Consider the following 57,671-nt stretch of genomic DNA (forward strand, 5'->3'; position numbering starts at 1 on the left):
CGAGGACGCTACAAGGTCGTCGTGGAGTACTCGACCGTCGAGGCAGGCCGGAAAGAATCCATCTATATCGTCGACGTCGAATAGTCTACGAAGGGAGCACCGCCGCGCCGGCAGCGCACGCCTCATTCGCATGGCTGGCCGGGACGCCATCGATGCATCGACGACCGACTTCAGCCATCGCGCGCCGGGTCGGAAAGAACGCGTCGCTCGAAATAGGTCGACGGGGTGACCCCGAAGTTGCGCTTGAACAGGGCGATGAACGCGCTGACGCTGCGGTAGCCAGCATCGATGGCGACGGTGGTCACGGCCGCTCCGCCGGCCAGCATCTCGAGCGCACGCATCAATCGGGCACGTTGTACCCACTCCGTGAAGGTGAGGCTCGTCTCGAGCACGAAGCGCCGCGTGAGCGTGCGGGTCGAAAGGCCTGCCCACGCGGCCCACTCTTCGACGTTGCGGCGATCCGCCGGGTCTCGGAGCAATGCACGTGCGATCCGCTGCAGCCTCGCATCCTGCGGCAGGGGCAGACCCAGAGGCTGCACCTCCAGCCGGCGAATCTCGTCGACGATGACCAGCGCCAGCCGGGCCTGAAACTCGTCCAGCGGCTCGACCCCCCACTCTGCGGACCGGATCGCTGCTTCCCAGAGCAGCGGTGTGATCGCCAAGGTGCAGGGTTGCGCCCGAAGGCCGGCACATGCCGGTTTCGCCACGTAAAGGCTCCAGCCGGTGACCGGGCCATGCGTCCGGCCCGAGTGAACGTGGTGGGGTGGTAGCCAGACCGCATGCCGCGCGGGCACCACCCAAGCTCCGGCCTCGGTCTCGACCGCGAGCACGCCCCGGGCGACCGCGATCAATTGTCCTCGCGCATGGCGGTGCCGCGTGTGACCGTGAAAAACGCCGGTTCCCGCGCGCGTGAGCACGAGCGGGCCGGAGCTGTCCTCCCGGGCGGCCATCGAGAGCTTGCGAGGATCATCGTCCATGGCGTGAATGCGATATGGAATGGCTTCCATTGCTTAGCAAGGGCGTGACGTGAGCGCTATCTTCGTTCGACCACTCGACGAAACGGACGCTCACCATGCCCATCGTTGGCCCTTCCGATCTCGATAGCCTCTACGTTCCGCCGGCCGAAGCCATTCAGAAGGCGGTGCTTCCTCATCTGGTCTCGTTCCACGTGGCATATCTGAAGATGGCTACGTTCTTCTGCCTCGCGACCGGACGCGACCACGGCCTCGACGCCTCGCCGCGCGGAGGCCCGCCTGGATTCGTTCACGTCCTCGATCCGCACACGGTCGCGTTCGCGGATTGGCCAGGCAACAATCGCATCGAGTCCTTGCGCAATCTCATGGAGGATTCGAGGGTCGCGATGCTCTTCCTCTTTCCTGGGCTGGAAATCTTCATGCGAATCAATGGCCACGCCCACGTTTCGACCGATGCCGAGCTGGTCGCGCGAATGCACGAAGCGGGCAAGAAGCCCAAAGCCGTTACCGTCGTTCGCATCGACGAGGTCCTCTTTCACTGCGGTAAGGCCATCAACCGCGCGCGCCTTTGGGAATCCCAATCGCACCTGGACAGGCGGTCCTTGCCGACGGTGGGACAGATGAAGGCCGCGATGACCGGAGGAGGCGAAGACGAGGCCCGACTCATGGACGCACATTACGACCGGGGCGTGCGATCCGATCTCTATTGATGGGAGACGCCCTCCCGCCCATTCGATCGGGAGCGGGTGGGGATAAGGTCGTGTGGGCAAGGTGGCATTGTTGCGCGTGCGCGCGGAAATCGCCCTACTATCTTCGGCCATGAAGGTATTGCGAAACGGCGCGCCGGCCGCTTTTTCGGCGATCTCGATTTCTCTCGGCACCGTTTTCTTCGCCTGTTCGGGTTCGTCCGATTCGCCGCCTGGCAACACCCCGGACGGAAGTGCGTACGACGCGGTACCAGACGTCTCCGCTCCGGCCGTGGACGGCGGCGACGCCGGGTCGCTCGAGCACTACGAGCGACTCGTCAACACGTTCATTGGCACCAAGGACGATGGCAATACCTTCCCTGGAGCGTCGGCGCCCTTTGGCATGACGCAGGTGAGTCCCATCGGGGCGCACTATGCTGGATACCTCTACAACAACCCACTCATCAAAGGGTTTGGGCACTTCTTCCTATCCGGCGCAGGGTGCTGGGAGCAGGGTGGCCAAATATCCGTGCTCCCCACGTTGGGGACCATCGGGCCCAAGGGAAGTGACTTCGACGTCTCCTCGCCGACCACGTTCGATCACTCCAAGTATGGCGCCGACTACACCCACGATGGAGAGGTGGGGCAGGCTGGATACTTCAAGATTCGTTTGACCAAATACGGCGGTATCGATGCGGAGAATACTGCTCTCACGCACGCCACGGCCGAGCGTTATACGTTTGGTCAGGGTGCCCGAGGCAACCTGTTCGTCAACGTGGGGCAGGCCACCGACAAGCACAACGTGATGGCGAGCTCCATCACCGTGGTCGACGACCGGACGCTCGAGGGCTACGTCGACACCCAGAGCTTCTGCGGCGGTAAGCGCTACAAGACGTATTTTCAAATCAAGGCGGATCGGCCGTTCCAGGCCCAGGGCACGTGGAGCCCCGCCGGAGGGGACGCCAATTCGAAGCACAGCGAAGGCGACCAAGGGCTTCGTGGGGCGTGGATCACCTTCGATACCGCCACCGAGAAGACCGTAACGTTGACCACGGCCATTTCCCACGTCGATCTCGATGGCGCGCGCAAGAACCTGAACGCCGAGGGCATGAGCGGCGGTAAGCTCAAGACCTTCGATGCCGTGCGGCAAGAGAGCCAAGCGAGGTGGCAAACGGAGCTCGCCCGCGTGAAGGTCGATGGCGGCAGCGCCGATCAACGAACGGTGTTTTACACGGCCCTCTACCATGCCTTTCTCCAGCCCCTCACGGGCAACGACGTAGACGGGCGGTACTTGGGGTGGGACGACGCGATCCACACCGCGAGCGGCTTTACGTATTACGAGTTCTTCTCGCTGTGGGACACCTACCGCGCACAAAACCAGCTCCTCGCGCTCGTCTTGCCCTCCCGGGCGCGCGACATCGGCAAGTCCATCCTCGCCATCCACGATCAGGGCGGATGGCTCCCGCGTTGGGCCTATGCCAACTTCGAGACCAATTGCATGACCGGTGATCCCGTCACCTCGTTCATGGCCGATCTCTGGAGCTATGGGCTCTTGCAAGGCGAGGAGGAGCGCGCCTACCAAGCCATGCTCCAAAATGCGGAGCACATTCCACCGGCCGATTCGCGCTCTCAAGGTCGGGCGGGCAATACGACGTACATTCCCAAGGGATTCGCGTTTTACGACAAGAACTTCGTCAAGAAGGGGCAGGACGCCGATCCCCAGCACGGTGGTTCGGCAACGCTGGAGTATGCCGTCTCGGACTGTGCACTCTCGGCCATGGCCAAGGCGTTGAACCACACCGACGATGCGACCAGGCTCCAAAAACGCGGACAAAATTGGACAGCGGTGTGGGACGACACCGTGGAGGACAACGATCACGGGGGTTCGTTCAAAGGTTTCCCGCGCCCGCGCACGGAGGATGGCAAATTTTACACGCCGGCCGACAAGCCGTACACCCCCACGTCCGAGGATGGCTTCCACGAAGGAACGGCGTGGCAGTACCAATGGCTCGTCCCCCAGGACGCCAGTGGCCTCGCCGAAAAAATGGGCGGGCGAGAGAAGGCGACGAAACGGCTCGATACGTTCTTCGCCTATGACGATCTGCTGGTCGATCCGCGTAAAACGGCGCGCGAGAAATGGGTCGTGGGGCCTTACGCGTATTACAACCAGTTCCGATACAATCCGAACAACGAGCCCGATCTGCACAGCGCGTTCATGTACGCGGTGCTCGGACAACCCTACAAGACGGCCGTGGTGCTCGACGCCGCACAAACGCTGTTCACCAACGCGCCGAACGGCGTGACCGGCAACGACGATCTCGGCACCATGTCCGCGTGGTACCTGTTCGACGTGATGGGGCTTTATCCCTTCATGCCGGGCTCGGGGAACTTCCTTTTGCACCCGCCCCGCTTCCCGCGGGTGGACGTCCAGCTGGAGAATGGCGGACACCTCGTGCTGAATGCACCTGGCGCGGGCTTCGACAAGGTGCGCTTCGTCGACGAGGTTCGCGTGGGCGCAGGGGTGCACGACAAGGTCTACTTGTCCGTCTCGAAGCTCCAATCTGGCCAAGTCGTCGACTACACGCTGACCGATCGAATCCGCACGGATGGCTGGGGGACCGCGCCGGAGGCGGCGCCGCCGTCCTTGTGCCCGGTCGCGAAATAACGACGGGTGGCCGCTCGGCGACCGCTCCGGGTTCGCGAAGAGGATCCGGGGAGGTCGCCCTCCAATGGCGCGCGTCTTCACGGCGCTCGCTGCCTAACGGCACGGCGGCTGCTCGTGACGGGTGCGGCTCGATAGGGAAGTGCCATGACGTTCGATGGGACCATGGCGCGCGTCTTCACGGCGCTCGCTGCCTACGGCACGGCGGCTGCTCGTGGCGGGGGACCAGCCATGCCTCCATCGTCGTCTGCCTACGGATGCCGCGGACGCCGAATCGCCGGGACGATAGGAGCGTGGAAGAAAGGCGGTCGTCGGGAGGGGCGAATGCCCTGGTGGTTGCGCGATGGCACCGCTGGTGCCTTCGAACGGCGGTAATGCCAGCACGGCTCAGACGGTGTCGTACATCACCTTGAACGCGGCGGCTTCGCCAGCAAGAAGCGCATCGATGCTGCTCGGTGATGAGCCACTCGCGTGGAGTCTTCCCTTTCGAGCGTCCAATACGGCGAACGTGCACCCAGGGCTGGTTGCCGAAAGGGCCGTTTCGAGGATGCGCAGTATGAGTTGTGTGCGGTTTTTTACCAGCGGTGGGTCATCTTTCAAGTAGAGCTTTATGATGTGCGGCACGCCTTCTATCATCAGGCCCAGCTCGGGGTTGACGTTGAGGGGGATCCCGCCGAGCGTGAAGTTCTCCCGGGGCGGCTCGAACCACTCATGGGCCCTCCGGCCAACGAACCGCTTCAACCCCGTGATGACAGCAAGATATGCGGCCCGTTTCTTTTCGTGGACGCTGGATGCCCAGCTCTCGAGCGAGCCAATAGGCTGGCCCGAGCGGAATGTCTCGATGACTCTCTCTCGTAGCATCTTGTAGAAGTCCGTCTGGGGGTCATAAACGTCCCGTCCCTTGAACTCCTTGACAACCGTAATCCGCGGCGTCCCCGCCTTCAGTACGAAGTTCACGAAATACGTGAGCGATACATTGTTCATTCGATAATAGATTCCCTTCCGTCGATTCGCTCCCGCGGCTCCGACAAGTCGTTCCTGCTCACGCGGGAGGAGGTCTCCCGACGGAGAGAATTCGGTGGAGTGACTCGAGGCCGCGGAGCCCAGTAGATTACGTCTGAATCGTCACCGACTCCGATTCAGAAACGGACGTAGCCCTTGGGTGGGAAGATGGTCGACTTCGTCGCTGCGCCGGTCGAATATTCGGACAGCTCGCAGCTCATTTTGGCGTCGTCGAACACGTCAACGATCGAGATCGACGCGTTTGGAAATAGACGTCTCTATTTCGTACGCATTTGTGGTTCCACCCTTCATGCGTGCATATTAAATACTACATCGAAAACCTTATAAAGTCACGTCCCAACTCGCCCATTCTCGATGCGCGCACACGTATTTTTCGCTTTGGTTTGCGACAAAGTGACATCATTGGCGTCTGCGCCCGGCGGCTCGACACACCGTGCCCCGCGCCCATGTCCCGCCGGTGCGGGCTGCAGGTATCGCGCTCACGCTCACGCCCCGCCGCCCGCACCCGGCGGCACGCATTCCAGTACGGCACGGGAACAGGGAAGGTCGGGTTTGGCCCTTCCTCGTGGGGCCCGAGGACTTGGAACCGGCGCGCGGGGCCGCAATCACGGTGCGTTGGTCGGGCGGCCTACCGATGCTCAAGGCGTCGCGACCGTGCCGAACGCTGAGGCGGGGTTGCGTTGACGGTGGGTGGCGTCGTGCCTTGTGAAACGTTGACCACTGGGGCGCTGGCGTGACCTGCCCGGTCCCACGTCGGCTGCGGAGCCGACGGGTTAGGCCCGTCGCATCGAGCGCGGGTCACGTGCGAATTGCGCCGACTTCTCCTCATTGAATCCCATCGTGATGCCGGGACATTGATGCGCGATTGCGCTCAGCAAAGGCCCGACTTCGTCGGGACTGCGGACCCAAAGGCTCGACGTCGCGCCGTCGACGCAGCCGATCACGATCTCTCGCCGGTTCGCCGCCACCTTGGAGCCCTCGAGGAATGTCTCTCGCTCATACGCCCACACGATCGTGGTCGGAGCGTTGTCGAGGAGCGAAAGAACCTTCGGCAACCGCCGCGCGGCGCGGAGGCCGAAGAAGCCAAGGATGGCCCACGCGACGAAGAAGGCGACGGCAATGCCGATAAACATCATCGCGTTGTGCTCGAAGTTGTCGCGCGCGTAGCTTTGGCAGTCTTCGAGGGTCGCGTAGTACGTGTCTGGATACGTCTTTCCGAGGCACCAGTCGAATTTCGACCAATCCTTCATGCCCTCTTTCGCCGCCAGGAGCGCGGAACCTACGACGAAGATGGTGAGAATCGCCCACGGCATCACGAGGATGCCAAACGCGCCGTACTGGCGGTTGAGAGAAACCAGCTCTTTGCGCCGCGCCATATCGATAGGGAGCATGCGTTACCTGCGTACACGGGGGCGAACGAAATCAATGGAGAGAAGCTGTTGTAGGTACGCCATTGGGAAGCCATACCTTCCCGCGGCCGACCGCCGAGGGCCGCCGTTGCTCGTCGGCCGAATCCGTGCTCGCCCGCAATCGACCGCGTTTCCGTTGGAAAATGGTACTCGCCTTGTATCCGCACGCGCTCAAACATCCAGGACACCCCCCACCTACGTCCGCGAGCGGTACATTCGGGGCAACGCGCTGTGCCCGCCCCTCGAAAAGCCGCGCGGCAGCCTGGAGAGGCCGCGAAGGACCTTGCTAGCGTTCAAGATCCGAGCCCCTCGCATCGGCATGCTACCGCGCATGAACACGTTCCTTCCTATGCAGCACGTTGGTGCACGGATCCTCGTTGGACTCGCTTTGGTGATGACGCCGGCCGCTTGTTCGGGCACGGATTCACAGTCGGAGACCGCGGACGGCCAAGCGGCCGACATCGTCCCGCGAAAGGTCGCTTCGACGCTCGCGAAGACGATGGCCGCATATTACACAGACGCCCGTTTGGGCGAGGCGATCGGCAACCATGTGCGCGGCCGTTCGGAGGGCGGCGCCTACGATGCGCTCGAAGGCCAAGCCCTCGCGGATGCACTGCAGGCTGACGCGCGCAGCATCGTCGATGATCGGCATATGCGAGTACGCTTCGATGCAGCCCACACGAACGAGCCGGAGGGGCCTGCGCCGGGTGTCGTGCCAGGTGGCGCCATGCCCTTGGAGGAGTTGCGCGCTCAAGCGGCGAAGGTGGTCACGTCGAAGGTGCTCGACAGTGGTCTGGGATACCTCAAGGTGGACGAGTTCATCGTGCCCGAAGCCTCCGGGGAGGTGTTTGCGGCCGCGCTGACGGTCGTGCGCGAGGCGCGCGCCTTGGCGATCGATCTTCGGAGCTGCAGAGGGGGCAGCGATGACGCCGTCGCGTATCTACTCAGCTTCCTGCTCGACAATCCGCCCCAATTGGTCAGCACGGTGGTGTGGCGCAGTGGGGACGTGAAAAAGACAATGACCCGTGACGTGGGGACGGCAGCCTATGGCGGGACGCGTCCCGTCTTCGTGCTCACCTCTTCGCGCACGTTCTCCGGAGGAGAAGAGTTCGCCTACGACGTTCAGGCGTTCAAGCGAGGGATGATCGTTGGGGAGGTCACGGGTGGGGGCGCTCATCCAACGGGAGCGAAATTCCTTGGGCTTGGCTTCATAGCGACCGTTCCCATGGGGCGCACGGTAAACCCGATCACGGGCTCCAACTGGGAGACGGTCGGGGTGCAACCCGACAAAGTCGTCGCGGCGGACGATGCGCTCGCGACGGTCGAGACCTTGGTCGCGAAGCAGGTCGGTGGGTCAAACCCATAGACCGATGTGGTATCGATGGCCGCGCTTCCACCTTTTTCGATATTCGCCCGGCGTGTTTCCGGTGAATTGCTTGAATGTGCGGGTCATATGGCTTTGGTCGGAGAAACCTGCTTGTTGCGCGATCTCGGCCAGCGATGGTTTCGCGGAGGCGAGCTGTCGGCACACGAACGCGAGGCGCAGTCGCCGCCGGTACTCACCGACGGAGCAGCCATAGCTCCGTCGAAACACCGCCGCAAAATGAACCGGATGCACGCCGGCGCTCCGCGCGAGCTCGGGGAGGCCAACAGGATTGCGGAACGAGGCCTCGAGGATCTCCCGTGCGTCGCGGACCCATCGAGGAGCCTGGTCGCCGCTTCGCAGATCGGAGCGACGCGCCACGGCCCCGAGGATCTCCCAGCTCATCGCATCGCATTCCAGCGCAGAATCCAAATCGTCGAGGTGCCATGCAGCGAGCAGTCGAGCACCCACCCCGGCGAGCGCGCCCTCCTGAAAGTCCACCGGTACGTCGAGCGGGCCCACCTCGTCGGAGAGGAGCTGCATCCACGCATCACTCACCTCGACATTCAGGGAACGGACATCGGTTTCGTGCGCTTGGGAATGCGTTTCACCTGCCGGATGGAAAACGATCATACCCTTCCGGCAGATGCGCTTTCTTCGCCCGAAGGTCTCCAGGTACTCTCCCTCCTCGTTGACACAGAAATAGGGCCTATTGTGAACATGGCGGTCGAGTCGCGAGCACGCTGCGTGGCAGGACTCCACGAACTCCAGATGTTCGACGCGTCGTCGTCGCAAGGTATGGCCGAAGAAGCGGCCGGAGCGAAGGGTCATCATCATCGGACGGATCCAAAGTGCACGAGGTCGGTGTTGCTCCGAGGATTGCCCATCGACGCTGAGGAGAACCTGAGAGTCTCAGCGAAATCTCAGCCAACCTTGGCATCCGGAGTCGGCAGGGCATGGCCTGCGATCCGTACGGGCACGGGCGCGGACGCGCGTTTCCCGCCGCACCGGCGACAGCGAGCTGTTCCAACGAGCGCGCGGTGCGGATGCACGGGGCTTGGAGACCTGCCGGCGTGCCGCTGGAGCGAGAGCGGCTCGTAGCTGCCATCCCCACGACCTTCGTCACACGAGGATCGTACGCACGCGCTCTTTGGGATCGACTCGACTGGTCTCGGCGTTCATCCGATTTCGTGACGGCCGGACCGTGAGCGGGTCGAGTCCAGTTCGCTCGCAACGTTGGTTGCAGCCGAACGTGTGCGCTCGGCATGCATGATGCGCCTTATGAGCCCAACCTCGGACAATGATTTATAGACATCGATTCGAGCTGCACGAATCCGGTGTGACAACGATAGAGGCGAAGATGCCATCTATGTGCGAGGGGGAGCGTCATGTTCGAACGGGCGAAGTACGTCGCGGGGGTTTCTGCACTCCTTGACGTCGGGCTGGCGCCGGCAACGACGGGCAAGCAGGCCGCAGACCTCGGTACGTTCGACGGCAATCTCTGCACGGTTTCGAGCGTAAACGATTCCGGTGCCGTGGTCGGTTCGTGCCGCATGGCCGAAGGCAATTTCGTCACCGCGTATTGGGCCCCCGGTGCCGCCCCGGTCCGTCTCCCTCGCCTCGTCGAAGAGCGTCCGTGTTCCATCACGAGCCTCAACAACGCGGGAGCCGCGGTTGGAAGTTGCGCGTTCGGCCATGTCGGCGAAGCCGCGGGTGTTCGATGGCGCGAGCTACCGGCGCATGCTCCCGAACAGCTCGAGCCCGGTGAGGGCGACGTGCAGTCGCGTGCGCGCCTCCTCAACGAACGCGGGGTCGCCGCCGGCTCGAGCCGCGACGCCGAAGGCGCGCGCCACGCGGTCGTCTGGAAGTGGAGCTCGACCAAACCGACCGATCTTCCCGAGCTCGACTCCACGGCGTGCACCATCGCGGACATGAGCGACGACGACGATCCGTTCATCGTCGGTACCTGCGATCGACGTCACGGCGGCGCCGTCGCCGTACGCTGGACTCCGAACGGCGCCTCGTACGATGTCGCGCAGCTCGCGCTGCCGCCGGGCACCACCCGCTGTTGGCCCGTCGACGTGAACACGCAGCACCTCGCCGCCGGTACATACCAAATGCTCGACGGCAGCCTCGAGGCCGTTCGCTGGCGCGCCAACGGAACCGAGGTCCTCCCCTGCTGACCCGCATCGACGCGCGCACGGTGCACCCAATGCTCTCGGTCGTCGACATGAGCGAGTCCGGCGTCATCGCCGGCAACTACATCACGAGCCCGGGGCTCACGCAGGCCTTCGTTTGGTCCCCGTGGACGATCCGGCGGCGGACCAACGAGGGGACGACCTCGGCACGCTTGGCGGTTTCTCCACCCGCGCCTTCGGCGTCTCCGAGGATGGATCGATCTCGGGCACCGCGCAGAACGATCAGGGGTGCCACGAAGCCTTTATTTGGAATCCGCGATCGAAGAAGATATCCGGCATCGGCACATTGGGAGGATTCTGGAGCCGCGTGACCGCGAGGAGCCGTACCGGGCAAGTTGCCGGTGTGAGTCAGACCGAAGACGGGCACACACACCCGTTTATTGCGGCCGCAGGTGCGCCGCCGCCGCCACCGGCGGGAGGATGCCAGCGCAAAACCGACGGGCGAGCCGGACGAAACGCCGTTGACTCGGCGGTCCGTAGGTCGCTACTCGCGAATGATTCACGGTTGATCGTAAAGTCCGGTGGTGTGCTGATCGACTCGGGTGGCGATGCGGCGAATTTAGCCGTAGCTTATCAGGGTAGCGAGTCTCAAGCTGCAGAGAATGATCAAAAATCGGGCTATACCAATCAGAACCTTGGGATGGGCGTCGCCGAAAAAAGTATCGAACCCGAAATCGAAGGCGAATGAGCTGTTTTGGCCATGGCGGGCCCGGACCAGTCTATTGATGTGGGACGTCGGTGAGCTCCTCGCCCGCACGAAGCGCCTTCGCTTGACCCGATCACGACTCCGGCAAATGAGGCACCAGCCGCTCCGCCCGAGGCATGGTCGATCCCATTCCGAACCTTCGGAGTCCGGAGAGCCAGACGGGCGGTCGAGCGCGGGCGGCGGGACGTCGTGCGTCGCCGCCGCCATCGCTCATCGAATTAGCGGCAGTGGAGCTCGCCGTTGATGTTGGCGACGTCGCCGTGGCACGGTGATTCGCTGCTCGGCAATGCCGTATAGCCGCCGTAGTAGCCGTTGTACTTCTTGCACGAGGAGGCATTCGCCCACTCGATCGGACGCCCGTCCGTGGGGCCCCAGCGCCTCGTTCCGGTGCACGTCGCGTAGAACGACGTCCTCGTGCCCAGCGCACTGGCCTGGTCGGCGGACGCCTCCTCGGCGTGCTCCTCGGAGCTTTGGGTCACGACGCCTTGTTTGTCTTGAGCAGCCTCATCGCCCGTCGATGCACCGCTGCATGCCACCACTCCACCCAACAGTCCCATCGTTCCCAAGAAAGCAACCATCACCGTCATTCGAGTCATCGATATTTCCCTCATTCTCCGAACCATCACCTCGGCTCGGTTATCGATGTTTCGTGAGTGCAACGGTCGCGCCAAAGCCTCGAGCGCCGGGCGAAATGCCAATTTGCGGCCGAGAATCGAAAACAGCTGTGCGTGACCATGTACCATCATCGCGCTTCGCGCCTGGTACATGGGGCACCCCACGGTACACGGAGAGGGATATCGCGACGAAGGGCGCCTGGTCGATCGGGCGCTTCGGCGCGGGTCGTACCGCTCTTGCCGACGCCGAACGTCGAGGCTGATTCGGATTTATGCTTGCCTATCGCCGAGGTGCGAAGGGCGAAATCGGGCACCAAGCCTTGGAAGGATCACTTGGCGGAAAAAGTACGCAAGAGGGTGGACGTGCCAAGCTCCACGTGCGTTTCGACTTCCGTCGTGTCGAGGAGCACGTCGAGTGCCTCGACCGCCGTTGTCCGCTCGCTCAGCCATACCTGCAGTCATGCATAGCATGACGAGCATGCTGATTGAGAAAGGCTCGCCCAGCGCGCATGATCTCCCTCGTCGACGTTTGGGGTCGCCCACCATGGGGCTTCGCACGAGAGACCACGATGAACGGCGGAAGACTGCGACTACGATTCCTCGACCGAGTTTGCCGACGCGGCAGCACGGAGCAGGCACCAGCAAATTACCGCCGAATCCAAAAAGAAGTATCCCGTTTGCGAAGATGACATGACGAGCTTCGTAAAAGGCGTTTGCGCCGCGGTCAGGGGAGCGGCGCGATCCCGCCCTCGATCGGCGACGAGCTCGGACGATCGGGGCGACTCGAACGAACCACCAAACCATCCCAAGAGGACACCATGAACCGCCAGACCCACATGAAAATGAACCATATGAGCTTCCCCACCGTGGACGTCGCGACGGAGGCAAAATTTTTCGAAGAGCATTTCGGCGCGCGGATCGAGTTCGTCGACGTCGGCACGGGAAGCGCTCTCCTGAAGCACGGGGAGACCGATATCGTACTGGAAGCCAAGGCGGGGGCGGTCCCTTGGCACGACGATTTCCACTTCGGGTTCGAATTCGAGACCAAGCGCGAGGTCGAAGCTCTTTACGCGCAATTGAAGCTCGCAGGCGTGAAACTCGAAACCGAAGTGTACAACCGCCTCGGGCGCGGCTCGCGTTTCTTCGGGCGGACGCCGGCCGGCGTTCAGTTCGAGATCATCACGCGGGAAGACATGGAGTCCAAATGGGACGCTCGTAAGAAGTGAAGGATCTGAATTCAGACGTTCGACAGTTCCAACGAACGCCCTCTTCGTCCATGGTCATCTCGTCGCGGTGATCGGCACCTGCATGCAGACGCCCGAGGCGTGGCTGGGGCCATCGATTCACGCAGTCCACGTTCTGGTGATGCGACCGTGGGTGGCGCCCTGGCCCCCGCACGTTGCCTCGCTCATTCCTTCCTTCACGTTCATCGACGATGACGAGCGGACCGCTCGGAGGTGAGAGCCACCCGCCGAGCTCGCACGACGCATGCGACGAACGCCGTCGCCATCCGCATCGAAACGGCGTTTCGAACGATTGTCCTCCGCCCGAGCTTTTGACGGCTCGACGCGAACGAGCAAACCGCGCGAAGGTGAGAGCCACCCGCCGAGCTCGCACGACGACCCGCGAATGCGATGAACGCCGTCGCCATCCGCATCGAAACGGCGTTTCGAACGGTGTCCTCTGCCCGATCTTTCGACGGCTCGACGCGAACGAGCAGAGCGCTCGGAGGTGAGAGCCACCCGCCGAGCTCGCACGACGCATGCGACGAACGCCGTCGCCATCCGCATCGAAACGGCGTTTCGAACGGTGTCCTCTGCCCGATCTTTCGACGGCTCGACGCGAACGAGCAGGGCGCTCGGAGGTGAGAGCTACCCGCCGAGCTCGCACGAGGACCCGCGAATGCGATGAACGCCGTCGCCATCCGCATCGAAACGGCGTTTCGAACGGTGTCCTCCGCCCGATCTTTCGACGGCTCGACGCGAAATGCCATTCAGTCGTCGAGGTCTGCGCGCCGTTTCCCAGCCCTCTTGGATGGGAGCCACCCCGCGACGAACGAACCGGTGCCCTCATTGGCCATGCTTGCAAGCCATTGGAATTACTGGCGAAACCGTGGTGGAGGCGCCCGGAATCAAGCGTGGCGCGCTCGCACCATTCTCGACGTTCTTCGAGTGGCGTAGAAGCGCTAAGTAGGAGCATCGAACATGGACGAAGGCACACAGCTCTCCGAGTATCTGGTCATCTCCCGTGGGCGCTGGGATGAAGACAAATCGCCGGCCGAGATACAGAACGCCATTGATGCGTTCTATGTCTGGCATGAACGCTGCATTGACGAAGGCCGGATGCGCCCCGGGCACCGGCTTGGCGTCGGGCGCAGAGTCGTTTCCAAGCATGGCGTGACCGATGGACCTTTCGCCGAAACCAAGGAGCTCATCGGCGGGTATTGGTTCATCGTGGCCGCCAGCCTCGAGGAGGCCTCCGCACTGGCCGCCGAGAACCCCTGTTTGGCCTGTGGTCTGACCTACGAAATTCGGCCGATCGAGCTCGCGCGGGCCAGCGCATTCGCCGTCACCAACGAAACCTCCGTTCGAAGGTGAGCGATTGGAGGCGGCAACGCTTCGCGGCTCGTTTCGTCCATAAGGGACTGATCGGTTCCAAATCCCGGACCAGGCCACCGCGCGTGGGTGGCGTACTGTATCTGGTACACATTGGTACACTGTTTCAGATTCTCCGCGCGATCCCGGCCACGGATCGAAAGCCGGCGTCGTAAAAGGTGCAAAAGATGCGAATTGCCGCCTAGGCCTTGGCCGGCCCGTCGATTGCTAAGTCGCCGGTATGGATATCCCGGCTCGCGCGACGCGCTTGGTCCGTCGTGGCGTTTCCGATCGGCGCGGAGTCTCCGCCGTCGAATACGTACTTGTCGTCTGGGTGATTCTGCTCGCAGGCGCCATCGGCTATCGCCTGCTCGCCGAGCATGTCGGAAAATCGGCAGATGCTACGAAGCGGGAGCTCGAAGGCGGGGAGGGCTACCAGGCATCACGAGCCGCGGGCGTGCAATCCGAGCCGGGCGAAGGGGCCGATCCCGGCGTCCAGACGTTCGCCGGCGGCTCGCCCAACATGGCCGCGAAGCCGAAACCCCCCAAGCCAGGCGGCGGAGGGGGAGGCAGTGGCGGATGCTCCGGGTCCAACAAACGCGACAAGGATCCCCCGGGTACGAACGCCCCGCCGAAGCCCTCCGCCTCGGCGCCCGCGCCCAAGCCTCCAGCGTCGGTGGCCGATGCCTCGAAACTCATCGACGCCTCCGAGGGGCGCTCATTCGGTAACGGCACCGGTCATGCCCGGGCGCACGTCCCGAAAGAGGGCCAGGATCCGGCGCTCCTTGCCGAGTCGCGAAAAAAGCCGAACGGCGATCCCTACGCGGACAATACGGTTTTCCGCTCGGGTCGTCAGGGAGAGCAAGCGCTGCGCGACATCATGAACGAGCGTGCCGACGATCTCGCGAACCTCAAGCCGGGCGATCCGCCCATTACGGGGACGCGAAGGTTCAACGAGACCCTCGAAGGGTATCACTCCAAGTATGGAAATACGGCCTTCAACGTCCAGATCCAAGCGGTCGACTACACCATCGTTCGACTCCCGAGCGGGGACCTGCATATCATTCACTACCAGCCCGTTCCGATCCTCCCATGAGTGAGCCCCACGTGAAGAAACTCGCCTTCGACGCGCTCAGCCCCGTTCTCGCCGAGCTCTCGGTCCCCGAAGGCCCCCACGATTTTGGCGTGCGGACGTCCGGGTGGCCGGCCGTCCACGACATCGGTTCGTACGGCGCCCCCCGATGGCGCATTCGCCAGCCGATGGCCCCCGACGACGGATGGGAGCTCGAGACCCTGCCGAGCGGCGGGCTCCTTCCAGCGCGCCCGGTCCCGGAGGATTTCGAATGGGCGTACCTCACATGGGCCGAGGGGAGCCGCGCCGAAGCCGGCGCCGCGGTGCTCCATGCGCTGCCCCCCGGCCGCTATCTGCTCGTGCGATCGAGCCTCGAGCCCCGCCGCGGGGCGAGCGTGCTGCTCGGCAATGAGCGCGTGCCGAGCCCTGCGAACACTCGGGTCCTCGTCGACGCCGGATCGTTTTACGCCATGCTGGTTGGCCCCGAGAGCGATGCTCCTCCGCGCACGACGCATCCCCTCGTCGGACTCGTTGCGCTGAACTACACCGGGGGCCCGTTCGTGCACGGAGCCCTGTTCTTCGATGCCCTGGCGCGCGAGGCGAGCGAGGAAAACGAGGCGGCGCCGGATGCGCCGGGCGATCGCGTGCTCGTCATCCCCCGTACCGGCGAGCTCCTCATCGATGCCCTCGCCGAGTTCTCGAAGGATCGCACGGAGCGGGACAAGAGCGCGTGGCGAGATACACGCGCCCACGAGCTGGCCCGCGTGCTGACGGGAATCGAGTAGCCGAGGTGCTCGAGGGGCTCGCCGGGTGCGAGGGAGCTACCGCTCGTCGCCCGGAAATGCCGCTCGGCGGCGCGGCGAACCGCTCGTCCGCGACGCATTGGTGACCGCACCGCGCTTGAATACGATGTCTGCCGGGCCAGTAACGGCTGCGGCGGCGATCCCTTCGCCGCCCCGACACACCTCGTGGCGCCGCTCGCGGCGCGGGAGCCGAGATGAAGCGACGCGATTTCCTTTCGATATGCGCCACCGCCGCGGGAGCCGCGGCGCTCTCGGCGTGCGGGCGAGCGGGTGGCGGGCCGGTGGCGCCGGCGCCCCTGGATGCCGCGGCGTTTCAGGCCTCACGGCGCTTCGTCGCCACACCCTTTGGGCGAATTGCATACGTGGAGCGCGGAAACGGTCCGGCCGCGCTCTTCCTCCACGGCTTCCCGATGAACGGCTTTCAGTGGCGCGCTTCGATCGAGCGGCTGTCGCGGTACCGGCGGTGCCTCGCTCCGGATTTCATCGGGCTGGGCTACACCGAAGCGTCCGAACAGCAAGATCTCTCCCCACAGGCGCAGACCGACATGCTGGCGGCGTTCCTCGATCGGCTCTCGGTTCCCGCGGTCGACCTGATCGCCAACGACAGCGGCGGGACGATCGCGCAGCTCTTCGTGGCGAAGTACCCCGCCCGGGTACGCACGATGCTCCTCACCAACTGCGACGTGCACGAGAACAGCCCGCCCGCGCAGATGCACAACTCGATCGAGAAGGCGCGAGCCGGCCGCTACGATCAGAAAATGGAGCGCCACCTCACGGATCGCGTCTACGCGCGCTCGCCGCAAGGCATCGGCGGATCCGCCTACATCGATCCGGCCCACTTCACCGATGAGGCCATCGAGTACTATTTCAAGCCGCTGGTCGCGTCGCCGATCCGGCGCACGCAGCTCAATCGCCATCTGGCGGCGTTCGAGCCGAATCCGCTCGTCGCCATCGAGCCGGCGCTCCGGCGGTGCACCGCGCCGACGCGGATGGTATGGGGCACCGCCGACCAACTCTTTCCGGTGACGTGGGCCGAGTGGCTCGACCGCGCGCTCCCCGGAACCCGCGGCATACGTCGGGTCGACGCAGGGAAGCTGTTCTGGCCGGAGGAGATGCCCGACATCGTGGCGGAGGAGGCGCGTGCGCTTTGGGGCGTCTAGAGCCTGCGCGCGGCTCCGTCCAACGTCGCGCGCAGCCGCATTCAGCCAGGAGTGTCGCAATGGATCGTAGAGAGTTCATGGAGCTGGCCATCGGTGGACTTGCTGCGGGAGCGCTCGCCGCATGTGGCGCTCGCGCGGCGCGCGGTCCCGCCGCTGGCGGTGTGACGACGAACGCCGCGGCGTTCGGTGCCGCGCGGCGCATGGTCGAGACGCGGTTTGGAAAGATCGCGTATGTCGAGCGGGGCGAGGGGAGCGCGGCGCTGTTCATTCATGGCTTTCCGCTCAATGGGTTTCAATGGCGCGGCGCGCTCGATCGCTTATCGATGTACCGCCGCTGCATCGCTCCCGATCTCATGGGAATGGGATACACCGAGATCCCGGACGGCCAAAGTGTCGCGGCCGGCGCGCAGGCGGAGATGCTCGTCGCGGTGCTCGATGCACTCTCGATCTCCGCGGTCGATCTGGTCGCGAATGACAGCGGCGGTGCAGTCGCACAAATCCTCGTCGCGCGCCATCCTGCGCGATTCCGGACCCTGCTATTGACCAACTGCGACACCGAGAACGACAGCCCGCCGCCCGCGCTGTTCCCCGGCATCCATCAGGCGCGAGCGGGGAGGTGGGTCGACGAATGGCTCGCGCCGCAGCTCGCGGACAAGAACTTCTGTCGATCCGAAAAGGGGCTCGGCGGCGGCGCGTACACCGATCCTGCGCGCCTGACCGACGAGGCGATCGACTACTACTTCGCGCCGATCTTGAGCTCTCCGCGGCGCAAGGCGCAGGGAGACGCTTATTGCGCGGCGCTCCTGCCCAACCCGCTCGCCGGGATCCAGCCGCTGCTCCAGCGCTGCGAGGTGCCGGTGCGGATCGTGTGGGGGACGGGCGATTTGGTCTTCTCGGCGGCGAATCCCGACTACCTCGCTCGCACATTTCCCAAGTCGCGCGGCGTGCGCCGCATTCCCGGGGCAAAGCTCTTCTTCCCGGAGGAGCTCCCGGACATCATCGCCGAGGACGCGCGCCGCTTGTGGGGCGCCGGCGAGCACGGGCTAGCTCCTCGATGAGCCAGTACGACCTGGTGGCTCCCATGCGCTCTTCTTCGAGGACGGCACCGCGCCGCGCCGGCGGCTTCGCCTTCGGACGGGCGGCTCATGGCTTAACGACGTCACGCGCTCGCCGAGATCGACATTCTCAACGCGGCCTTTGCCTTTGCTTCTCTTTGCGCCCTTCCCACGTCGCCGCGGCCTCCTCCTCGGCTTCCCATTCACCCCCGGTGTCCGACGGCGCAACCCGCACCCTCCCCGGCGACGGCTCGAACCTCGCTCGCCGCTCCGCGGGCGCCGCCATCTGCCGCGCCTCGCGGGGGACCCTCCGTGCCATTCGCTCGTCGTGCTGGCGCTGCTGGTTCTCGTACCACCACTTCTCGCCCGCATCGTGCTCCCGGAAGTCTTGCTCGCTGGCTGTCAGCGCGACGAGCGCGTGAATGGCCAGGCCGATGCCCCAGCCAACCAGGGGTAAGAACCAGATCCACCACGGGGTGAAGCTCAAAAGAACGAGGCCGAGCACCAGGATCCCAGCGTTGACGATTCCGTAGACCCCCGCGTGCCGATAGAGGTTCAGCCGCTGTTGGCGGAACCAGGCATCGCGCTTCTTCACGAAATCGCCGTCCGCGGCGCTCGGCTGCTGCTTGCTGGCTCGCAGCGCGCGGCTGGCCTCCCGCAGGGAATCGGGATCGATCCCCACTTCGGCTGCGACGGCGAGCAGATCTTCGAAGCTAAGCTTGGTCGAACCCTCGCGCTCACCTTGCTGATCAATGGCTTTGGCCAGCACATCGCGCACCTCGCCCGTCGAGAAACGCTGCGCGTCGGTCGCGCCCCGCGCTAGCTGCTCGGGGGCTCGTCGGGGCTTCGCCGATTCGGGCTCGTCGCCTGCGCGAACGGCGGCGTCGAGGGCGTGCGCGACGTCGTCCATGGACGGGAAGCGATTCTCGGGGCGCTTCTCGAGCGCTCGGAGGACCACGTCCTGGATGGCGCGCGGCACCGCGGCCTGATCGAGGGGAGCGCGGTCGACACGATCGATGAGCACCGACGCCATGACGGCCATCGCATCACCCGATTCGCGCCAAGGAAGCCGGCCCGCGAGCAGCTCGTAAGCGACGACACCCCACGCGAACTGGTCGGTGCGACCGTCGAGCGCCTCGCCGAGGATTTGCTCGGGCGCCATGTAGGAAGGGGTTCCCAGCTTGACGCCCTCGATCGTGAGCGTCGGGAGCGCGGGCGCCGCCGCCGTGCCGTGGGGACCGAGGCTGCCGCCCTGGCGACGGGCGATGCCGAAGTCGAGCACCTTCACCACCCCGTCCTCGCGGACCATCACGTTCTCGGGCTTGATGTCGCGGTGGACGAGCCCGCGTTTGTGCGCCACGGCGAGCGCCCGGGCCACGTCGGCGAGCTCCGCGACGCGCGTCGCCGCTGGGACCGAAGCATCTCCGACCGCTTCGCGCAGCGTCCGGCCCAAGACGAGCTCCATGACGATGAACGGCGTTCCCTCGTACTCGCCGACGTCGAAGATGGAGACGGCGTTGGGGTGGTCGAAGGCAGCCGCCGCGCGCGCCTCGCGGAGGAGGCGAGCGTTGGCCTCGGCGTCGGCCCGTTCGTCGCGCTGCCCGTCGGAGATGACCTTGAGAGCCACACGCCTCCCGAGCCGCGTGTCATGGGCGCGGTAGACGCATCCCATCCCTCCCTGCCCGAGTGGCGCCTCAATCGTGTAGCGCTCGAACGTGTCGCCCGGCTTCAGCATAGGGCGGAAGCATAGTCGATGCGCGCCTCGTGCGCCGAGGGCCGAGCACGGGCTCGTGAGGATCATGCCCGCGTCCGGGCGTGGAGGACGCGGCGAACGCGATTTCGCTCGCTCGGCTCCTCGACGCCGCGGCGCAATTTTCTATGTCCTCACGCCGCAATGGGGTCGACCTACGCCGCCGCCCTCCCATGAGGAGAACCAGCTCGCCGAGATGCATGAGGGGGCGAGAACGTCTTCGGCATCGCAGTCATTTGCTCCCAGTCCTTCAGTACCGCGTTGCCCGTAGAATCATGAAGACGGTCCTCGCTCGAAGCGATATGGGCCCGAGCTTGGACGCTATTCGAGCTGGAAAACGGCGAGCGCCTCAGCGCCCGCGATCGATACGGATGAAGGTGTCTGCGCCCGTCGTGAAAGCCTCGAAGATGTCGAGCTGCCGATTCGCGGCGCCCGCCTCTTCGACCGGGCCCGTGCGTCGTTCGCTTGCAGCCACATGCCAGAGGGTCTCCAGGCGATCGTGTCGCAAGAGCCCGGTCCATGCCGCCACGATGGGACCACCAGCCAGGCAGAACGTGAGCCGATCCGCCGCATGAAATCCGCTCACCCGGATCCGTGCGTCCTTGATGCCGCCGTCCACCGCAGAGGTGAACCACCCCGCGATGTTCCCGCCCTCATCGCTGGTGATATCGAGGATCGATCCGTATTGGTTTTTCCACGTGCCAGTCCAGTTCATGCAGTCAAGCTCCTGATCATGGGTTGTACGCGCGACATGGAGCCCTCCGCAGCCTTCGTCAAGGGCCGGTTTCTCGCGCGATCGCCGCGGTGCGATGCACGCATCGATCCGCTTCTTCTGCCAACCCACGCAGGCGTCACTTGGCGCGGTACGCCGCCACGTCGATCACGGCATCGGAGCGATTCGGCCGCGATCGGTAATCCTCGGGATATGTGAAATTTAGGCATTGACCTAAGTATCTGCGTGCGCAATGGTTATGCACATGCCTAACTATCGTGGCGCACCGCGCATGGCACGGCGCGAGCTCCTCACCGTGGCGGGGGCGAGCATTCTGGCCGCATGCAGCGACCCGCTGGCGAAGATCGCCCCGCGCACCGAAGGTGGCTCCACCCGCGAGGTACTCGCCCCCTACGTGGAGCGCGGCGAGGTTCCCGGGCTGGTCGCGCTGGTCGCGCGGGGCCATCGCGAGGAGCTGCTCGTCATGGGGACGACGGCGCAGGGCTCGCGCGGCGCGGTGGAGGCGGACACCATCTTCCGGATTACGTCCATCACGAAGCCTCTCACCGCCACGGCGGCCATGATGCTGATCGGAGACGGCAAGCTCGCGCTCGACGAGCCCGTTGCGCGCTGGCTCCCCGAGCTATCGCATCCCAAGGTGCTCGAGCGAATCGATGGCCCGCTCGACCGGGTCGTGCCTGCGGCACGCGCGATCACCGTGCGCGACCTCCTCTCCTGCCGCATGGGTGCGGGCCTTCTGTTCGACGCCGAACGGTACCCGATTCAGAAGGCCACCGAGGAGCTCTTGGGCGAGGCGATGCCCGCACCGGCCAAACTCATTGCGCCCGACGAGTGGCTCGGCCGATTTGCGACATTGCCGCTGATGCATCAACCCGGTGAGCGCTGGATGTACAACACGAGCGGCATGGTCCTCGGAATTCTCATGGCGCGGGCGGCGCGAATGCCCCTCGATGCCATTTTGCGCGAGCGCCTCTTCGGGCCACTCGGGATGCATGACACCGATTTCAGCGTACCCGCGTCGAAGCTCCATCGATTCACGGCCAGCTACCTGGCCGACCCCAACACCGGCGCGCTGTCGCTCTACGATCCGCCCGAAGGGCAGTGGGCCCGGCCGCCGCTCCACCCGAGCGGCGGCGAAGGCCTGGTGTCCACGGCGCCCGACCTCCTGCGATTCTCCCGATTCCTACTCGCTCGGGGCACGTTCGGTGGCAAACGTCTGCTCTCCGAAGCGGCGGTCGAGCAAATGACGCACGACGTATTGACGCCGGAAAATAAGGCCTTCGGCGCCATGGTACCGGGGTACTTCGACCACCACGGCTGGGGGTTCGGCATGGCGGTCGTCACCGCGCGCGACGATCAACACATGCCTCCCGGGAGCTACGGTTGGGACGGTGGGCTCGGCAGCACGTGGTACGCCGACCCGAGCACGAACACCACCGGTATCCTCCTCGCGTCGCGCGCGTGGACGAATCCGTCACCCCCGCGGATGTTTCAGGAGTTCTGGCGTCACGTCTATGTCTGATGCCATTTAATTGCAAACGCGACGGATATCGTGGTTGGCCAACGGGCGTCGCCTATGACGTGGGACGATTTCGTCGGTAAGAGCAAATTCTGAGACGTGAGCGCGTAGATAGGCAAAGACCCAGCCGCGGCCGATGCCGTTCGCCGCCCCGCGCCCCGTCGGCACGTTGCCAGACGTCACGCGTTGCGCGCCACGCGTGCCCGGTGATGTCCGATAATGAGCTGGTGCATCGCACATTTTGATCCGAGATCGTCCACGGCTCGAATTAGGCAATTCGGCTGCACGAAGAAAGCACCCGCGCGCCGCATGGTAACCACGCCGCGGTTCATAGCGGGACGCAGCGATAGTACGCGACGCCATCCGACATGAACGCATCGGGGCGCGACCACTCCGCGGCGGTCGCCGTGAAATCGACGCGCGCGGCGTGGTTCGAGGAGAGGAAGCCGGCGGCCGTCGCGTCCGTGGGCACGTCCTTGTAATCGTCGTAGCGCAAGAGCGCATAACGCCGGCCGGAGACGAGCCCCGATACCGTGACCTTGGCGTGGAGCTGCACCGGCGCCTCGCCCTTGGAGACATTGGGCTCGTCGTTTCGGTCGACGGACAGCCGAACGGGCAGGGTCGCAGCGCGTTCGTCCACGATTCCGGTCACCGCGGTGCCGTAATCGACGTCGCGCGGGACGCAGCCGCCTGCCGACGAATCGTAGGCACACTTCCTCCGTGTCGCGGAGAGGTTGCCCATGGTGCGGTGTACGCGATCTCCGAAGTTGGAATTGAACCAAAGCGTGTCCGCCGGATCGTACGAGGACGTGCTCGCGTACTCGACGCCCACCGCCGGGATGATGTGGTCGTAGTCCGAATCGTTGCTGCCGGCGAGGTACACGGCAAAAATCGTCGGGTGACCTTGGCTCAAATGAGCCTTGAGCCAAACCGAGAACGCTTCGAACTGAGGCTTCGGCTCATTGGAGTTCCAATTCTTGAACTCGAAATGAAGGCGCTCCAACGTCTTCGACTCGTTGACCCCGAGCAGCACCTCGCCGCCGGCCACCTTGCGCACCACCTTCTGAGAGATCCACGACCCATAGTGCAGCCCGATCGACTGAATCGACGTTTCACCGCAATACCCGTGGCCGTTGGGCCATTGGGCGCGCGGTGGAATGTCGATTTGGCTCGCGTGCGACGCAAGCAGGCCCACGGCAAGGCACAACCCGAAACGCAAAGGGAGGATCATTTCCTTAATGACGCTCTCTCGCGGCACGTCGCGCACGAAAAACGCGGTCGCGGTCGCTTTTTCGCGCCCGGTCGGTCCGCCACCGCGCGCGCTGACCGTCAGCCCGTCGGGGGCTTGCTGCCATTGACCGCGAATTGAGCGGCGAAGGCTCGCTCGTAGGCGGGCCGCGCTTCGCCGCGGGCGACATAAGCGGCCAGTTTGGGGAATTCGTCCAGAATGCCCGATGGTCTCGTCCTGAGCAGCACCGACGCCATCATCAAGTCGCCGGCGCTGAACGCACCATCGAGCCAGTCGGCATCGCCCAGGCGAACGGAGAGTTGGCCGAGCCGTTCGCGGACGCGATCCTCGACCAGAGGTAGGCGCTCCGCGCTCCAGGGCTTGTCGCGCTCCAGGATCCTTGCGGTTACGAGCTCGAGGATCGGGGGCTCGATCGTGTTGACCGCCGCAAACATCCATGTGATCGCGCGCGCCCGAGCACGGGCATCGTCCGGCAGCAAGCCCGCATGTCGCTGGGCGAGGTGAAGCACGATCGACCCTGTCTCGAAGAGCGCGAGATCGCCTTCCTCATAGGTCGGAATTTGGCCGAAAGGATGAAGCGCCAGATGCGCGGGTTCCTTCATCGCGCGAAACGAAACAAAGCGAACCTCGTAAGGTTGCCCCACTTCCTCGAGCGCCCAGCGAACGCGCGTATCACGCGCCAGTCCCTTGCCGCCATCGGGTGAGCGTTCAAAGGCGGTAATGGTGATGGTCATCGAGAGACTCCTCCTATCCGAACATCATCGGCTGCGGGGGCCGAACTTTGCAAGCATGGCCGGGCGCTCGCCATGGAAACGTGAGCGCAACCTTTTTACGATACGATTTCACTTCACGATGCCAATTGCCCAATGGGAATGGGAACGTGAGCCGGAGTCCGTCGCGGCCGCTTCTCACGGGCCGGGAGAGCTCCGCCGCCGGGGATAAAACCGCACCTCGCGCAGATCTCGAAGCGCCTTTTGCCAGAGCGCATCGAACCCGTGCGCGAGGCTCTCCGCGAGCGCAGCGTCGCGCACCAAGAGCGAGGCGAATCGTCCCTCGGGGACGAAAGGGTGATCCAGGGAGAGGATCACCGTATCGTCGTCGATGACATGGAACGGGTGCCCGAGCTCTCCGGAGTAGCGGATCCCCGACAAATGCGCCATCGATGGGCCGTATGCGCGGAGAAACGCGAGCAGCGCCGGCGCCGTGCGATCCGAAAATCCGAACACCACGCGGTGCTCGAACTTCCGGCCCGTCTGCGCGCGCGAAAGGCGCTTCCAGAGATCGAACCCGTCCTTTGCCACCCGATCCATGCTCGCTAGATCGCCTTCTTCGAGGTACGAGAGGACCCGCGTTCGCGCGGTGGCCAAGCGGGAGAGATGCCGTTTGACGTGGCTCTCGGTCCCGAGCGCGAGATCGACGAAGGTTTGCCGGCCGCGAAGTCGTCCGGGGAGCTCGGACAGCGCCTCGCGAAGCTGCGTCGAGCGCTGCGCGAAGTCCTCGGCCCGCTCGCGAGCGAGCTCGACCAGGCGATCGACCACCAGCTCGGGGGGCAATGCCGAATAGAGCTTGGGTCGCGTTTTCTGCACCTCGCAAAGCCCTAGGCGTCCCAGTTTCTCCATCGCCAAGTAGATTTTCGACGTCGGGATCTCCCCTTGGCGGCAGAGGCTCGCCGCATCGGCGACCCCCAAAATACCGAGGGTAACCAGCGCCCGCTTCTCGTACAGAGAAAACCCGGCCTCGTCCAGCAGAGCGAGCTTGCTCCAGCGCATGACCCTTTCTACTCCAAAAAGTAGATGAATTCGAGCACCGCTGGGAGCACGTTTGTTTTGCGCGCTGCACACGACCCGCGGCGCAGGAGAGCACCACATGAGCACCCCGGCACAACCCGAAGCCCCGACGTTCCGTCCCCAGGTCATTCCTAGTCTCATGGTCCAAGCGGTGGAGCCGCTGCGCGACTTCTACATCGGCAAACTCGGTTTCGAGCATATGATGGGCATCGTCGGAAAAGACGGCGCTTTCGACTTTTGCATCGTCACCCGAGATGGCAACGGCGTGATGATCGGCCGTCCGGAGAAACCGGAAGCGGCCGTCTCACTCCAGAGCAATGTCCCGCGCTCTCTCGAATTGTACATTTATGTCGAGAACGTCGACCGGTACCATGCAGAAATCACGGGCCGTGGCGTCGCCGTCGTGGATGCCCTTCAAACGCAATGGTGGGGCGATCGCACCTTTGCCGTCAAGGATCCGTACGGATATCAAATTTGGTTCTGTCAACCGACCGGAGAATTCTCCCCGCCGGAGGGCGTCAAAGTCATTTGATCCTCCGAAGGCGCCCGGGCGCTCTCCGGCGGCCGCGGCGCCGCGCGCTGCACGCTGAACCCGATGCGTTCGCGCAACGCTGTGCGGCGATGCGTCGCGCGCTCGAGCCAGCCCAGCCCTTACGCCATCGCCTTCGGGGGCGACGCATTCGTGGGCGATGTCGTCGGGCGTGCGCGCGATGATCGAAAATCATCGAGGCACTTTGGATCAGGTACCCAGCAATGTGCTTCCAATCATCCGATACGACGCGAAGTGTTTTCCGCCATTTGGATTGTACCGATGGTCTACACTTCGACGTCGATGAAGCCGTCTCGCCGCTCGCCGCGTCGAAAGCATCCGTGGGCATGGCTCGCGGCCGTGGCTTGCATCGGCCAGATCGCCGCGTGCAAATCCGCGTCGTCCACGTCGACGCCTTTTCTCGAGCTGGAGCAGCGGACACGCAGCGGCGAGATCCCCAATATTCATTCGGTGCTGGTGCTGCAGCACGGCAAGACCCTGGCCGAATGGTATCTCGCCGGCGACGACAGTGAGCGCGGCCGCGCACTGGGAACGGTGAACCACGACCCGACGACCCTCCATGATGCGCGCTCGATCAGCAAGAGCGTGGTCTCGCTTCTATTCGGGATCGCCGTTTCCGACCGTGTCGTGAAAAGTCTGGACGCTCCCGTGCTCGACCACTTCCCCGAATACGCCGATTTGCGAACTCCCGATCGGCTCAAGATTCGGCTGCGTGACCTGCTGTCCATGACGATGGGGGTGGCCTGGGACGAGGAGAGCGCGCCCTATGGTGACCTGCGCAACAACGACACGGCCATGGATATGGCCCCGGACCGCTACCGCTATGCTCTCGAACGGCCCATCGTCGCCCCGCCCGGAGAGAAGTTCCAATACAGTGGCGCCTGCACGGCGCTCGCTGCGGCCATCCTGGCGCGGGCTACCGGCGTGCCGCTGGACGTCTACGCTCAGCAGAAGTTGTGGGAACCGCTGGGCGTCACAAAGCAGGTCTGGTTGAAGGACGAAAAGGGCGTGCCCATCGCCGCTTCGGGCTTGAGGCTCACCCCGCGCGACATGGGCAAGATCGGTCAAATGATTCTCGACCATGGCCGTTGGAATGGCCAACAGGTCGTCCCCGTCGCTTGGATCGACGATGCCACGGCGTTGCACGCGCAGATGGATCCAGATCCGAAGTGTGGGTGGGGTTACGGATATCACTTTTGGCGCTCGCCGGGCTGCATCGTGACCCCGCCCACGCCGTTGGTCATGGCGGCCGGCTACGGTGGCCAGCGGATCTGGATGGTCCCGTCGCGGGATTTGGTGGTGGTCGTGACCGCCGGCAACTACGAACGGCGAGACCAGAGCAAGATCTCCTCGTCGGTGCTGACCGGCGTGCTCGCCATCGTTCCGGCTCCCTGAGCCGCCTGCTCTCGAGCCGAGGACGAAACCTCGAGGCCAACGCGCTCCCTCGTACGTTCGGTTTCGCGACCGGGTATGACGCATTCCACCGGCGGTGTCTCGGTATCCTCGGTCGCAATAACGATTAACTCGGTGCTTTGGTCCGGTTGGTCATCACGTGCGTTGGGATCGACGCTCGGGTACCGGCCGGCCGAAGCCGCGCTGTCTGGCCCAGGTCTCGATCGCGTACGCCGCCGAAAGGACGGCGCGATCGCCACGGCGCCGGCCGATGATCTGCAGGCCGAAGGGCAGCCCCGCCGCGTCGCGGCCGAAGGGGAGCGCCACCGAGGGCAGGCCGGCGAAGGTCGGGCCGTAGGCCAGCGCCAGCCAGTGAAAGTAGCTCGAGAGTTTGGCGCCGTTCATCGCGGCCGGATACCAGTCCTCCCATGGAAAGGGCGGGTGGCCGGCCACCGGGCAGATCACCACGTCGACCCCGTCCAGGAAGGCGTCGGCATCGCGCAGCACCCGGGTCTGGACTGTCAGCGCCTCGGCCACATCGCGCAGGCCGAGCGCGAGGCCCGCGGCCACGTTGGCGGTGACATTGGGGCCGACGCGATCGGGCGTGTCCTCCACCTTTTCACGATGCGCGGCCACGAAGCTCACGGCCCGCAAGGTGGCGAAGGCTCGATCGACGCCGGTCATGTCGACCGTGAAGGATGCGCGATGCGCGAACGCTGGCTCCAGCGCATGCTGGGCCGCGCGGAACGCGTGGCGGACGCGATCGTCGACCGGGGCGAAGCCGAGGTCCTCGGTGAAGGCCGCCGTGAGGGTGCTCAGATCCGGAGCCTCGAGGTGCCGAAAGGGCCCGCCCTCGATACCGAGCGACAGAGGATCGCGGGGATCGTCGCCGACCATGACCGAGAGCATCAGCGCCACGTCGGCCACGGTCCGCGCCATGGGGCCGTCGACCGAGAGCGGCGACCAGGCATGACCGCGCGTTTCGGTCGGGATGGCGCCGGGGGTCGGGCGGAAGCCAACCACGCCGCAGAAGGCGGCCGGAGTGCGAAGACTGCCGGCGAGATCGGAGCCGGTGGCCAGTGGGAACATGCCGCAGGCCAGGGCCGCCGCCGAACCGCCGGAGGAGCCGCCGCAGGTCAGACGAGGGTCGAAGGGGTTGCGGGTCGGGCCGAACACCTCGTTGCGGGTATTGGCACCGGCGCCGAACTCCGGCGTGTTGGTCTTTGCCAGCACGATCGCTCCGGCCCGGCGCAAGACCGCGACCACCCGCTCGTCCGCCGGCGGCACGTGATCGGCAAACAAGGGCGAGCCATACGTGGTTCTTAGCCCTTCGGTCTCGCTGAGGTCCTTGATGCCAATCGGCAAACCGTGCAGCGGCCCGAGCGGGTCGCCGCGACGCACGGCCGCCTCGGCTTCTCGCGCCTCGGCACGTGCCCGCTCGAACGCGGTGGCGGTGATGGCGTTGACCGTCGGGTTGGCCTCCTCGATTCGTGCGATGCAGCTTTCCACCAAGTCGACCGGCGAGAGCTCACCCGCGCCGATCTGTCGCCGCAATTCGATCGCGTCGCGATCACATGGCTCCGTCATATTTGCCTCGGACTAGGAATGCATCGAGAGATACTCATTCGAGATAGAGACAAGTATATACGATATCGAAGGCTCTGACTTTCTGGCGGCTGGCGTATTTTCGGACTCCTCGACCGTCGTCCGTGGGCGCCGGGGACGTGGGCCGTATCGACCCGTCGAGCACGAGTCGCCTCGGGTTCCACCTGAAACCGGTCAACGAGATTGGGACGTGTCCATGGCCTGAAGATCATCCGGAGTGAAAAGAAAATCCCAGAGCGCCCGGGTCCTTGCCGTCATGGTATCGCGTTGGGGGATGTGCCATTCACTCTTCGGCGCGAGGACCTTTGCGTAAATGGCTTCGAACACGCGCTTGGGTCGATTCGGTTCGATCATATCGATATCCCATGCGGGCATGATCCCGACGAGCTGAAATCCGAATCGCTCGTAAATGAGCTGTTGATGCTTCGACTTCAATGTGACGAACGTGTAAACGACGCTCGCGCCCAGCTTCTTGGCGGCCGCATCGAAGAGCATGATGCCGAGGAGGCCAACGGCACCCCGGCGGTGGTCGGGCGCCAGGGCCCCCATGCGCGAGGTCACCGTCCGGCTTCGCTCGTCCTTGGTCAGCATGACGAGACCGACGATACCCTCCGCGTGCCGGAGCACGAGGGCGAGGGTATCTCGCTCCTCCTCGGTCTCGAGGAGTTGGACCGATCGATGGTAGTACTCCTCGTCGAGATGGTAGCTCTCGGCTCCAACCACCACGTCGGGGTACCAGGTCCTCAACGCGTCGGCCACGAATGGAACTTCCGCGGCCGATAACAGCCCGACCGAATACCCCGGGGGCATGGAGATGGTTTCGACGAGTTCACCTACGGGGGGCCAGCGCATTGGGCACAAAACTGCCCCAACCGAAGCGCGAAGACCAGGGATAGTTTCCGTCGCCGGCGCTCGTCGGGAGACCCCTCCATCGCGCCAGCGATCCGGGCCTTCGGGCGCCCGGCCCGCAAGGCCGCGGAGCGCACCGCGTCCACGCGCGTTCACGCGTTGGTCTTCGACACTCGGGCATCGGCAGCCGCTGGGTCTCGGCAGCTGCGTCGTGCGATCTCTTCTGGAGTGGGGCTTCCCGAGCGCGACCCTCACCTCAGGTCGTTGCGTCGTGCGATCTCTTCCGGCGTGGGCTCCTCGAGCGCGAACGATCCCGTCTTGACGTCGCCCGCACGCGTGTACGCCGCGACGATGATCCCATTTGGCGACACTTGGGAGCTCTCGAGCCGAAAGCCGGCCGGCTTCGCGCTGCTGCCGAACAGGCGCTTGCCCCTCCCGAGCACGATCGGATAGACGAGGAGGCGCAGCTCGTCGACGAGATCGTTTGCAAAGAGCGTCTGGAGGAAGTCGCTCGAGCCCTGCGTGAGCAGCGCGAGGCCCTCTTCTTTTTTCAGCTCGCGAAGCTTCGCGACGGGATCGGGACCGAGGGTACGGCTGTTGTTCCAAGCCAGCGATTCGGGACGATGCGTTGCGACATGCTTCGTAACGCGGTTGAATGCCTCTGCAATCGCGAAATCAGGCGCGTTTGGATCGGTGATGTGCGGCCAGTGCGCGGCGAAGATATCGTACGTCTTGCGCCCGAGCAGGAGCTCGTACGGCTTCGACAAGAGCTCGCCCATCGCTGCCCCCACGACATCGTCGGGGTACCCGGCGACCCATCCTCCATGCTCGAACCCGCCCGTCGGGTCTTCCTCGGGCCCACCGGGTGCTTGCATGACTCCATCCAGGCTCACGAACGCGGCAACCATGATCTTTCGCATGACGATGTCTCCTTTTCCGTGGAGGCGTCGCTCGACCACGCTGCCGATCGACATGACCCCGGACGAAAAAAATCCGGTGCCCGATCCGCGCTTCCACCTTGTCAGGACTTTCAGCACCAACAGAACAGCGGTGGGTGGTCGAAAATGGGCTGTGCGCGATCGCCGCGCCGACGCCGGCGTGCGGGAGACCACGGGCGCTCGAACATTGGATTTCCGCGAAACGTAGCCGGCACCCGAGGGAGCCGACTACGCCCCTTTGACGTAGCCGCGCGCTTCGACGATAAACCCTCCTTGCACGCGCATCACATTGATGCCGCGAACGTTTCCGCCGGGCCAGTGCAGGCGCCAATAGATGAGCGCATGCTCACCCAAGATCACGGTTTCATCGAGGTCGAAGCGAATGTTGGGATCGCCTGCGATTCCGCGCCACACGCTCAGACAACCCGCGCGCCCCGTATAGCGTGCGCCATCTGGAGCTGGGTTGGTGTTCTCGAGCACGCAATGCTCGCCGATGAGATCGTCGAGGAGCGCGGGCTCGTGGCGCTGGAACGCATCGTTGAATCGGCGTATCACCTCGGTCGTGTCTCGTTTTTCCGCGCTCATGGGTGGTCCTTTCGTGACGTGCGGCGCAGATTGTGAGCTCCGGGCGACCGCCCGACTTGATGGGCCGTCCGGTTTTCTTTGCCGTGCGGCCCGAGCGCACCTTCCGCGATGAACCACGATGTGCGAGCGCCCATGGATGCTCTGTCGGAGGCCCTTCGCAGCTTTCGGATCACCGGCGCCGTCTTCTTCAACGCCGAGCTCACCGCCCCTTGGGGCTTCTCATCGAAGGCCGCGAGCGACGTGGCGCATCTTCTTGCGCCGGGCACCGAGCACCTCGTCTTGTTCCACCTGGTGACCGAGGGACGCGCCACGGCATCCATCGCGGGGCACGGAAATGTGGAGCTCGAGGCGGGCGACATCGTCGTCTTTCCGCACGGTGACGCCCACGAGCTGCGTCATGGGCACGTGGCCGTGCTCACCGACAGCGCCGAGCTGCTCCCCAAGATCCTCTCCGGATCGCTCGAGGTGGAACGCGGTGGCGGCGGCGGGGAGCCGACCAAGTTCGTGTGCGGCTACTTCGGGTGCGAGCGCTACGCCGAGCGCCTCTTTCTCGCGGGTCTGCCGCCGGTGTTCAAGGTCGACGTCCGCGGCGACGCCGCCGGCGCGTGGCTCGAGACCTCCATCCGCCATCTGGTGTCCGAGGTCGAATCCCCGCGCGCGGGCCGGCGGGCGCTGCTCTCGAAGCTCTCGGAGGCGCTCTTCATCGAGGTGCTCTGCAGGTACATGGACGCGCTGCCCCCCGAACGAATCGGCTGGCTCGCGGCCGCCCGCGATCCCATGGTCGGCAAGGCCCTCGCGTGCATCCATGGCGCCCCGGCGCGAGCATGGACCTTGGCCAGCTTGGCCCGCGAAGCAGGCACCTCGCGCACCGTCCTGGTCGACCGATTCACGCACTTGCTGGGGCAATCACCGCTCGCATACCTCGGTCGCTGGCGGCTCCAGATCGCGGCCCGGCTCCTCGAGACCACCGATCGCAAAGTCCTGCAAGTGGCGCTCGACGTCGGCTACGAGTCGGAGGCCGCCTTCAATCGCGCTTTCAAGCGCGAGCTCGGCGCGCCTCCCGCCCGCTATCGCCGGAGCGTGCGTGAGACCATGACGGGGCTCGTCGCGCGCGGGCACTGAGGTTCGGCCCCAGCGCGATGCGGAGCCGAACCTCGATGGATGATGCCGTGCTTCGTTTATCGACTTACGGCTTTTGCGTGCAAAGCGAGTATTCGCCGCTTCCGCTGTACGAGTAAACGCGCCACCGGTACTTGCCTGCCGTACCCGGATAGGAAACGGACTCGTTCGACGTGGAACCGTCGGACTTGCTCACCTGGGCCCACGAAGTGCCATTCCACTTCTGCAGGAAAAGGTCGAAATCGGTGCCGCCCGGCCCAACGAGCTTCGCCCCGTGCGTTCCCGAGACCGTGCTGTCGTAGCCGCTGTCGCTCGGCTGGAAGGCCTGCGTGCCGGTACCCGTCAAGGTGCCCTTGTAGGAGGTGCCCGTGCAGGTCGGGCCTCCGCCGATGTCGGCGTTCGCGGCGAGCTTGAGGGTCGAGTTCAGGAGATCGCGGACGCGGCGCACCTTTCGGCCGCCGTTTTCGGCGACGATCTTGGAAACGTCGTCCGTGGGCTGGTGATAGTCGGAATGCAGGTTGCCGCCGCCGGCCGGGTTGCTCAGGCCCTCGAAGACGAAGAGCACGTCCTCGTTCTTGTCGTAGAAGGAGGCGCCGTCCTGGCGCCGCGCGTAGGCGGCGATATCGTGGTTGATCCGATCGAACGGATCCGGCAGCGCGTTGTTCGCTTGTGTGAGCAACGCCGAGAGATAGCTCGTCGTCCCGTCCGACTTGGTGTCGATCACGCTGATGCGTTGATCGTCCCAGCGCCCGACCATATCCATGTTGACGACGCCCACGATCTGCGAAAGCCCGATGCCCGCGATGGGGTGATCGACGAAATACTTCGATCCCACCAGGCCGTCTTCCTCGGCCGACGTCCAGAAGAACAGGATCGAGCGATTCAATTCGCCATTGGCCTTGGCCTGCGCGAGCAGCGGCACCAAGGAGAGGAGAACGGAGCTCCCGGATCCGTTGTCGTCGGCGCCGTTGTACACGGCCCCGCCCGAGCCCACGCCGAGGTGGTCGAGGTGGGCCATGGCGACGATGACTTCGTTCTTCTTCGGGCCGGTGCCTTCCAAGGTCGCGAGCACGTTGTGCGTGTTGCCCGCGAGCACCGCATCGGAGCGCTGGGCGAGGGCGCTCGCCTCGGGGGACGACGACTTCGGATCGATGTAGAAGCCATGCTCGAACTGCGAGCTGCCGTACGACGACGGATCGCGCGTATCGAGGCTATGCACGTGTGCCGCTCGCTGTCCTTCCGGCGTGAGATCGGCCGCCAGCGCACCCTGTTGAAACGACTGCGCATACGGACCGTTCGAGTCGCCCGGGTTGGGGCCGACCAATCCGTACTTCTTGACGAAGTCCGTCACATACGTCGCCGCCTTGTCGAAGTCCGCGGATGGCGCATTGCGCCCGCGAAGCGCATCGCTCGCCAGATACTCGAGGTGCACCATCGGATCGGTATCATCCGCAAGGGCCTCCGCCGTCAATGTGCTCCCGGTGCGCGCACCGTTCGCATTGTTATTGTTGGCCAGCTCCGAGGGAGCCAGCGCCGTGACATCGCGAGAATTCGCGTCGCTGCAAGCCCATAGCGCCAAAACGGTCAGCGATGTGACGACCACCCCGCGTGTTCTCATTGAAAACCTCCGAGACGAGAGAAGATTGGCTGTTTATGGCGAGAAATGTGGGCTCCGCCGATTCAACAAGTGCGCAATTATCGAGATCCGTCACGCAGGATCCACCGAAATGAACTCGAGCCTCGCATTTGGTGTTCCCGAGTCATCGGTCGAGTCGCAGAGCCATATTTCTACAAAGAGAGGTCTATGGCGATGGACTGCCCGCCGCGAAGGAGACGACCCGCCCATGCTCGCTCCACGAAACCGCCCTTCCGGCGCGCGAACTCCGTGTAAGTAGCCGACTTTCGGACGCGTCTTCGATGACGCACCGCTACAATTTGCGCGCGCCCTTCGCATCGGCCGTGGGGCACCTACCGGCGGACAAGCACGTTGGGGGCCGATCGTTGCCGCCGCCACGGTTCAGCCGTTCGTGTTTCCTTGGCGCATTCATCCCAAGAACGGTGGGATGAACGATGCGAAGCACGCTCCGTGCGCGCCCGCGGCGCGATGTCATGAGGACATTTGATTCCTCGGGCCGAGGAACATAAGCGATACGTTGTGCGAGTCGTTGCCCAAAAAGTCCGACTTGAATTTGGTTTCGCCTTCTGTCGCCGGCGCCAAATCCATTTAAGATGGTATCTCGATCAGCGGAAATAAAATCTGTATTTGCGATGAATGCATTTTCGAATTTGCTTCGGATCTCGGGCGCCGCGCTATCGGTGGCGCAAATGATCCCGTAAAACGTGCGCTGCACATTACGCGCCATGCGATGAAAAATGTGGACCGTCTCTGCAACTTCGGTCGACGACGCGCGTCTCCCGAATATGAGAACATTCTTTTCCCTGCTTTTGGGGATGTCCATGGTAGCGGTAGGGTCGACTGCTTGCAGCGACGCGAGCTCCGCAGATTCACACGATCCGCCCGCTGCGCTCGAGCGCGAGGCGAACCTCGCCGTCACGCCGCCCGCGGAGAGCGCACCGTCAGGGGACCTGGCGCGTTCTGCCGTCGCTCGATTCGAGCCCGTATGCGAAACGACGCCTCGAAGCGATGCGTTTTGGTCCACCGTGGGGGACTATTCGCTGGTCTGGAATGGCGAGGGCCATGGGATTGCATGGGCGGATTACGGGAGCGCGGAGAAGCGCCTGTTCTTTGCGCGGCTCGACGCCAATGGTAAACAAATTGGCAGCGCGACGACCGTTGCGACGAACTTTTCATACGGAAATAAGCTCGTCTTCAATGGAACGGAATATGGTTTGGCGTTTGCCACCTACCGCAGCGGCGGGCGGGTCCTCGAGTTCGTGCGGTTCGATGCATCCGGCAAGCTGCTCGGCGAGCCGCTCCATGTCACCCTCGGCGAGGTCTACGGCGATCTCGACCTGGTCTACGCGGACGGCCAATACGCCGTCGTCTGGAGAGAGAATCGCCGCCCGGGCGCCGCGATTGCCCTCCTCCGCATCGACGCCAACGGGCAGAAGATCGGCAACGAAATCGTCCTTCGCCATCGCAGTGAATTCGCGCACGACCCGACGATCGTCGCGACCAACGACGCCTACGGCGTCGCGTGGGCCGACGCGCGGCATGGAAACGGGGACGAGGTTTACTTCACCCGCGTGAGCAAGGGCGGAGCGATCCTCGGGACGGAGCAGCGGATCACCGACAACGAGGGGCAATCCGAGCTCCCGGTCATCGCCTGGTCGGGATCGCAATATGGCCTTTTCTATTCGCAACGCCTGGACCCTACCAGCATGGAGGAGCGATTCGTCGCGCTCGATTCGAACGGGCAACGGGTGGGCAGCGAGCGTCTCGTCGCGGGCAACGTACGGTCCTATGGCCGCGTGAAGCGCGCCATCTGGACCGGCACCGAATACAGCGTCGCGTTCGGGCAGACGGATGGCGTCGGCATCCATCGTATCGCCCCCGACGGGACGGCGACCGCGCCGCGCAAGTTGCTCGGGCCCGGTCTCGATCCCACGTTTGCATGGAGTGGTAGCTCGTACCGTGCCATCTGGCGCGTGCCCGCAAGCAAGGAGCAATTCTTCGATTTGCGGATTAGCCCAGATTTGTGCCCCTGACGCCCGCGGTGGGGCGATCTCGGCATCGCCCCGCCGCACGCGCCCTCTTCCGCCACATCGAGCACCTCGCGGGCGCGCTCTCGTCCGAACCGGCCGCGCGCGCAGCGCATGGCGAACACGCGACCGATGTTCGTGCGCCTCGCGCGCCTTAGTCCTCGAAGTGATCCGTGCTCTCGCGATCGCGGTCGTATCGTCTTGCGAGCGGAAACGAAGGTAACCAGGACGGGCGTCGGATCATCCAGAGCTCGTAGGTTGGCTTCAGTTGATCGGGGGCGTCCAGGGAGCCTACGTTCACGGCGATTCCATCTGCGCTTTGTGAGAAGACGGACGAGCCGCAGCGGGGACAGAAGAACCGCCCGGCGAAGTCGCGTGTTTCGCCTTCGATCGTCACCGCGTCCTGAGGGAACACCGCAGAAGTATGAAAAAGGGCGCCATGATGCTTGCGGCAGTCGAGACAGTGACAAATGCCGACCCGGTATGGGCGTCCCGACGCCACGATTCGGACGTTACCGCACAGACAACCGCCTTTGAATCGGTCCATGCTGCGTCTCCTCTGAAGTCGAACGTTCGGACTGGTTGCACGAACCCCGTCGGACGTCGATGAAGATGCGCCGCGCTATGACCCGCGCGAGCTGGAGACCCAAACGGCATTGGGTCGTTTTATCCAACGAAGCCCCTCGGAAAAACGAGGAGAAAAGTCGTTCCGAGGGGCTTGCCTCCGAATTGGAGGCGAGAAGGGCGGATGGGAGTCGCTCAGCAGCCGCTGCAGGTGCAGCGCTGGGCCCCGGTGGCGGCGATATGACCGCAAGCGAGCGGGATGGGCCCCGACTTGTATATCTCTGGCGTGTTCACGAACGTATTTCCAGGTTGCACGTACGACTTGATATCAGGTGTCGGCGAGAGCCATACCGAATCACCTGGTGCGGCGCTCGCGATTTGTCCGTGAAAATAGTTGCCGCACAACCATAGGTTGATATCTCGTCCCTGAAGGATCACTCGGCGATAGAGCGTGCAGCCTCGTTGTGCAAGACTCTCGGGGGATTCGGCCGACTCTGCCCCATCCCCTCGACTCGTTGGGACTTGCTCTTGCAAGGTCGACTCTTCGGCATTGCTCGTTTCCTCGACCGCGGAGCCTGTCGCGGCACACCCGCTGACAAGAAGGCCGACGAGCATCGAGGAGCCGACGAAGGATTTGCCTAGTTTCATGAAGGTGCCTGTTGGTTATGGCGTGCACGTCAATGGCACGCCGAATTGGACCGCGTTCGCCTCGAGGCAAAGCGAATGCCAACACGAAGAGGCGCGCCGATCGATTAGCGAAGTTGTCTATGTGCTGGGAAAAAAGCCTCGGCCGCTCCGAACCGATACAAGCTGCTCGCCGCCCGTGTACCCGTTTGGTACACTCTCCTCGATACCGCCGATACATTGGTACACCCCGGCGGGTGCGCTCGCTCGTTTCGCGCCAAGGCCCGCGGGCTCGTGCTTGGTCGCGATCGACCGCGCGATATCCCTACAGCGCCCGCCGAGGCGAACCTTGCCCGCATGTACATGACGGTTGGTGGCTTGCTCCTCCGTGTCGCCCGTCGGCGTTCTTCTCGAGGAGCAAGCTCGCTCGCCCAACTACGGGCGCCTGACGTAGGCGGGTCAGCCTTGCGAAATCGAGCGCGCCGTTCCCTCGACGAGGAAGCTCGCACGGAGCGACGTAAAAAGGTGCACTCCGCGCCTCTCCAGCTCCAACTTATGCCATAGATGGGGGCTTGCGGCAAGCCCCCTATCGTGCCGCATAGTCGGGTCGCTCCATCGCGAAATCTTTCATCGGGAAAGAGAGAGAGTCCTATGGAAAAGTATGTGCTCGACTTTGCAGACGTCGACAAAACGAAACTTCGGCTGGTTGGCGGTAAAGGCGCGAACCTGGGAGAGCTCTCCCGAATCGAGGGGATCCGCGTTCCAGATGGCTTCTGCGTTTCCACGGAAGCCTTCGCGCGAATCATGGGGGAAGCCCCGGCTGTTCATGAATGGCTCAATCGGCTATCGGGCCTCGAGCCGGAACAGCGCGAGAGAATCGGTGAACTGAGCCAGGAGATCCGCCGGATCATCGAAGGAGTTGCCGTCCCGGAGGACATTCGGGTCGAGGTATCGAGCGCCCTCACCCGGTTGGGAGCCCATCATGCCTATGCCGTTCGCTCCAGCGCCACCGCGGAAGATCTACCGACGGCGTCCTTCGCGGGCCAGCAGGATACGTACTTGAACGTCATCGGCGAGCAGGAGATTTTGCGGCACATCCGCCGCTGCTGGGCATCGCTCTTTACGGATCGGGCGGTAACGTATCGCCTTCGAAACGGCTTCGACCACCGGCAGGTCCGCTTGGCGGTGGTCATCCAGCGGATGATCGTCCCGCAGGCTGCCGGAGTCCTGTTTACGGCCGATCCCATCAGCTCCAATCGAAAGGTCTCGACCATCGATGCCAGCTTCGGCCTGGGGGAGGCGCTGGTTTCTGGTCGGGTGAGCGCGGACGTCTACAAAGTTCGCGATGGGAAGGTCATCGACAAGAAGGTTTCCACCAAGAAGCTGGCCATCCATGCGTTGCCGGCTGGCGGCACGATCGAGCAGGAGATCGGGCCGGGGTCGCAAAACAGGCAAACGCTGACCGACGAGCAGATTTTGCAGCTCGAGCGCCTCGGCAGAAAGCTCGAAGGGCACTTCGGCCATCCCCAAGACATCGAATGGTGTTTGGCCGACGGCACCTTTCACGTCGTCCAGAGCCGTCCGATTACGACATTGTATCCCGTCCCGCGAGCGGCGGATCGTGCAAATCACGTTTACGTATCCGTCGGCCATCAACAAATGATGACGGATCCGATGAAGCCATTGGGGCTGTCTTTGTTCCAGATCACCGCCGCGAGGTCCATGTTCGAGGCGGGGGGAAGGCTGTTCGTCGACGTCACCAAGGGCCTGGCATCGGCGGCCAGCAGGGCCAATTTGCTGGACATTTTGGGGCAATCCGATCCGCTCATCGAAAATGCGTTGGTCACCCTGCTGGAGCGGGGAGATTTCATCGAATCGACACCGGGCGATCCGTCGGACCTCGGCCGGATCAAGAGCCATCGCGGCATGTCGTCGGCCGACATCTTAGCGCCGGTCGAGAACGATCCGGGGATGGTTTCGGATCTGATCGAGCGTAGTGAAGCGGCGCTCGCCGCATTACGGCAAAACATTCGGTCGAAGTCGGGGCCGGAGCTGTTCGATTTCATCTTGGAGGATATCCAGCAGCTGACCAAGACATTGTGGGACTCGAAGAACCTGGCGGCGATCGTCGCCGGGATCCATGCTTCGGCGTGGATCAACGACAAGATGAAGGAGTGGTTGGGCGAAAAGAACGCAGCCGACACCATTGCCCAATCCGTACCCGACAACATCACGTCGGAGATGGGCCTGGCGCTGTTGGACATCGCCGATGTGATTCGTCCTTATCCGGAGGTCATCGAGCATTTGCAGCGGGCCACGGGCGACGACGTTCTGGATGGCCTGGCGAAGCTCGACGGCGGGCGGGAGACCCGGGATGCGCTCGGCGCGTTTCTCGACAAATATGGGATGCGATGCGTCGGAGAGATCGATATTACCAGGCCTCGCTGGAGCGAACGACCGGAGACGCTCGTCCCCTTGATCCTCGGCAATGTAAAAAATACCCCGCCTGGGTCTGGTAAACGAAAATTCGAAGAGCGCCGACAGGAAGCGTTGAGAAAAGAACAGGCGCTCTTGGAACGATTGAAGCAACTCCCGGATGGTGAACGGAGAGCTTCGGAAACGAAGCAGATGATCGAGCTCGTCCGAAAATTCATGGGTTACCGTGAGTACCCGAAGTACGGGAAAGTGAGCCGCTACTTCGTGTACAAGCAGGCCTTGTTGAAGGAGGCCGAACGGCTCGTGCGAGAGGGCGTGATCGACGAAAAAGAGGATATCTACTATCTCACGTTCGACGAGCTGCAGGAGGTCGCGCGCACTCGCCGGCTGGATCGATCGATCATCGGCCAACGAAAGGACGAGCACAGATCGTTCGAAAAGCTAACCCCACCGAGGGTCATCACGTCCGACGGCGAAATCATCGCAGGGGAGTACAAACGAAGAAATCTCCCGGCCGAAGCCATGGTCGGCCTGCCGGTTTCTTCCGGCGTCACGGAGGGGCGAGCACGCGTCATTCTCGACATGAAGGACGCCGAGCTGGAGGAGGGCGATATCTTGATCACCCCGTTCACGGATCCCAGCTGGACACCCCTGTTCGTATCGATAAAAGGCCTGGTGACCGAGGTGGGAGGGCTGATGACCCATGGCGCGGTCATCGCCCGCGAATACGGGTTACCGGCCGTCGTTGGGGTGGAGCACGCGACCCAGCGGATCAAGGACGGCCAGAGGATTCGCGTGAACGGCACGGACGGATACGTGGAAATACTCTAGGCGAGGCCGTGGCGCGTGCTTTTTCGATTTTGGACGAGATCCATGATTTCGCCACGAAATCGCGCGCGCCACGAGGCGGCTCTCGTACGAGCGCGGCCAGGAGCGGCATGTCGGTGGATGTTATCGCGCGAACGCGCTCGCCGGCCGCTGCCCGACCGCGCCGATCCGACGGGGCGGCAAACGGAGAACGACGAAGCGCCTATGGGATCATCACCAGGATTTGATTGCTGAACCCGGAGGGGTACTCGTGCTCTCCCCACGCCCGAACGGTGAAATAGTTCGGACCTGATTCGATGACGCCCATGTGCCATAGCTTCTCGAGGGTGATATGGGTGTCTGCGGTATTGTCCACTGCGACACCGTTCGCGTACAGCTCGTAGTACACGGACGAGTCGTGGGTCGAGGGATCCCACTCGAGCCGGTCGGGCCGGCCATCGACATCGACCGCGCGCAGATTCTCGGGCGTGGTGGGCGGCGGTCCAGTTCTGGGCAAGGTGGTGAATGTGAGCGACGTTTCGGCGGATTGGTTGCCGGCCCGGTCGACCGCTTTGACCCGCGCGACATAGGTCTTCCCCGATTCCAGTCCGCCCAGGCGATCGGTGGTCGTCCTCGTCTCCGCAAGGTTCCAGGTGGTGGGCTCGATTTGGAAGCTGTAATAGTAAATCTCTCCCGAGTTGTCCGTCGATGGATCCCAGGCGAATCGTGCCCACGTGAACGATACTTGCACGGCCCGCAGGTTCGTGGGAGCGGTCGGCGGAGTGGTATCGCGTCCGGCCGAGGCCGGAGCCACCAGCACGGTGATCAGAAACACGAGCGCCATGGCGGCGCTGGCCAAAAAGCGATATCGAGTGAGCACGATCATGGTTACCTCCGGAGCTTTTTCCGCGCGGTACCCAAGGCAAAGAGCAAGCCTCGCGCTCGGGCTCGAAACGACGGCATCCCGTGAGGGCGCGCGGTGTCGTACGTTGCGCGTCGCAACACCGCCATGATCGATATGCAACACTGCGGCGGCTCGCGCGTGGCGTTCCTCCGATGCCTGCTGCCAGCCCGCACCTCCTACGAAACCCTGGTCAAGGCCCGCAGCGATCGCGCGGATCGAGGATTGGCGATCCTGGGCGGAGCAGGTCCGGTTTGTCGTGTCGGGTGCGGCGTCCGCCCGCTCGAGCGCCGGGCTGAGGCCGCAGCGATCGCGCGGATCGGGGATTGGCGGTCCTGGGCGGAGCAGGTCCGGTTTGTCGGGTGCTGTGTCCGCCGCTCGTGCGAGGGGCTGAGGCCGCAGCGATCGCGCGGATCGGGGATTGGCGATCCTGGGCGGAGCAGGTCCGGTTTGTCGTGTCGGGTGCTGCGTCCGCCGCTCGTGCGACGGGCTGAAGATCGGCTGCGGGACCGGACGAGTTGTGAGCGATGGATGGATCGGATCACGTCCTCGAACCGGCCATGCGCGCACGCGTCCGATCCGCGGGCTTTAGCGTTTCGCCAGCGTGGCCGTCCAGGTGGGGGCGACCTCCGAGGCCAAATCGAGCAGTGGCTTCGGAATATCGCTGCTGCCCGTCAGCTGCCGGATCTCGAGCGTGTTATCGGTGCCGAGGCCGGTCGGGCAGCGCAGGGCCCACGCCTTTGCCTCTTCCAGCGACGGTACGTCGATGATGTAAAAGCCGCCCACCAGCTCCTTCGATTCGGCGAATGGGCCGTCGAGCACCTTGCGTTTCCCACCCGAGACGCCGACGCGTGCCCCGGGTGCGTCGGGCAGCAGCCCTTCGGCGGCGACCAGAACGCCCGCCTTTTGGAGCTCTTCGTTGAAGCGCATGTAGCGGACGAAGAGCTCTTCGTCGAAGGGGGCTTCGTTGGGTTCAGCGTTATCGTCACGACGGGCGGTGATGATGAAGCGCATGCTTTCTCTCCTTGAAACGCAGCTGCCGAAGGATTCGGTGTTTTACCAAGCGTCGATTGGCTCTTCGTCCGATCGACATGGTCGACCATTTTTTCGACCCGCGCGCGACATCCCGGCCGATGTGGACGTCCCCCCGGGCATCGCGTTCGCGGACGGCCGCTCTCATGGAGCTTTCCGGGAATGACCGGCGGAGCCGAGGCGGGGGAGCCGAGAAAGCCGGACCGGGGGCGGAATCGACGCAGCGAGGCCGAGGCGGGGGAGGCGAGGCGGGGGAGCCGAGACGCCGGAGCCGCGTCGCCGTCGATGCGCCGGAGCCGACGCAGCGGGATGCGCGGGCATGCCGGCGGTCGACGTGCTCAAGATGGTTCTCGACCCGAGCGCTGCGCAAGCTCCGTCGCCCGCTCGGTGTGAGCGCTCACATAAGCATCGGCCGCCACCTCGAAGCCGCCGGCCTCTTTCTTCAGCTCCCGTATCAGCTCGTAGCTGAGTGCCTTGATCTCGGCCGCCCGTTCCCTTGCCCTGACGAGCGCGACGATGCGCCACCACCGCCTGCGTGGATACGACGTGCCCAGGATGCTCATGGCCTTTCGCACGAGCGCCGCGGCGCGCGGCATACCGACGGCAACCAGGCCCGCGGCGGCTTCGGGAACCACCACGCCTGTCGAGCCCCAAAATACCCCGTCCAAGCCGATTTTACGAACTTCGATTTGGCACCCATGGGCCGCGAGCACGTGCCGCAGCTCCGGCGGTGCTTTGGCGAGATCGGACAGAAAGGATCTCGGTCCGTGGTGGATATCGACTTCATAGCGTCGAACGGCAGCTTGGTACAGATCCCCTGGATTGCGCCCTATCTCGCCTCGCTCGAACAACATCCGATCGTGCTCCGACAGCGCGGCCACGGCTTGCTCGAAGACCGAGCGCAGCAGCGGATCGTCGGGCGTGATGGGCCTCCAATCGCGCGGAGGCGGAGTGCTCCCGAGCATCTCCCACATCTTGGCCTCGACCCGCCAATAGGGGTTGGGCATCCCGTAGGTGACGTGATGGTGGAACGCGAAGGGCTGCCCGTCGGGGATCTTCGCGCGAGCTTCCCCGGTGAAGATGTCCTTGCGATCGCGCAGTTGATTGCGCATTTCGTCATGGATGTTCCGTAGGACGAAGTCGCGAATCAGCTCCGGCATCTCGCGCCGCTTGAGCGCATCCTGAATGGCATACTGCGCGAGCATCATGGCGGGCGGGCCATCGAGCACCTTCGCCAATTCGTTCATCGGTACTCCTGGATTGGCGCGCAGGTAGTCCCATACCGAGGTATGACCGCGTTCGCGTACGAGCGCGGGGGCGTCGAAGAATTCCGCGAGATCGATCTCCTCATCGCCGTCCGTCCTGCGCCGCCTGCGGCGGAGGAACCACGCACCTAGCCCAGCGATGGCGATCACGAGAAGCGTGCCGGGAATGCTCAATGTCGCTCCATGCGTCGTCGAAATCCCATGCGTGGCCGGGAGTCTACCAGCGCGCGCTCCTCGTGCGCCACCCTGCGCACCTTTCCCCTCTCGGAGCTCCGTCGATGACGAAGACTAGCCCTTTCGCCAGACCGACACATGCTTGGTGCTCTCGTGCTCGAACGGCGAGCGGTCCCAGTCGGCCCAGCGGTGCTCGAGCGTCATGCCCGCCATTCGCGCCATCAAATCCAGCTCGCTCGGCCACACGTAGCGAAATGGTAACGAGGCGAATCGGCCCGTGGCCGGGTAACCGTAGTTGGAACTGTGTGCCTGGCTCGCGGTGTCGTACAGGTCGAACGCCCAAACGTCTGGACCGGTCTGGAAGGGTACGGCACGTTGACCGGGCGGCAGCTTCCGCAGCTCTGGGACCATCACCTCGATCACGAACCGGCCCCCTGGCACCAGGTGCGCGGATGCGTTGGCAAAGCAATCCACCTGGGCGTCCTGGGTCGTCAGATTCATGATGGTGTTGAAGACGAGGTAAACGAGCGAAAATTCGCCCGCGACGCGGGCGCTCGCCATATCGCCCATGGTCACCGGGATCGCGTCCCCGCCCGGCTTTCGCCGCAGCTGCGCGACCATATCCGTGGAGTACTCGATGCCTGTTACGGATACGCCGCGCGCTGCCAACGGCAGCGCGACACGGCCGGTTCCGATCGCGAGCTCGAGGGCTCGTCCGCCGGCCGCCAATGCCGCGAGCACATCGGCCGTTTCGGCGATCACCTTGGCTTGGAACTCGTGGCCGTCTCCCGCGTCGTAATCGTCCGCCACGTCCGCGGCGAAATAGTTCGGTAGCTCTGTCACGGGACAGCAGGATAACGCATCCTGCCGAGACCTACCCGTCCTTTGAACGTAGTCACCCAACGGCCAACGAACGATGGCCGGCAGCAAAAAGTGCGCGCGTCTCCACCTTTGCACGGCTCCCGCGCGCGATCGGCGGAGCGAACCTCGATTTCAACTGAAATCCGGGAAGGACGGCTTTGGGAGCTTGATCAGGATCTGCTCGGAGAAGCCGTTCGGCGCCGGCGATACGTGTTGTTTGAAGGCGGGGCATTCGACCTTCGGATCTTTGCCCTGGCTCGTCGCGGTCTGCTTGCAAGCCGAGATCTCGCTCCGCTCTTGCTCCGTGAACTTACGCACTTTGTAGAGGTGGTATCCGGCCTCGACGGCGCCGCGGAACAGCTTTCCCGAGAACGAGTCGGGCGCTATATTATGTGCAGAATACACAAGAATGAACTCCTCGCTGCCGCCCACGATCGCCGCGGCCATTTCGCTTGCATCCACCGGCGTCTTGTCCGGCCGAACCGCTGCAATGAACGCGAATGCGAGGCCCGCACTATCGATGACCTCCGCAGGCGGCGGATCATTGACGGGCAACGTAAACTTCCGGGGCGGTGCCGCGTCGATCGCTGCACGCGCCGTGCTCCGCGTGGCGAGGATCTGACCGCCTCCTTTGCTCCAGACCAAGGTCGCCACCGGCTCGCCGCTGTCGGCCGGCTTTTCGCCGGTCGCCGTGCCTTGGAGCGTCAGGCTTGCCGGAGGATTGTTTGGCGGGGGATTGGACTCGGAGGAGCATCCCGCGGCGAGGGCCAGCATGACCGACAGCGAAAGTGCGAATGGAATCGTACGAAAGGAGGAAACCATGCTCATGGGCCTCCATGGTACGCACGTTCGGCGAGAATCTTCCCACGAGCCAAGGCGCATCGCCGCCAATAGCTAGACCGTTCGCGAAGCCTCGTCGTCGAAACGCGCTCTTGCCGCCCTGAACGCATCGGCGTTCCCGATGACCCACGTCCACAACGGGATCATGCCGGCGAGGAGGCCGCGCCCAAGATCGGTGAGCGTGTAATCGACGCGCGGGGGCACCTCCTGGTGATCGTGCCTCGCGATCAGTCCATCGCGCTCGAGCTGCCGAAGCGTCCTGGTAAGCATGCGCCGTGTGACGCCGTCGAGCTTGCGGGCGAGCTCGGCGTGACGCAAGGTGCCCGAAACGCCCAATGCATGGACGACGCCGAGCGACCACCGGCTTCCGGCATGCGCGAGCACTTCGCGCTTGAGGCCGTCGTCGACTTCGCTCAGCGCATCGCATGCTTCCTGCGACCGCCGGATGATCTCGCGGATGGCGGACGAGTCGGGCTGTATCATCGATGTACCTTCTTTCCCTCTGCGAATCGGAATCCTATCTCGGAGGCTCCGGAAAGGAGCCTTCGTGTCCTACAAATCGCACGCAAACAACGTCCTCGTCCTCGGAGCCGGCGAGCTCGGGACCGCCGTCCTCCAGGAGTTGGCGCGCTCGCGCGAGCGAACCCACCTTTCGTCCGTATCGGTCTTGCTGCGCCCTGCGAGGGAACGCGCGGCCATGGGATCGCTCGACCTCGAGGTGGTCGAGGCCGACCTCGCGACGGCCACCGTGGACGATCTCGCGGCCATCTTCTCGCGGTTCGGTCGAATCATCTGCTGCACGGGGTTCGTGGGTGGAGCGGGCACGCAGCGGAAGATCACGGCCGCGGTGCTGCGCGCGGGCGTCGACCATTATATCCCGTGGCAATTCGGGGTGAATTACGACGTGATCGGGCGCGGCAGCGGCCAGAGTGTCTGGGACGAACAGCTCGATGTTCGCGACATGCTGCGCGCCCAGGACAAGGTTCGTTGGACCATCGTGTCCACCGGCATGTTCACCAGCTTCGTATTCCTCCCGGCGTTCGGCCTCGTCGATCTCGTGGGGAACAGGGTTCACGCGCTAGGTAACTGGGATTATCGACTTACCGTCACGACGCCGGAGGACATCGGGCGGGTGACGGCCCGGATCGTGACATCTCGCCCTCGGCCGGACGACACAATCGTCTTCGTGGCAGGCGATACCTTCTCCTATCGGGAGCTCGCCGACACCGTCGATCACGTGCTCGGCCGCAAGGTGCAGCGTATCCTGCGGTCGTTGCCCGAGCTTCAGGCCGACGCGGCGGCTCACCCCGACGACACCATGCGCAAATATCGATTGGCCTTTGCGCGCCCCGACGGGGTCGCCTGGCCGAAGGATCGGACATTCAATGCCGCGCAGGGCATGGCGATGGTCGACGTGGCGACCTGGCTGCGGGCGAATCGTCCACGAATTGCTGGATAAGGGCACCCATCGCGAGATCCGCCGATCGGAGCGCGATCCGCGCCCTATCCGACCTCGAAGCGCCGGACTAAAACTCGTCCGAAAGCTGGCCACGACCGAGGCGCATACCGGACGCCTGGCTTCGTCGCGCCGGCGTTGGCTTGCCCGACATTCATCACCGGAAATGAAAAAATGAAAATAGGAACGATAGGGGGCATCGCGCTCTCCACGGCGCTGGGCTGCGGGGCGCCCGCGGCCGGCTCGCCGGCAGCAAGCGCGGACCCCGGTATCGCCGAGACGACGGTTCGGGTTGGCGCCCAGGAGGTTCGTTATCTCCACGCCGGGTCCGACCCGACGACCGTCGTGCTCATTCACGGTTGGCCCGAGAGCTCTCGCGCATGGCGCCATGTCATGCCTCGCCTTGCGCGGCGCTATCGGGTCATCGCGCCCGACCTTCGGGGGATCGGTGGGACGTCGGCGCCTGCTCCCGAGTATGCCAAAGCCGCGCTCGCGCGCGACGTCCACGAGCTCGTCGCGACCCTCGGCGCGCAGCGTGTCTTCGTCATCGGTCACGATATCGGCGGGATCGTTGCCTATGCCTACGCACGCCTCTACCCCGCCGAGGTGAAAGGGGTCGCCATCCTCGATATCCCCGTCCCGGGGACGAAGCCGTGGGATGACGTGAGCGCGTCGCCCCATGCATGGCATTACCGGTTTCACGACCAGAAGCCGCTCGCGGAGAAGCTCGTCATGGGCCGGCAATTTACGTATTTTCGATCCTTCATCGACGCGCACGCGGTCCACCCCGAGGCGATGAGCGATCCGGACGTCGAGGCGTATGCCGCCGCGTATGGCAGCCCCGCGAGCCTGACGGCAGGCTTCGAGCTGTATCGCGCGTTCGGGGACGACACCGTGTTCGGCAGGTCCCACGCAGAGCCGCTCGAGATCCCCATCCTGCTCGCCGGCGCCGATCACAGTGTCGCGAGCCTCGAGCCCGCCCAGGCGGAGGCCCTACGGCAGCTCGGCGCACGAAACGTGCAAATTGCAACCATCCCGGACTCGGGACACTATGTCGCCGAGGAGAACCCTGCGGCGACGGCCGACGCGATCGAGACGTTCATCCGCGGTGTCCCATGAGACGGATCACCGGCGCGACCGCAGCCCGCGATCTCGGCCGCGGACGCGACGCCCTCGAGCAACACGCGGCCCATGGCAGCCCCGCTGCGAGCCGCTCCTCATCGAGATCAACTCCGATGACGACGCAGCTGCTGCTGCGCGCGCCACGCGGCAGGGGTGACCCCGTGAGCGCGTCGAAAGAGGCGGATGAAGTGCGTCGTGTCGGCGTAACCGACCCGCTCGGCGATGACGTCGACCATTTCGTCGGTCTGAATCAATCGATTGCGGGCCTCGGCGAGTCGTGCGGCGATAATCCATTCGACGACGCTCTTTCCGGTCGCCCGCTTCAACGACGTCGTGGTGTACGACGGCGAGCGCCCCACGGCTGCCGCGACGTCGTTCAGCGAGATCGGGCGCAGGTAGTTGGCTTCGATGAACGAGAGCGCCGCGCTCGTGAAGGTCGGCTGCGAAGGCGACGCCGCGGTTACGCTCGCCGCGCGCGCGACCTCGGCGAGGATCAGCGCCAGGAGGTTCTTCTGAACGATGGGCTGATGGCGGGCCCCGTTCGCCGGGTGGGAGGTTTCGTGGTGCAGCTCCGCGCAGAGTTGCTCGAGGTATGCGCGCCGGTGATCGGGTATCCGTACGATGGGCGACGATCCTTGGCGCGCCCGTTCGAAGGGCTCGAGCAAAGGCTCGATGCCGCTCTCGCTGAAGTCGGCCGCACGAAATCCAATTCCCCATTGGCTCCGGTTGGTCGAGCTCAAAGACCGATGCGTTTCGCCGGCCGGCATGAGCAAAATATCGCCCGCTCGGACGGCCAAGGTCTGGCGGTGCTGAATGATGGCTTCGCCGCGAACATAGAAGGAGAGCGACGCATGATCATGGACATAGAGCGGCGAGCGAGGCGTGCTGCCATCCTCCACGCATGGCGCGATGCGCACGGGGCCGGCGAAGCCATGGTGGTGCGTGTGAATCGGTCCCATGCGCGAAATGTTCTTTCCGTTGCCCCGCATCATGTGGCCAGTTTAGCGTTTGGCACGTGCCGCCCGATATTGGAAACGACCCACGGGCGAGCTGGTCGAACGATCCTGAGGTCGCTACCTTGCGACGAGGCCGCGAAGGAGAGGCGACGTCGGGCCGCGGGCTCGACACGGCAGCGGAGGGCCGTAACGTGCTGCACATGACGTACGACCGCGCGTACTGGGAACAGCTTTGGGCAAAGACGCTGCGCGAGCACCCGGACAAGGTCGCTCGGCGCCCGCCGAATGCGCATTTGATCGCCGAGGTCTCCAGCCTTCGTCCGGGGCGCTCGCTCGACGCGGGCTGCGGTCATGGAGCGGAGACGCTGTGGCTCGCCGCGCACGGCTGGGAGGTCACGGCGGTCGATTTTTCGGCGAGCGCGCTCGAGCATGCGCGCGCCGCGGCCGAGGCGTTGGGGCCGGACATTGCGAAGCGCATCGCATGGGTCGAGGGCGATCTGGCGGTGTGGACGCCGCCGCGCGAACACTTCGACCTGGTGGTGTGCCTCTACGTTCATGTCGCGGGGGCGGTGGACGAAATGGTGCGGCGCATGGCGAGCGGGGTCGCGCCCGGCGGGACCTTGTTCATGGTCGGCCACCGCCCGATCGATCCCGCGACGGGAAATCCGACGGCCGCCGCGAACCAGGTGCAAGTCTCCGTCGAGGGCGCGATCGCTGCGCTCGATCCGAGCCGGTGGGAGCTCGCGGTGGCGGAGGAGCGGCCGCGCGCGATCGCGGGGACGGGCGTTGACGCCGTGATCCTCGCGCGCCGCACGACCTGAGCCTGCGGCCTTGCGCGGTCGTTTGACAACGCTCGCCAACTGGCTTAGTATCTAAGCTATATTGCGAGTGAATGAACGATGAAGCGCGCGCAAAAAGGCCGGAACGCGTTGGCGGAGTCCATCGTGAAACAACTGGGGCGCCGGCATAGTACGGCGACCGTGCTGTTTCATCATGCGGTCGGCGAGTACTTGAAGCTCGGCCCGACGGACCACAAGTGCCTCGACCTTTTGCGCGAGCGACCGGGGCTGACCGGCAGCGAGCTGGCCGCGATCACGGGCCTTACCACGGGCGCGGTCACCGGTATCGTTGCTCGGCTGGAGCGGGCGGGATACCTCCACCGAGAGGACGATCCCGACGATGGTCGCAAGCAGATCTTGCACCTCGTGCCCGAGCGGGTCGAGGCGGTGCACGCGATCATGGACCCCCTGCGAGGTGAGCTCTCCGCGCTGCTCGAGCGCTTCGAGGACCATCAACTCGCGGCCATCGCGGAGTTTCTCGCGGAGAGCACGGAGATCGCGTTCCGCCAAGCCGCGCTGCTCCGCGCGCGATCGATCTCGGCGGGGACTTCTCCCGCCCCATCACGAAAAGGAGCTCCGACATGACGACCATCGATGTTCCCGGTGCACGTCTCTACTGCGAAACGCATGGCAGCGGCCCGCTGTTGCTCCTCATCCCAGGCGCGAATGGCGACGCAAATGTGTTTCCGCCGCTGGTGGCGCAGCTCTCCGCGCGCTACACGGTCGCCACCTACGATCGACGTGGCTTTACCCGGAGCCAGCTCGATGGCCCGCAAGACTACGCGCGAAGGCTGGAGACCGACGCGGACGATGCGCGGCGTTTGATCGAACATCTCGGCCGCGAGCCCGCGACCGTCTTCGGCACGAGCTCGGGGGCGATCATCGCGCTCCAGCTCCTCGTGGCACACCCGAGCGCGGTGAAGACCGTGGTGGCGTTCGAGCCTGCCGCCATGCACCTCTTGCCCGATGGGCAGCCGTGGATCGACTTCTTCCACGAGGTGTACGCGATCTATCGCCGTTCCGGGGTCGCACCGGCCCTCACGCATTTTCGAAAGCGCACGTTCGCCGAGGTGGATCACGAGGTGATGGAGCGCGCGACCCACGTGAGCAAAGGGCCACAGGTGGCGGCCAACGCCACGTACTGGTTCGAGCGCGAGCTGCGTGAGTACACGGCGGTGCAGCTCGATCGCGCCGCGTTGATGGAGCACGCCGCGCGGATCGTGCCGGCGGGCGGACAGGCGTCGCGAGGCTATCCGACCTACCAAGCCGGCGTGGAGCTCGGGCGTATCATCGGACGCGAGCACCTCGAGCTGGCCGGGGGTCACGTCGGTTATGCCACCCACTCCGCCGAGTTCGGACGACACCTCCTCGAGCGGCTGGCGACGAATTAGCGCTACGCCTTCGCGCGAAGCGACGCGACGAGGAAGTCCACGAAGGCGCGCACCTTGGCCGAGGGCAAATGGCGCGATGGATGGAAGACGTACACGGGAAACCGCTCCTCGGCCCAATTTGGAAATAGCTCGACCAGCGCACCGGAGCGCAAGAGATCATCCAGCCCGAGCTCGAAGAATTGTGCGATCCCGAACCCCTCGGTGCACATGAACAAGCCCGTCGCGAGATCGTTCACCGTGAATTGCCCCGAGACGGGCACGCGGAGGATCCGACCTCCCCGGTGAAATTCCCACGAGAAAGGGCGGCCCGTGGTCGGATCGCGAAACAGAATGCATTCGCGCCGCCCGTGCGCGAGCTCGCGCGGGTGCTTCGGCTTTCCGTGTCGCGCCAGGTAGGCCGGCGCGGCGCAGGTGAGGATGCGCGTCTCGAGCAGGCGTCGGGCGATGGCCGATGACGGTTCGGGATCGCCAAACCGCACCGCCACGTCGAAGCCCTCGGCGATGAGATCCGGCAATCGATCGCGCACCACCAGCTCGATCGACACCTCCGGCTGCGCCCGCAGAAACGCGCCCATCCGCGGCGCGAGCAAGAGGCGCACGGCCGCCGAATCCGTGTTCACCCGCAGCCGGCCTCGCGGCGCCTTCCGCGCGCTGCCGGCCTCGTTCACGGCCTCTTCGATGCCCGTATACAGCGGCATCACTTGCGCATAAAAGCGGCGCCCCTCCTCGGTGAGCTCGACCGAGCGAGGGGTGCGATCGAAGAGGCGCACGCCTACCCGCGCCTCGAGCCGCGCGATCGCCCGGCTGACACCGGATTGCGTCAACCCGAGCGCTTCGCTCGCATGGACGAAGCTCTTGGCGTTTGCAACGGCCGCTAGAACCTCGAGCCCGCTGAGTAACCGTGCGTCCACGGCACCCGAGGCTAGATGACGCAGTGTCATCGTGACAAGGATGAACATGCGTAGGTCGCATGACGGCCGCTTCGTTCATGATGACAAAACAGCATGATGATAATGACGAAGATGCGTTCGTCGCATCCGCGCGGAGCGTGCATTCTTCTCGGCGCGGGACGGTGATCCCGCCCGAGGAGGAGCCCCATGCATCGACCCGATCCCACCCCCGATACCCGCAACGCCCCCGCCCCGACGGAGGAGCAGATCGACGCCATCTTGCAACGAATGGCCGACCGATATGCTCAGCAACTTCGGTCGCCCATTCTGCATTCGCCTTCGGAGCAGGGCCTGAGCTACGAGGACGTCACCTTTCCATCGCTGGACGGTGTGCCCCTCGAGGGGTGGTTCATCCCCGCCGCGGGCTCCGATCGCCTCATCATCGCCAATCACCCCTTGGGGTTCAACCGCGCCGGGCTGCCGACCTACCTCGAGCCGTGGAGGTCCATCTGGGGTCCGAGCGGCAACACCGCCGAGGTGAACTTCGTCGTGGACTACGAAATCCTGCACGACGCCGGCTACAACGTCCTCGCCTACGATTTGCGCAACGCGGGGCTCAGCGGCGCCGCCAACGGAGGCATCGCCTCGAGCGGGATCTTCGAAGCGCGCGATGTCCTCGGCTCGCTGCGGTACGTGCGCGAGCGCAAGGATACGCGCGATATGGCCGTGGCGCTCTTCAGCCGATGTCTGGGCTGCAGCTCCACGTTCCATGCGATGGTCCAGGACCCCAGAGCCTTCGAGGGCGTGCGCTGCTTGCTGGGGTCGCAGCCGGTCACGCCGAAGACGATCTCCGAACGGATGCTCGCGCTCGCGGGCGTACCCGCCGGCCGTATCGATGATTTGGATACGTACATCGTGCGTCGCACGGGCATTGGATTCGCGGCCCGGGAGCCGAGGGTCTGGGCCAAGAGCGTGTGCGTCCCAACCTTTCTCTACCAGGTTCACGACGACGTGCTGACGACGCCCAGCGACGTGCAGACCATGTTCGACAACATCCCCGTCGCGGACAAAAAGCTCCACTGGATCCGCGAGACGACCGCCCGCTGGGATGGCTACCTCGAGCTCCAGCGGCGGCCAAAGCCGATGCTCGATTGGTTCGAGAGCCATATGCCGCCGAGGGGCGGCCGCTGATCGGCGCCGCCGCGCGCCCGCGGATCGTCTCGGCGGCGCTAGCCGGCCATCTCCCCGCTCGCCTCGTTCTCCTTGTTTCGCTCGACCAGGCCCGCCACCATCCGAACGAGCGCATCGACCTCGGCGGGCTTGGCGAGGTGCCGCTGATAGCCCACGCGCAACGCACGCGCGGCGTCCTCGCTGCGGGCGTACGCGGTCAACGCGATCGCGGGGACGATACCCCCGCGATTGGGCGGCAGCGAACGAATGCGCTGGATGAACGCGAAGCCATCTTCTTCGGGCATCCCGATATCGCTGATGAGCACATCGACCCGACGTCCTTTGAGCAGATCCATGGCCGCGCGCGCCGAGTCGGCGGTGCTGACCGATGCGCCCGCGCGCGTGAGGGCCTGCTGCACGATGACCCTCGAGTCCTCGTCGTCGTCGACCACCAGGACGTCGACCCCCACCAGCAAGGTCGCGTTTCGCGATGGCGGGGTCGCGGACCAGTCCGAGCTCTCCGCGGGGACGGCCGCGCGCGCCTCCAGCTCGGCCTCGTAGATCGCGCGGATGGGGAGCGAGACGATGAATGTCGAGCCGTGGCCCTCGCCCGTGCTCTCGACCGATATGGAGCCGCCATGAAGCTCCGCGATGTGGCGGGTGATCGCGAGGCCTAGCCCCAGCCCACCGTATTTGCGGGCCATCGAGCTATCGACCTGGCGGAATCGCTCGAAGATGAACGGGAGATGCGCCGCGGGGATGCCTCTGCCCGTGTCGCGCACGATGAAGCGCATCGTGTTGCCGACGCGCTCGACGCGCAGTGAGACGTGGCCGCCGGAGGGGGTGAACTTCACGGCGTTGATGAGGAGGTTCCATAGGACTTGCTGAAGGCGATCGGCGTCGCCCACCAGCGCCACGTTCCGCTCGGCCTTGACCTCCACCGTCAACCCGACGCTCTTCGCTTCGGCGGCAGGTTGCACGACGTCGCGCGCGGCGTCCGCGACGGCCTTCACGTCCACCCGCCGCATATCGAGCCGCATTTTGCCGTTGATGATGCGCGAGACATCGAGGATGTCTTCGATGAGCCGGGCTTGCGACTTGGCGTTGCGCTCGATGGTCGTGAGCGCGCGCGCGAGGGTCGGTGGATCGTGGTCGCCGTCTTGGAGGAGCGCGGCCCATCCGAGGATGGCGTTCAACGGCGTGCGGAGCTCGTGGCTCATGGTGGCCAGAAATTCGTCCTTCAATCGATTGGCGACTTCTGCTTCTTCGCGCAGTCGCTTTTGGTCGTCGACATCGACGTTCGTCCCGAACCAGCGGACGATGCGGCCGCGCGCGTCGCGCAATGGAATGGCGCGCGAGAGAAACCATCGATACTGTCCGTCGTGGCTCCGCAAGCGAAACTCGTCCTCCCAAGGCTCTCCGCTCGCGAGCGCCGCCGTCCACTTCGCGACGACCCGCGGCAAATCCTCCGGGTCGTGAACGGACTCCCACCTCCAGCCCTCGGGCTCTTCGGGCTTCATCCCCGTGTATTCGAACCAGCGCTGGTTGTACCAGGGAATGCGCCCGTCGGGGTCGGCGTACCAGGCGAGCAGCGGCATGGTGTCGGCGAGCGTGTGGAATTGCTTCTCGCTCTGGTGCAGCGCCTCGGTGCTGGTCTGCAGCTCCGCGGTCAAGGCCTCCGCCCGCTGTCGCCCGCGGACGTGCTCGGTCACGTCGAAGGCGCACACCATGATTCCATCGACCGCGCCGCGCGCATCGAGGAGCGGAGCCAGGACGTAGGTGAAATAGAAGTCCTGAAGCCGGCCGCCCGGCCCAATCGGGAGCCACGCGAGCTCGGATTGGCCATGATGCGGGAGCCCCGACCGATAAACACCGTCGAGCAGGCTCGGAAATGGCTGATCGCGGATCTCGGGGACGCCCTCCACGAACGGCCGCCCGAGGATCTCCGCCGTCTTACCCCAGACGTTCAGGCACGCCTCGTTTGCGAGCTCGATCACGTGCTGGGCGCCGCGGAAGATGGCGACCGGAAAAGGCGCCTGCATGAAGGCGCGATAGAGGTTCGTTCGTTGCTCGTTCGATGCGCGGGCCGCCCGGACGGCGACCAAGCGAGCGGTGATGCGGGCGAAGAGCTCGCGCGCCGTGAACGGCTTGACGAGGTAATCGTCGGCCCCGGCTTTGAGCCCCTCGGCGGTCGCCTCTTCGCCGGCGCGGGCGGACAAGAGGACGACGGGGAGCGCGCGCGTGGACATATCGCTGCGCAGGGCGCGAAGGAGCGCGAAGCCATCGAGCCCCGGCATCATCACGTCCGACAACACCAGGTCGGGAGGGTTCTGGCGGATGGCCTCGAGCGCGGCTTGACCGTCGCTCACGGCCTGCACCTCCCAGCGCTCGCGGAGGAGCCGTACGAGGTAATCGCGCATATCGGCGTTGTCGTCCGCCACGAGGATACGCTGCAGAGGCTCGTTCGACGTCGATGTCCGAGGGCTCGCCCGAAACGCGGCAGGTTCCGCGGCAGGCGCCGACACCCAGCGCAGCGCCTCCTCGACATAGGCGCCCGCGGTGACCGCGGTGGATTGGAGGGTACGGGCCGCGCGAAGGCGGTCTTTTGGCAAATGCGCCGTGCCGTCCGGGATACGAACGCAAAACGTGGTCCCCTCGCCCAGGCGACTCCTCACTTGGATTCCGCCGCCGTGCAGCTGCACCAGCTCCTGCACGAGCGCGAGCCCGATGCCCGAGCCTTCGTAGCTGCGCGAACGCGCGCCCTCGATCCGGTGAAAGCGTTCGAAGAGGCGCGGCAGCTCGGCCTCGGCGATGCCCGTACCGGTGTCGCTCACCTCGAGCTCGGCGCCGCCGGAGACCGCGCGCAGCCGCACCCGGATGGTGCCATCGAACGTGAACTTGAAGGCGTTCGAGAGCAGGTTCAAGACGATCTTCTCCCACATGTCGTGGTCGACATGGATCGCCTCGGGCAAAGGCGGACAATCGATGTCCAGCCCCAGGCCCGCGCGCTCCAGCGCCGAGCGAAAGTTGCTCGCCAGCTCGGCGGTCAACGCGGAGAGATCCGTCGGCTCGTAGGAGGCCTCGATGCGACCTGCTTCGATGCGCGAGAAGTCCAGGAGCGTATTGACCAACTTCAGGAGGCGGAGCGCGTTCCGGTGAAGAAGATCGATGCGCTCGCCCTCGGCCTCCGATGGGACCCTCTGTTCGTTGCGCATGTCCTCGATGGGCGCGAGCATGAGGGTCAGCGGGGTGCGAAACTCGTGGCTGATGTTGCTGAAGAAGAGCGTCTTCGCGCGATCGAGCTCGGCGAGCTTCTCCGCGCGCTCGCGCTCTTGTTGGTACGCCCGCGCATTGCGGATGGCCGATGCCACGTGCTCGGCCGCCAGCTCGAAGAAGCTCTGGTATTGCTCGTTCAGCTCACGATGAGGGCTCGCCGCGATCACCATGGCGCCGTACGCTCGCGGCTGATCGGGCGCGGCGAGCGGCAGAATCACGGCCTGCCGCGGGGCTTGATCCCACGCGCCGCAAGGCAGCTGCAACGCGCCGAGATCCACCACGGCGCCGCGCCGGTCGCGCATGACGTGCCCTACCGGCCAGCCATGCGCCTCTCCATCGAGCGGGAAGCTCGGAGGCGGCGTGCCCTCCGAGGAGTCCCCCTCGACCAACCCCGCGAGGCTGACCAACTTGGCCACCTTCCCATCGGCTTCCAGGAGATAGAAGAACGCGCAGGGGATGTCCTTGTCGTTCGCCTCCATCGTGCGCGCCGCCATCTCGCAGGCCTCCTCGGCGGTCTTCGCCAACGACGATTGCGCTGCCAAATCGCGCAAGGTGGCGAGCTGGCGACGGGCATAGACCTCCTCGGTGGTCTCGGCCACCGTCGCGAGCACGCCACCGATGCCGGAGGGCACCGATTCATCGGGGACCGGGCTGTAGGCCACCTTGTAGTGCGCTTCCTCGACGAACCCTTTCCGGTTGAACAAGAGGCAGAGATCATCGCTCGTCGTGGCCGGCTCGCCCCGGAACGGCGCCTCGATCATGGGGCCGATGATGTCCCATATCTCGCCCCAACACTCGGCGGCGGGCTGCGCCAGCGCGCGAGGATGTTTCGCTCCAGGGATAGGCTTGTAGGCGTCGTTGTAAATCTGAATGAACTTCGGGCCCCACCAAAGGAGGAGTGGGAATCGATTCCGCATCAACAGTCCGACCATGGTGCGCAATGCTTGCGACCAGCCCTCCACCGCGCCGAGCGGCGTGGAGGCCCAATCGATGTTGCTCATCATCGCGC

At 64.7% G+C, this 57,671-nt stretch carries 52 protein-coding genes (2 of these 52 only partly in view); 25 read left to right on the plus strand and 27 right to left on the minus strand.

Annotated elements, in window-relative coordinates:
- Window positions 1–84 carry the 3' portion of a hypothetical protein gene (locus LZC94_44270; protein ID WXB14822.1) on the plus strand. The gene continues 1,092 nt to the left of window position 1, outside the view, so only the last 84 of its 1,176 coding nucleotides appear in the window; the start codon falls outside the window, past its left edge; the stop codon is at window positions 82–84.
- Window positions 85–170: 86 nt separating this feature from the next.
- Here the strand turns inward: LZC94_44270 and LZC94_44275 are convergent, their stop codons facing one another.
- Window positions 171–977, minus strand: coding sequence for a helix-turn-helix transcriptional regulator (locus LZC94_44275; protein WXB14823.1), 807 nt, complete (start codon window positions 975–977; stop codon window positions 171–173).
- Window positions 978–1,072: 95 nt separating this feature from the next.
- Between LZC94_44275 and LZC94_44280 the strand changes: the two genes are divergently transcribed.
- Entirely contained in the window at window positions 1,073–1,684 is a 612-nt protein-coding gene (locus LZC94_44280) for a pyridoxamine 5'-phosphate oxidase family protein (GenBank protein WXB14824.1), read from the plus strand.
- A gap of 109 nt (window positions 1,685–1,793) precedes the next feature.
- Window positions 1,794–4,325 (plus strand): GH92 family glycosyl hydrolase, encoded by a 2,532-nt coding sequence (locus LZC94_44285; GenBank protein WXB14825.1) that lies wholly within the window; start codon window positions 1,794–1,796, stop codon window positions 4,323–4,325.
- Between the two features lie 384 nt (window positions 4,326–4,709).
- Here the strand turns inward: LZC94_44285 and LZC94_44290 are convergent, their stop codons facing one another.
- Window positions 4,710–5,306, minus strand: a complete 597-nt coding sequence (locus LZC94_44290; protein WXB14826.1) for a hypothetical protein — start codon at window positions 5,304–5,306, stop codon at window positions 4,710–4,712.
- A gap of 812 nt (window positions 5,307–6,118) precedes the next feature.
- Entirely contained in the window at window positions 6,119–6,736 is a 618-nt protein-coding gene (locus tag LZC94_44295) for a hypothetical protein (GenBank protein WXB14827.1), read from the minus strand.
- A gap of 544 nt (window positions 6,737–7,280) precedes the next feature.
- Here LZC94_44295 and LZC94_44300 point away from each other — a divergent pair.
- Entirely contained in the window at window positions 7,281–8,120 is an 840-nt protein-coding gene (locus LZC94_44300; GenBank protein ID WXB14828.1) for a S41 family peptidase, read from the plus strand.
- Here LZC94_44300 and LZC94_44305 read toward each other — a convergent pair.
- Window positions 8,109–8,675: an AraC family transcriptional regulator gene (locus LZC94_44305; GenBank protein ID WXB14829.1), complete on the minus strand. Its 567-nt coding sequence runs from the start codon at window positions 8,673–8,675 to the stop codon at window positions 8,109–8,111. The genes LZC94_44300 and LZC94_44305 overlap by 12 nt on opposite strands.
- Before the next feature lie 830 nt (window positions 8,676–9,505).
- On the opposite strand from LZC94_44305, the gene LZC94_44310 reads away from it, so the two are divergent.
- Both LZC94_44310 and LZC94_44315 read left to right on the plus strand, forming a co-directional pair.
- Window positions 9,506–10,300 (plus strand): hypothetical protein, encoded by a 795-nt coding sequence (locus tag LZC94_44310; protein ID WXB14830.1) that lies wholly within the window; start codon window positions 9,506–9,508, stop codon window positions 10,298–10,300.
- 121 nt (window positions 10,301–10,421) lie between these two features.
- Window positions 10,422–11,003, plus strand: a complete 582-nt coding sequence (locus LZC94_44315) for a hypothetical protein (GenBank protein WXB14831.1) — start codon at window positions 10,422–10,424, stop codon at window positions 11,001–11,003.
- A gap of 236 nt (window positions 11,004–11,239) precedes the next feature.
- Here LZC94_44315 and LZC94_44320 read toward each other — a convergent pair whose 3' ends face one another.
- Window positions 11,240–11,500 carry a hypothetical protein gene (locus LZC94_44320; protein WXB14832.1) on the minus strand — a complete coding sequence of 87 codons (261 nt, stop codon included), beginning with the start codon at window positions 11,498–11,500 and terminating at the stop codon, window positions 11,240–11,242.
- Window positions 11,501–12,453: 953 nt separating this feature from the next.
- On the opposite strand from LZC94_44320, the gene LZC94_44325 reads away from it, so the two are divergent.
- The 6 genes from LZC94_44325 (at window position 12,454) to LZC94_44350 (ending at window position 18,322) form a co-directional block, all read left to right on the plus strand.
- Window positions 12,454–12,861, plus strand: a complete 408-nt coding sequence (locus LZC94_44325; GenBank protein WXB14833.1) for a VOC family protein — start codon at window positions 12,454–12,456, stop codon at window positions 12,859–12,861.
- Between the two features lie 978 nt (window positions 12,862–13,839).
- Window positions 13,840–14,232 (plus strand): YciI family protein, encoded by a 393-nt coding sequence (locus tag LZC94_44330; GenBank protein ID WXB14834.1) that lies wholly within the window; start codon window positions 13,840–13,842, stop codon window positions 14,230–14,232.
- 238 nt (window positions 14,233–14,470) lie between these two features.
- The gene (locus LZC94_44335) at window positions 14,471–15,325 is read left to right on the plus strand and encodes a hypothetical protein (protein WXB14835.1); all 855 of its coding nucleotides are present in this window, start codon (window positions 14,471–14,473) and stop codon (window positions 15,323–15,325) included.
- Complete coding sequence (locus LZC94_44340) at window positions 15,322–16,086, plus strand: hypothetical protein (GenBank protein WXB14836.1); 765 nt, start codon at window positions 15,322–15,324, stop codon at window positions 16,084–16,086. Before LZC94_44335 ends, LZC94_44340 begins: the two co-directional genes overlap by 4 nt.
- Window positions 16,087–16,298: 212 nt before the next feature.
- Complete coding sequence (locus LZC94_44345) at window positions 16,299–17,264, plus strand: alpha/beta hydrolase (protein ID WXB14837.1); 966 nt, start codon at window positions 16,299–16,301, stop codon at window positions 17,262–17,264.
- A gap of 59 nt (window positions 17,265–17,323) precedes the next feature.
- Window positions 17,324–18,322, plus strand: coding sequence for an alpha/beta hydrolase (locus LZC94_44350; protein WXB14838.1), 999 nt, complete (start codon window positions 17,324–17,326; stop codon window positions 18,320–18,322).
- 127 nt (window positions 18,323–18,449) lie between these two features.
- On the opposite strand, the gene LZC94_44355 is transcribed toward LZC94_44350, so the two are convergent.
- Together LZC94_44355 and LZC94_44360 are read right to left on the minus strand one after the other, a co-directional pair.
- The gene (locus LZC94_44355; GenBank protein ID WXB14839.1) at window positions 18,450–20,054 is read right to left on the minus strand and encodes a protein kinase; all 1,605 of its coding nucleotides are present in this window, start codon (window positions 20,052–20,054) and stop codon (window positions 18,450–18,452) included.
- 364 nt (window positions 20,055–20,418) lie between these two features.
- The gene (locus LZC94_44360; protein WXB14840.1) at window positions 20,419–20,784 is read right to left on the minus strand and encodes an avidin/streptavidin family protein; all 366 of its coding nucleotides are present in this window, start codon (window positions 20,782–20,784) and stop codon (window positions 20,419–20,421) included.
- A gap of 262 nt (window positions 20,785–21,046) precedes the next feature.
- Between LZC94_44360 and LZC94_44365 the strand changes: the two genes are divergently transcribed.
- Window positions 21,047–22,324, plus strand: coding sequence for a beta-lactamase family protein (locus LZC94_44365; protein ID WXB14841.1), 1,278 nt, complete (start codon window positions 21,047–21,049; stop codon window positions 22,322–22,324).
- 325 nt (window positions 22,325–22,649) lie between these two features.
- Here the strand turns inward: LZC94_44365 and LZC94_44370 are convergent, their stop codons facing one another.
- The 3 genes from LZC94_44370 to LZC94_44380 all read right to left on the minus strand — a co-directional run bounded on the left by LZC94_44370 (window position 22,650) and on the right by LZC94_44380 (window position 25,339).
- On the minus strand, window positions 22,650–23,552 hold the full coding sequence (locus LZC94_44370; protein WXB14842.1) for a C39 family peptidase: 903 nt from the start codon (window positions 23,550–23,552) through the stop codon (window positions 22,650–22,652).
- Between the two features lie 98 nt (window positions 23,553–23,650).
- On the minus strand, window positions 23,651–24,304 hold the full coding sequence (locus LZC94_44375) for a glutathione S-transferase family protein (GenBank protein ID WXB14843.1): 654 nt from the start codon (window positions 24,302–24,304) through the stop codon (window positions 23,651–23,653).
- Window positions 24,305–24,478: 174 nt separating this feature from the next.
- On the minus strand, window positions 24,479–25,339 hold the full coding sequence (locus LZC94_44380) for a hypothetical protein (protein WXB14844.1): 861 nt from the start codon (window positions 25,337–25,339) through the stop codon (window positions 24,479–24,481).
- Between the two features lie 97 nt (window positions 25,340–25,436).
- Here LZC94_44380 and LZC94_44385 point away from each other — a divergent pair, with 97 nt between their 5' ends.
- Both LZC94_44385 and LZC94_44390 read left to right on the plus strand, forming a co-directional pair.
- Window positions 25,437–25,889 carry a VOC family protein gene (locus tag LZC94_44385; GenBank protein ID WXB14845.1) on the plus strand — a complete coding sequence of 151 codons (453 nt, stop codon included), beginning with the start codon at window positions 25,437–25,439 and terminating at the stop codon, window positions 25,887–25,889.
- Between the two features lie 279 nt (window positions 25,890–26,168).
- Entirely contained in the window at window positions 26,169–27,302 is a 1,134-nt protein-coding gene (locus LZC94_44390; GenBank protein ID WXB14846.1) for a beta-lactamase family protein, read from the plus strand.
- A gap of 153 nt (window positions 27,303–27,455) precedes the next feature.
- On the opposite strand, the gene LZC94_44395 is transcribed toward LZC94_44390, so the two are convergent.
- From LZC94_44395 to LZC94_44405, 3 genes are all read right to left on the minus strand, one after another.
- Window positions 27,456–28,886, minus strand: coding sequence for a hypothetical protein (locus tag LZC94_44395; protein WXB14847.1), 1,431 nt, complete (start codon window positions 28,884–28,886; stop codon window positions 27,456–27,458).
- 192 nt (window positions 28,887–29,078) lie between these two features.
- Window positions 29,079–29,663: a GNAT family N-acetyltransferase gene (locus LZC94_44400; protein ID WXB14848.1), complete on the minus strand. Its 585-nt coding sequence runs from the start codon at window positions 29,661–29,663 to the stop codon at window positions 29,079–29,081.
- A gap of 341 nt (window positions 29,664–30,004) precedes the next feature.
- The gene (locus tag LZC94_44405; GenBank protein WXB14849.1) at window positions 30,005–30,673 is read right to left on the minus strand and encodes a dihydrofolate reductase family protein; all 669 of its coding nucleotides are present in this window, start codon (window positions 30,671–30,673) and stop codon (window positions 30,005–30,007) included.
- Between LZC94_44405 and LZC94_44410 the strand changes: the two genes are divergently transcribed.
- Entirely contained in the window at window positions 30,660–30,899 is a 240-nt protein-coding gene (locus LZC94_44410; GenBank protein ID WXB14850.1) for a hypothetical protein, read from the plus strand. The genes LZC94_44405 and LZC94_44410 overlap by 14 nt on opposite strands.
- 20 nt (window positions 30,900–30,919) lie before the next feature.
- Here the strand turns inward: LZC94_44410 and LZC94_44415 are convergent, their stop codons facing one another.
- A complete protein-coding gene (locus LZC94_44415) occupies window positions 30,920–31,276 on the minus strand; it encodes a nuclear transport factor 2 family protein (GenBank protein ID WXB14851.1) in 357 nt (118 codons plus the stop codon).
- Window positions 31,277–31,408: 132 nt separating this feature from the next.
- Here LZC94_44415 and LZC94_44420 point away from each other — a divergent pair, with 132 nt between their 5' ends.
- The gene (locus tag LZC94_44420; GenBank protein WXB14852.1) at window positions 31,409–32,398 is read left to right on the plus strand and encodes an AraC family transcriptional regulator; all 990 of its coding nucleotides are present in this window, start codon (window positions 31,409–31,411) and stop codon (window positions 32,396–32,398) included.
- Window positions 32,399–32,462: 64 nt separating this feature from the next.
- On the opposite strand, the gene LZC94_44425 is transcribed toward LZC94_44420, so the two are convergent.
- On the minus strand, window positions 32,463–34,013 hold the full coding sequence (locus LZC94_44425) for a M28 family peptidase (protein ID WXB14853.1): 1,551 nt from the start codon (window positions 34,011–34,013) through the stop codon (window positions 32,463–32,465).
- Between the two features lie 310 nt (window positions 34,014–34,323).
- Window positions 34,324–34,854: a hypothetical protein gene (locus tag LZC94_44430; GenBank protein WXB14854.1), complete on the minus strand. Its 531-nt coding sequence runs from the start codon at window positions 34,852–34,854 to the stop codon at window positions 34,324–34,326.
- On the opposite strand from LZC94_44430, the gene LZC94_44435 reads away from it, so the two are divergent.
- Window positions 34,847–36,064, plus strand: coding sequence for a hypothetical protein (locus tag LZC94_44435; GenBank protein WXB14855.1), 1,218 nt, complete (start codon window positions 34,847–34,849; stop codon window positions 36,062–36,064). The genes LZC94_44430 and LZC94_44435 overlap by 8 nt on opposite strands.
- A 148-nt stretch (window positions 36,065–36,212) precedes the next feature.
- On the opposite strand, the gene LZC94_44440 is transcribed toward LZC94_44435, so the two are convergent.
- Window positions 36,213–36,605 (minus strand): GFA family protein, encoded by a 393-nt coding sequence (locus LZC94_44440; protein ID WXB14856.1) that lies wholly within the window; start codon window positions 36,603–36,605, stop codon window positions 36,213–36,215.
- Between the two features lie 212 nt (window positions 36,606–36,817).
- Entirely contained in the window at window positions 36,818–37,270 is a 453-nt protein-coding gene (locus LZC94_44445) for a hypothetical protein (protein ID WXB14857.1), read from the minus strand.
- Between the two features lie 627 nt (window positions 37,271–37,897).
- On the opposite strand from LZC94_44445, the gene ppsA reads away from it, so the two are divergent.
- Window positions 37,898–40,513, plus strand: a complete 2,616-nt coding sequence (ppsA, locus tag LZC94_44450; GenBank protein WXB14858.1) for a phosphoenolpyruvate synthase — start codon at window positions 37,898–37,900, stop codon at window positions 40,511–40,513.
- 199 nt (window positions 40,514–40,712) lie between these two features.
- On the opposite strand, the gene LZC94_44455 is transcribed toward ppsA, so the two are convergent.
- The 6 genes from LZC94_44455 to LZC94_44480 form a co-directional block, all read right to left on the minus strand.
- Window positions 40,713–41,375, minus strand: a complete 663-nt coding sequence (locus tag LZC94_44455) for a fibronectin type III domain-containing protein (GenBank protein ID WXB14859.1) — start codon at window positions 41,373–41,375, stop codon at window positions 40,713–40,715.
- Window positions 41,376–41,978: 603 nt separating this feature from the next.
- The gene (locus LZC94_44460; protein WXB14860.1) at window positions 41,979–42,404 is read right to left on the minus strand and encodes a YciI family protein; all 426 of its coding nucleotides are present in this window, start codon (window positions 42,402–42,404) and stop codon (window positions 41,979–41,981) included.
- A gap of 356 nt (window positions 42,405–42,760) precedes the next feature.
- Window positions 42,761–43,861: a DMP19 family protein gene (locus LZC94_44465; GenBank protein ID WXB14861.1), complete on the minus strand. Its 1,101-nt coding sequence runs from the start codon at window positions 43,859–43,861 to the stop codon at window positions 42,761–42,763.
- A 114-nt stretch (window positions 43,862–43,975) separates the two neighbouring features.
- The gene (locus LZC94_44470; GenBank protein ID WXB14862.1) at window positions 43,976–44,704 is read right to left on the minus strand and encodes a class I SAM-dependent methyltransferase; all 729 of its coding nucleotides are present in this window, start codon (window positions 44,702–44,704) and stop codon (window positions 43,976–43,978) included.
- A gap of 150 nt (window positions 44,705–44,854) precedes the next feature.
- Entirely contained in the window at window positions 44,855–45,550 is a 696-nt protein-coding gene (locus LZC94_44475; GenBank protein WXB14863.1) for a hypothetical protein, read from the minus strand.
- 66 nt (window positions 45,551–45,616) lie between these two features.
- On the minus strand, window positions 45,617–46,045 hold the full coding sequence (locus LZC94_44480; protein ID WXB14864.1) for a helix-turn-helix transcriptional regulator: 429 nt from the start codon (window positions 46,043–46,045) through the stop codon (window positions 45,617–45,619).
- Between the two features lie 64 nt (window positions 46,046–46,109).
- Here LZC94_44480 and LZC94_44485 point away from each other — a divergent pair, with 64 nt between their 5' ends.
- Window positions 46,110–47,021, plus strand: a complete 912-nt coding sequence (locus LZC94_44485) for an aromatic alcohol reductase (protein WXB14865.1) — start codon at window positions 46,110–46,112, stop codon at window positions 47,019–47,021.
- Between the two features lie 171 nt (window positions 47,022–47,192).
- Window positions 47,193–48,137, plus strand: a complete 945-nt coding sequence (locus tag LZC94_44490; GenBank protein WXB14866.1) for an alpha/beta hydrolase — start codon at window positions 47,193–47,195, stop codon at window positions 48,135–48,137.
- Between the two features lie 107 nt (window positions 48,138–48,244).
- On the opposite strand, the gene LZC94_44495 is transcribed toward LZC94_44490, so the two are convergent.
- Window positions 48,245–49,132, minus strand: a complete 888-nt coding sequence (locus LZC94_44495) for an AraC family transcriptional regulator (protein ID WXB14867.1) — start codon at window positions 49,130–49,132, stop codon at window positions 48,245–48,247.
- A gap of 164 nt (window positions 49,133–49,296) precedes the next feature.
- On the opposite strand from LZC94_44495, the gene LZC94_44500 reads away from it, so the two are divergent.
- The 3 genes from LZC94_44500 (at window position 49,297) to LZC94_44510 (ending at window position 51,326) form a co-directional block, all read left to right on the plus strand.
- The gene (locus LZC94_44500; protein WXB14868.1) at window positions 49,297–49,917 is read left to right on the plus strand and encodes a methyltransferase domain-containing protein; all 621 of its coding nucleotides are present in this window, start codon (window positions 49,297–49,299) and stop codon (window positions 49,915–49,917) included.
- Window positions 49,918–49,995: 78 nt separating this feature from the next.
- Window positions 49,996–50,520 (plus strand): MarR family transcriptional regulator, encoded by a 525-nt coding sequence (locus LZC94_44505; GenBank protein ID WXB14869.1) that lies wholly within the window; start codon window positions 49,996–49,998, stop codon window positions 50,518–50,520.
- Window positions 50,517–51,326: an alpha/beta hydrolase gene (locus tag LZC94_44510; protein WXB14870.1), complete on the plus strand. Its 810-nt coding sequence runs from the start codon at window positions 50,517–50,519 to the stop codon at window positions 51,324–51,326. The genes LZC94_44505 and LZC94_44510 overlap by 4 nt, the downstream gene beginning before the upstream one ends.
- Before the next feature lie 2 nt (window positions 51,327–51,328).
- On the opposite strand, the gene LZC94_44515 is transcribed toward LZC94_44510, so the two are convergent.
- Window positions 51,329–52,237: a LysR family transcriptional regulator gene (locus LZC94_44515; GenBank protein WXB14871.1), complete on the minus strand. Its 909-nt coding sequence runs from the start codon at window positions 52,235–52,237 to the stop codon at window positions 51,329–51,331.
- Between the two features lie 186 nt (window positions 52,238–52,423).
- On the opposite strand from LZC94_44515, the gene LZC94_44520 reads away from it, so the two are divergent.
- Complete coding sequence (locus LZC94_44520) at window positions 52,424–53,407, plus strand: alpha/beta hydrolase (protein ID WXB14872.1); 984 nt, start codon at window positions 52,424–52,426, stop codon at window positions 53,405–53,407.
- 38 nt (window positions 53,408–53,445) lie between these two features.
- Here the strand turns inward: LZC94_44520 and LZC94_44525 are convergent, their stop codons facing one another.
- Window positions 53,446–57,671 carry the 3' portion of an ATP-binding protein gene (locus tag LZC94_44525; protein WXB14873.1) on the minus strand. The gene runs 85 nt beyond the window's last position, so only the last 4,226 of its 4,311 coding nucleotides appear in the window; its start codon lies beyond the right edge, outside the window; it ends in the stop codon at window positions 53,446–53,448.

The sequence above is a fragment of the Sorangiineae bacterium MSr11954 genome (assembly GCA_037157815.1).
Classification (GTDB): domain Bacteria; phylum Myxococcota_A; class Polyangia; order Polyangiales; family Polyangiaceae; genus Pendulispora; species Pendulispora albinea.

Coding starts and splice junctions, on each gene's coding strand:
- LZC94_44275 (WXB14823.1), bottom strand. CDS start 977: ATGGACGATGATCCTCGCAAGCTCTCGATGGCCGCCCGGGAGGACAGC.
- LZC94_44280 (WXB14824.1), top strand. CDS start 1,073: ATGCCCATCGTTGGCCCTTCCGATCTCGATAGCCTCTACGTTCCGCCG.
- LZC94_44285 (WXB14825.1), top strand. CDS start 1,794: ATGAAGGTATTGCGAAACGGCGCGCCGGCCGCTTTTTCGGCGATCTCG.
- LZC94_44290 (WXB14826.1), bottom strand. CDS start 5,306: ATGAACAATGTATCGCTCACGTATTTCGTGAACTTCGTACTGAAGGCG.
- LZC94_44295 (WXB14827.1), bottom strand. CDS start 6,736: ATGCTCCCTATCGATATGGCGCGGCGCAAAGAGCTGGTTTCTCTCAAC.
- LZC94_44310 (WXB14830.1), top strand. CDS start 9,506: ATGTTCGAACGGGCGAAGTACGTCGCGGGGGTTTCTGCACTCCTTGAC.
- LZC94_44325 (WXB14833.1), top strand. CDS start 12,454: ATGAACCGCCAGACCCACATGAAAATGAACCATATGAGCTTCCCCACC.
- LZC94_44330 (WXB14834.1), top strand. CDS start 13,840: ATGGACGAAGGCACACAGCTCTCCGAGTATCTGGTCATCTCCCGTGGG.
- LZC94_44335 (WXB14835.1), top strand. CDS start 14,471: ATGGATATCCCGGCTCGCGCGACGCGCTTGGTCCGTCGTGGCGTTTCC.
- LZC94_44340 (WXB14836.1), top strand. CDS start 15,322: ATGAGTGAGCCCCACGTGAAGAAACTCGCCTTCGACGCGCTCAGCCCC.
- LZC94_44345 (WXB14837.1), top strand. CDS start 16,299: ATGAAGCGACGCGATTTCCTTTCGATATGCGCCACCGCCGCGGGAGCC.
- LZC94_44350 (WXB14838.1), top strand. CDS start 17,324: ATGGATCGTAGAGAGTTCATGGAGCTGGCCATCGGTGGACTTGCTGCG.
- LZC94_44355 (WXB14839.1), bottom strand. CDS start 20,054: ATGCTGAAGCCGGGCGACACGTTCGAGCGCTACACGATTGAGGCGCCA.
- LZC94_44360 (WXB14840.1), bottom strand. CDS start 20,784: ATGAACTGGACTGGCACGTGGAAAAACCAATACGGATCGATCCTCGAT.
- LZC94_44365 (WXB14841.1), top strand. CDS start 21,047: ATGCCTAACTATCGTGGCGCACCGCGCATGGCACGGCGCGAGCTCCTC.
- LZC94_44370 (WXB14842.1), bottom strand. CDS start 23,552: ATGATCCTCCCTTTGCGTTTCGGGTTGTGCCTTGCCGTGGGCCTGCTT.
- LZC94_44375 (WXB14843.1), bottom strand. CDS start 24,304: ATGACCATCACCATTACCGCCTTTGAACGCTCACCCGATGGCGGCAAG.
- LZC94_44380 (WXB14844.1), bottom strand. CDS start 25,339: ATGCGCTGGAGCAAGCTCGCTCTGCTGGACGAGGCCGGGTTTTCTCTG.
- LZC94_44385 (WXB14845.1), top strand. CDS start 25,437: ATGAGCACCCCGGCACAACCCGAAGCCCCGACGTTCCGTCCCCAGGTC.
- LZC94_44390 (WXB14846.1), top strand. CDS start 26,169: ATGGTCTACACTTCGACGTCGATGAAGCCGTCTCGCCGCTCGCCGCGT.
- LZC94_44395 (WXB14847.1), bottom strand. CDS start 28,886: ATGACGGAGCCATGTGATCGCGACGCGATCGAATTGCGGCGACAGATC.
- LZC94_44410 (WXB14850.1), top strand. CDS start 30,660: ATGATCTTTCGCATGACGATGTCTCCTTTTCCGTGGAGGCGTCGCTCG.
- LZC94_44405 (WXB14849.1), bottom strand. CDS start 30,673: ATGCGAAAGATCATGGTTGCCGCGTTCGTGAGCCTGGATGGAGTCATG.
- LZC94_44415 (WXB14851.1), bottom strand. CDS start 31,276: ATGAGCGCGGAAAAACGAGACACGACCGAGGTGATACGCCGATTCAAC.
- LZC94_44420 (WXB14852.1), top strand. CDS start 31,409: ATGGATGCTCTGTCGGAGGCCCTTCGCAGCTTTCGGATCACCGGCGCC.
- LZC94_44425 (WXB14853.1), bottom strand. CDS start 34,013: ATGAGAACACGCGGGGTGGTCGTCACATCGCTGACCGTTTTGGCGCTA.
- LZC94_44435 (WXB14855.1), top strand. CDS start 34,847: ATGTCCATGGTAGCGGTAGGGTCGACTGCTTGCAGCGACGCGAGCTCC.
- LZC94_44430 (WXB14854.1), bottom strand. CDS start 34,854: ATGGACATCCCCAAAAGCAGGGAAAAGAATGTTCTCATATTCGGGAGA.
- LZC94_44440 (WXB14856.1), bottom strand. CDS start 36,605: ATGGACCGATTCAAAGGCGGTTGTCTGTGCGGTAACGTCCGAATCGTG.
- LZC94_44445 (WXB14857.1), bottom strand. CDS start 37,270: ATGAAACTAGGCAAATCCTTCGTCGGCTCCTCGATGCTCGTCGGCCTT.
- ppsA (WXB14858.1), top strand. CDS start 37,898: ATGGAAAAGTATGTGCTCGACTTTGCAGACGTCGACAAAACGAAACTT.
- LZC94_44455 (WXB14859.1), bottom strand. CDS start 41,375: ATGATCGTGCTCACTCGATATCGCTTTTTGGCCAGCGCCGCCATGGCG.
- LZC94_44460 (WXB14860.1), bottom strand. CDS start 42,404: ATGCGCTTCATCATCACCGCCCGTCGTGACGATAACGCTGAACCCAAC.
- LZC94_44475 (WXB14863.1), bottom strand. CDS start 45,550: ATGAGCATGGTTTCCTCCTTTCGTACGATTCCATTCGCACTTTCGCTG.
- LZC94_44480 (WXB14864.1), bottom strand. CDS start 46,045: ATGATACAGCCCGACTCGTCCGCCATCCGCGAGATCATCCGGCGGTCG.
- LZC94_44490 (WXB14866.1), top strand. CDS start 47,193: ATGAAAATAGGAACGATAGGGGGCATCGCGCTCTCCACGGCGCTGGGC.
- LZC94_44495 (WXB14867.1), bottom strand. CDS start 49,132: ATGATGCGGGGCAACGGAAAGAACATTTCGCGCATGGGACCGATTCAC.
- LZC94_44500 (WXB14868.1), top strand. CDS start 49,297: ATGACGTACGACCGCGCGTACTGGGAACAGCTTTGGGCAAAGACGCTG.
- LZC94_44505 (WXB14869.1), top strand. CDS start 49,996: ATGAAGCGCGCGCAAAAAGGCCGGAACGCGTTGGCGGAGTCCATCGTG.
- LZC94_44510 (WXB14870.1), top strand. CDS start 50,517: ATGACGACCATCGATGTTCCCGGTGCACGTCTCTACTGCGAAACGCAT.
- LZC94_44520 (WXB14872.1), top strand. CDS start 52,424: ATGCATCGACCCGATCCCACCCCCGATACCCGCAACGCCCCCGCCCCG.